This window comes from Cryobacterium sp. 10S3, from assembly GCF_034344045.1.
Taxonomy (GTDB): Bacteria; Actinomycetota; Actinomycetes; order Actinomycetales; family Microbacteriaceae; genus Cryobacterium; species Cryobacterium glucosi.
Genome location: NZ_CP133773.1, coordinates 3941999 through 3999024 on the forward strand (window position 1 = coordinate 3941999; position 57026 = coordinate 3999024).

The 57026-nt window shown below is 70.3% G+C and carries 49 protein-coding genes and 1 pseudogene (2 of these 50 running past the window's edge); 25 read left to right on the plus strand and 25 right to left on the minus strand.

Annotation, left to right across the window (positions count from 1 at the left end):
* On the minus strand, positions 1-989 hold the 5' portion of the coding sequence (locus tag RHM57_RS18270) for a primary-amine oxidase (protein ID WP_322189078.1). Its footprint begins 943 nt before the window's first position; 989 of the gene's 1932 nt are visible here — the first part of the coding sequence; the start codon lies at positions 987-989; its stop codon lies beyond the left edge, outside the window.
* A 185-nt stretch (positions 990-1174) separates the two neighbouring features.
* Here RHM57_RS18270 and RHM57_RS18275 point away from each other — a divergent pair, with 185 nt between their 5' ends.
* Positions 1175-3361: an ATP-dependent Clp protease ATP-binding subunit gene (locus RHM57_RS18275; protein WP_134446164.1), complete on the plus strand. Its 2187-nt coding sequence runs from the start codon at positions 1175-1177 to the stop codon at positions 3359-3361.
* Positions 3362-3499: 138 nt separating this feature from the next.
* A complete protein-coding gene (locus RHM57_RS18280) occupies positions 3500-4546 on the plus strand; it encodes a zinc-dependent alcohol dehydrogenase family protein (protein WP_134446165.1) in 1047 nt (348 codons plus the stop codon).
* 112 nt (positions 4547-4658) lie between these two features.
* Here the strand turns inward: RHM57_RS18280 and RHM57_RS18285 are convergent, their stop codons facing one another.
* The 7 genes from RHM57_RS18285 to RHM57_RS18315 all read right to left on the minus strand — a co-directional run bounded on the left by RHM57_RS18285 (position 4659) and on the right by RHM57_RS18315 (position 12612).
* Positions 4659-5252, minus strand: a complete 594-nt coding sequence (locus tag RHM57_RS18285) for a nitroreductase family protein (protein WP_322189080.1) — start codon at positions 5250-5252, stop codon at positions 4659-4661.
* A gap of 221 nt (positions 5253-5473) precedes the next feature.
* On the minus strand, positions 5474-7174 hold the full coding sequence (locus RHM57_RS18290) for a long-chain-fatty-acid--CoA ligase (protein ID WP_322189082.1): 1701 nt from the start codon (positions 7172-7174) through the stop codon (positions 5474-5476).
* Complete coding sequence (locus RHM57_RS18295; RefSeq protein WP_322189084.1) at positions 7171-8295, minus strand: low specificity L-threonine aldolase; 1125 nt, start codon at positions 8293-8295, stop codon at positions 7171-7173. The genes RHM57_RS18290 and RHM57_RS18295 overlap by 4 nt, the downstream gene beginning before the upstream one ends.
* 72 nt (positions 8296-8367) lie before the next feature.
* A complete protein-coding gene (locus RHM57_RS18300; protein WP_134560405.1) occupies positions 8368-9492 on the minus strand; it encodes an ABC transporter permease in 1125 nt (374 codons plus the stop codon).
* Positions 9489-10373, minus strand: a complete 885-nt coding sequence (locus RHM57_RS18305; RefSeq protein WP_322189087.1) for an ABC transporter ATP-binding protein — start codon at positions 10371-10373, stop codon at positions 9489-9491. The genes RHM57_RS18300 and RHM57_RS18305 overlap by 4 nt, the downstream gene beginning before the upstream one ends.
* Positions 10374-10497: 124 nt before the next feature.
* Complete coding sequence (locus tag RHM57_RS18310; protein ID WP_322189089.1) at positions 10498-11187, minus strand: SDR family NAD(P)-dependent oxidoreductase; 690 nt, start codon at positions 11185-11187, stop codon at positions 10498-10500.
* Between the two features lie 15 nt (positions 11188-11202).
* Positions 11203-12612, minus strand: coding sequence for a DUF6421 family protein (locus RHM57_RS18315; protein WP_322189091.1), 1410 nt, complete (start codon positions 12610-12612; stop codon positions 11203-11205).
* 393 nt (positions 12613-13005) lie between these two features.
* Here RHM57_RS18315 and RHM57_RS18320 point away from each other — a divergent pair, with 393 nt between their 5' ends.
* Positions 13006-15072: a glucose PTS transporter subunit IIA gene (locus RHM57_RS18320; protein ID WP_322189093.1), complete on the plus strand. Its 2067-nt coding sequence runs from the start codon at positions 13006-13008 to the stop codon at positions 15070-15072.
* Positions 15073-15151: 79 nt separating this feature from the next.
* Here RHM57_RS18320 and RHM57_RS18325 read toward each other — a convergent pair whose 3' ends face one another.
* Entirely contained in the window at positions 15152-16354 is a 1203-nt protein-coding gene (locus RHM57_RS18325; protein ID WP_322189095.1) for a class I SAM-dependent methyltransferase, read from the minus strand.
* Positions 16355-16599: 245 nt separating this feature from the next.
* On the opposite strand from RHM57_RS18325, the gene RHM57_RS18330 reads away from it, so the two are divergent.
* The 7 genes from RHM57_RS18330 to RHM57_RS18360 all read left to right on the plus strand — a co-directional run bounded on the left by RHM57_RS18330 (position 16600) and on the right by RHM57_RS18360 (position 23891).
* Positions 16600-17688, plus strand: a complete 1089-nt coding sequence (locus tag RHM57_RS18330) for a LacI family DNA-binding transcriptional regulator (RefSeq protein ID WP_134561940.1) — start codon at positions 16600-16602, stop codon at positions 17686-17688.
* A 1-nt stretch (position 17689) separates the two neighbouring features.
* Entirely contained in the window at positions 17690-19327 is a 1638-nt protein-coding gene (locus tag RHM57_RS18335) for a sugar ABC transporter ATP-binding protein (RefSeq protein WP_134560391.1), read from the plus strand.
* Between the two features lie 5 nt (positions 19328-19332).
* Positions 19333-20304 carry an ABC transporter permease gene (locus tag RHM57_RS18340; protein ID WP_322136819.1) on the plus strand — a complete coding sequence of 324 codons (972 nt, stop codon included), beginning with the start codon at positions 19333-19335 and terminating at the stop codon, positions 20302-20304.
* Between the two features lie 65 nt (positions 20305-20369).
* Positions 20370-21314 carry a substrate-binding domain-containing protein gene (locus tag RHM57_RS18345; protein WP_322189099.1) on the plus strand — a complete coding sequence of 315 codons (945 nt, stop codon included), beginning with the start codon at positions 20370-20372 and terminating at the stop codon, positions 21312-21314.
* Positions 21311-22249 (plus strand): ribokinase, encoded by a 939-nt coding sequence (locus tag RHM57_RS18350; RefSeq protein WP_134560385.1) that lies wholly within the window; start codon positions 21311-21313, stop codon positions 22247-22249. Before RHM57_RS18345 ends, RHM57_RS18350 begins: the two co-directional genes overlap by 4 nt.
* On the plus strand, positions 22246-22629 hold the full coding sequence (gene rbsD / locus RHM57_RS18355; protein ID WP_134446179.1) for a D-ribose pyranase: 384 nt from the start codon (positions 22246-22248) through the stop codon (positions 22627-22629). The genes RHM57_RS18350 and rbsD overlap by 4 nt, the downstream gene beginning before the upstream one ends.
* A 116-nt stretch (positions 22630-22745) precedes the next feature.
* Positions 22746-23891, plus strand: a complete 1146-nt coding sequence (locus tag RHM57_RS18360; protein WP_134560381.1) for a glycerate kinase — start codon at positions 22746-22748, stop codon at positions 23889-23891.
* Between the two features lie 26 nt (positions 23892-23917).
* Here RHM57_RS18360 and RHM57_RS18365 read toward each other — a convergent pair whose 3' ends face one another.
* Complete coding sequence (locus RHM57_RS18365; RefSeq protein ID WP_322136814.1) at positions 23918-24232, minus strand: hypothetical protein; 315 nt, start codon at positions 24230-24232, stop codon at positions 23918-23920.
* A 3-nt stretch (positions 24233-24235) separates the two neighbouring features.
* Between RHM57_RS18365 and RHM57_RS18370 the strand changes: the two genes are divergently transcribed.
* Positions 24236-24430 (plus strand): hypothetical protein, encoded by a 195-nt coding sequence (locus RHM57_RS18370; protein WP_322136813.1) that lies wholly within the window; start codon positions 24236-24238, stop codon positions 24428-24430.
* On the opposite strand, the pseudogene RHM57_RS18375 reads toward RHM57_RS18370, so the two are convergent.
* Both RHM57_RS18375 and RHM57_RS18380 read right to left on the minus strand, forming a co-directional pair.
* Positions 24379-24906 (minus strand): annotated as a pseudogene (locus RHM57_RS18375) (2,3-bisphosphoglycerate-dependent phosphoglycerate mutase); the annotation flags it as partial. The gene RHM57_RS18370 and the pseudogene RHM57_RS18375 overlap by 52 nt on opposite strands.
* Positions 24815-25582, minus strand: coding sequence for a hypothetical protein (locus RHM57_RS18380; RefSeq protein ID WP_322136812.1), 768 nt, complete (start codon positions 25580-25582; stop codon positions 24815-24817). The pseudogene RHM57_RS18375 and the gene RHM57_RS18380, both read right to left, overlap by 92 nt.
* Here RHM57_RS18380 and RHM57_RS18385 point away from each other — a divergent pair.
* Positions 25581-26417: an SDR family NAD(P)-dependent oxidoreductase gene (locus RHM57_RS18385; protein ID WP_134446182.1), complete on the plus strand. Its 837-nt coding sequence runs from the start codon at positions 25581-25583 to the stop codon at positions 26415-26417. The two genes, RHM57_RS18380 and RHM57_RS18385, sit on opposite strands and share 2 nt — an antisense overlap.
* Before the next feature lie 13 nt (positions 26418-26430).
* Here the strand turns inward: RHM57_RS18385 and RHM57_RS18390 are convergent, their stop codons facing one another.
* Positions 26431-27375 carry an NADP-dependent oxidoreductase gene (locus tag RHM57_RS18390; protein WP_322189102.1) on the minus strand — a complete coding sequence of 315 codons (945 nt, stop codon included), beginning with the start codon at positions 27373-27375 and terminating at the stop codon, positions 26431-26433.
* 139 nt (positions 27376-27514) lie between these two features.
* On the opposite strand from RHM57_RS18390, the gene RHM57_RS18395 reads away from it, so the two are divergent.
* Genes RHM57_RS18395 through RHM57_RS18405 form a run of 3 tightly spaced genes read left to right on the plus strand, consistent with a single transcriptional unit; the run spans position 27515 to position 30099 of the window.
* Positions 27515-28534: a LacI family DNA-binding transcriptional regulator gene (locus RHM57_RS18395; protein WP_322189895.1), complete on the plus strand. Its 1020-nt coding sequence runs from the start codon at positions 27515-27517 to the stop codon at positions 28532-28534.
* Positions 28535-28543: 9 nt separating this feature from the next.
* The gene (locus RHM57_RS18400; RefSeq protein WP_322189104.1) at positions 28544-29068 is read left to right on the plus strand and encodes a pyridoxine/pyridoxamine 5'-phosphate oxidase; all 525 of its coding nucleotides are present in this window, start codon (positions 28544-28546) and stop codon (positions 29066-29068) included.
* A complete protein-coding gene (locus RHM57_RS18405) occupies positions 29065-30099 on the plus strand; it encodes an oxidoreductase (protein ID WP_322189106.1) in 1035 nt (344 codons plus the stop codon). The genes RHM57_RS18400 and RHM57_RS18405 overlap by 4 nt, the downstream gene beginning before the upstream one ends.
* Positions 30100-30159: 60 nt before the next feature.
* Here RHM57_RS18405 and RHM57_RS18410 read toward each other — a convergent pair whose 3' ends face one another.
* Both RHM57_RS18410 and RHM57_RS18415 read right to left on the minus strand, forming a co-directional pair.
* The gene (locus RHM57_RS18410) at positions 30160-35241 is read right to left on the minus strand and encodes an SCO7613 C-terminal domain-containing membrane protein (protein ID WP_322189108.1); all 5082 of its coding nucleotides are present in this window, start codon (positions 35239-35241) and stop codon (positions 30160-30162) included.
* Positions 35242-35464: 223 nt separating this feature from the next.
* The gene (locus tag RHM57_RS18415) at positions 35465-36280 is read right to left on the minus strand and encodes an alpha/beta fold hydrolase (RefSeq protein ID WP_134560373.1); all 816 of its coding nucleotides are present in this window, start codon (positions 36278-36280) and stop codon (positions 35465-35467) included.
* 81 nt (positions 36281-36361) lie between these two features.
* Between RHM57_RS18415 and RHM57_RS18420 the strand changes: the two genes are divergently transcribed.
* Positions 36362-37321 (plus strand): AEC family transporter, encoded by a 960-nt coding sequence (locus RHM57_RS18420; RefSeq protein ID WP_322141086.1) that lies wholly within the window; start codon positions 36362-36364, stop codon positions 37319-37321.
* A gap of 13 nt (positions 37322-37334) precedes the next feature.
* Here the strand turns inward: RHM57_RS18420 and RHM57_RS18425 are convergent, their stop codons facing one another.
* Genes RHM57_RS18425 through RHM57_RS18435 form a run of 3 tightly spaced genes read right to left on the minus strand, consistent with a single transcriptional unit; the run spans position 37335 to position 40878 of the window.
* Positions 37335-37967, minus strand: a complete 633-nt coding sequence (locus RHM57_RS18425; protein ID WP_322136807.1) for an antibiotic biosynthesis monooxygenase — start codon at positions 37965-37967, stop codon at positions 37335-37337.
* A gap of 40 nt (positions 37968-38007) precedes the next feature.
* On the minus strand, positions 38008-38844 hold the full coding sequence (locus tag RHM57_RS18430) for an exodeoxyribonuclease III (protein ID WP_322189111.1): 837 nt from the start codon (positions 38842-38844) through the stop codon (positions 38008-38010).
* 9 nt (positions 38845-38853) lie between these two features.
* Entirely contained in the window at positions 38854-40878 is a 2025-nt protein-coding gene (locus RHM57_RS18435) for a fructose-specific PTS transporter subunit EIIC (protein WP_322189113.1), read from the minus strand.
* 199 nt (positions 40879-41077) lie between these two features.
* Between RHM57_RS18435 and cofE the strand changes: the two genes are divergently transcribed.
* From cofE to fgd, 3 genes are read left to right on the plus strand one after another with little or no spacing between them, the layout of a single operon-like run.
* Positions 41078-41977, plus strand: coding sequence for a coenzyme F420-0:L-glutamate ligase (cofE, locus tag RHM57_RS18440; protein WP_322189115.1), 900 nt, complete (start codon positions 41078-41080; stop codon positions 41975-41977).
* On the plus strand, positions 41974-42687 hold the full coding sequence (cofC, locus tag RHM57_RS18445) for a 2-phospho-L-lactate guanylyltransferase (RefSeq protein WP_322189117.1): 714 nt from the start codon (positions 41974-41976) through the stop codon (positions 42685-42687). Before cofE ends, cofC begins: the two co-directional genes overlap by 4 nt.
* A 5-nt stretch (positions 42688-42692) precedes the next feature.
* The gene (fgd, locus tag RHM57_RS18450) at positions 42693-43715 is read left to right on the plus strand and encodes a glucose-6-phosphate dehydrogenase (coenzyme-F420) (protein WP_198413456.1); all 1023 of its coding nucleotides are present in this window, start codon (positions 42693-42695) and stop codon (positions 43713-43715) included.
* A gap of 191 nt (positions 43716-43906) precedes the next feature.
* Here fgd and RHM57_RS18455 read toward each other — a convergent pair whose 3' ends face one another.
* The 5 genes from RHM57_RS18455 to RHM57_RS18475 form a co-directional block, all read right to left on the minus strand.
* Positions 43907-44941, minus strand: a complete 1035-nt coding sequence (locus RHM57_RS18455) for a fructose PTS transporter subunit IIA (RefSeq protein WP_322189120.1) — start codon at positions 44939-44941, stop codon at positions 43907-43909.
* A gap of 86 nt (positions 44942-45027) precedes the next feature.
* A complete protein-coding gene (cofD, locus tag RHM57_RS18460; RefSeq protein ID WP_134446195.1) occupies positions 45028-46029 on the minus strand; it encodes a 2-phospho-L-lactate transferase in 1002 nt (333 codons plus the stop codon).
* A gap of 63 nt (positions 46030-46092) precedes the next feature.
* Positions 46093-46905, minus strand: a complete 813-nt coding sequence (locus RHM57_RS18465) for an ABC transporter ATP-binding protein (RefSeq protein WP_322189122.1) — start codon at positions 46903-46905, stop codon at positions 46093-46095.
* The gene (locus RHM57_RS18470) at positions 46896-47969 is read right to left on the minus strand and encodes a putative F420-0 ABC transporter permease subunit (RefSeq protein ID WP_198413455.1); all 1074 of its coding nucleotides are present in this window, start codon (positions 47967-47969) and stop codon (positions 46896-46898) included. Before RHM57_RS18470 ends, RHM57_RS18465 begins: the two co-directional genes overlap by 10 nt.
* Before the next feature lie 3 nt (positions 47970-47972).
* Positions 47973-49025, minus strand: a complete 1053-nt coding sequence (locus RHM57_RS18475) for a putative F420-0 ABC transporter substrate-binding protein (RefSeq protein ID WP_322189124.1) — start codon at positions 49023-49025, stop codon at positions 47973-47975.
* A gap of 176 nt (positions 49026-49201) precedes the next feature.
* On the opposite strand from RHM57_RS18475, the gene RHM57_RS18480 reads away from it, so the two are divergent.
* From RHM57_RS18480 to RHM57_RS18495, 4 genes are read left to right on the plus strand one after another with little or no spacing between them, the layout of a single operon-like run.
* Complete coding sequence (locus RHM57_RS18480; protein WP_134446198.1) at positions 49202-50113, plus strand: nitrilase-related carbon-nitrogen hydrolase; 912 nt, start codon at positions 49202-49204, stop codon at positions 50111-50113.
* A gap of 8 nt (positions 50114-50121) precedes the next feature.
* On the plus strand, positions 50122-51543 hold the full coding sequence (gene hydA / locus RHM57_RS18485) for a dihydropyrimidinase (protein WP_322189896.1): 1422 nt from the start codon (positions 50122-50124) through the stop codon (positions 51541-51543).
* Positions 51544-51602: 59 nt separating this feature from the next.
* A complete protein-coding gene (locus RHM57_RS18490; protein WP_134446199.1) occupies positions 51603-52619 on the plus strand; it encodes a TIGR03842 family LLM class F420-dependent oxidoreductase in 1017 nt (338 codons plus the stop codon).
* Positions 52620-52656: 37 nt separating this feature from the next.
* Positions 52657-53967 carry an aspartate aminotransferase family protein gene (locus tag RHM57_RS18495; protein WP_134446200.1) on the plus strand — a complete coding sequence of 437 codons (1311 nt, stop codon included), beginning with the start codon at positions 52657-52659 and terminating at the stop codon, positions 53965-53967.
* Between the two features lie 115 nt (positions 53968-54082).
* On the opposite strand, the gene RHM57_RS18500 is transcribed toward RHM57_RS18495, so the two are convergent.
* Together RHM57_RS18500 and RHM57_RS18505 are read right to left on the minus strand one after the other, a co-directional pair.
* Entirely contained in the window at positions 54083-55024 is a 942-nt protein-coding gene (locus tag RHM57_RS18500) for a LysR family transcriptional regulator (RefSeq protein WP_134560357.1), read from the minus strand.
* 59 nt (positions 55025-55083) lie between these two features.
* A complete protein-coding gene (locus tag RHM57_RS18505; protein WP_134561949.1) occupies positions 55084-55368 on the minus strand; it encodes a hypothetical protein in 285 nt (94 codons plus the stop codon).
* Between RHM57_RS18505 and pyrE the strand changes: the two genes are divergently transcribed.
* Together pyrE and RHM57_RS18515 are read left to right on the plus strand one after the other, a co-directional pair.
* Positions 55358-55906: an orotate phosphoribosyltransferase gene (gene pyrE, locus RHM57_RS18510; RefSeq protein ID WP_134446203.1), complete on the plus strand. Its 549-nt coding sequence runs from the start codon at positions 55358-55360 to the stop codon at positions 55904-55906. The genes RHM57_RS18505 and pyrE overlap by 11 nt on opposite strands.
* On the plus strand, positions 55906-57026 hold the 5' end (the start) of the coding sequence (locus RHM57_RS18515; RefSeq protein ID WP_322189127.1) for a hypothetical protein. 1312 nt of this gene lie beyond the right edge of the window; the window shows 1121 of its 2433 coding nt (coding positions 1-1121); the start codon lies at positions 55906-55908; its stop codon lies beyond the right edge, outside the window. Before pyrE ends, RHM57_RS18515 begins: the two co-directional genes overlap by 1 nt.

The following is a 57026-nucleotide window of genomic DNA, read 5'->3' on the forward strand; positions in this document are numbered from 1 at the left end:
ACGGCGTCGAGGTAGCGGATCTCGCCGAGGCAATCGCAGCCCAGTTCGAGTGAGGTCGTCATGAAGCCCAGGCCCCACTCGCCGATATCGAAAGCCGTGCGACGGAAATGATCGACGCTCGGATCCCGGTAGGGCACGACCATTTCGGCGAAGGAGAGCCGGTTGGCGATCGGGCGGACGCGCTCGCCGTCCCGGTAGCTCACTTCGTGCAGCGTCATGCCCTCCCGGTAGTTGAAGCCGACCCGGAGCGACCAGTTCTGCCACTCGACCCGGTGGCCGGTGACGGTGAAGCTCGGCCCCTCTGCCTGCACGATGTCGAGCGGCCTCAGCGGAGGCCGCCGGCTCAGGTCGCGGATGCGAGGAGGGATGAGATGCGGCACGTATTCGCCCATCACGGCCGGGCGGTCGACCGCGAACGAGTCCTCGACGTCGAGGAGTTCCATCGTGTTGACGTCGATCACGAAGTGCAGTCCGCTCACCGGTCCGGCATAGGGGTTGGCGCCCGCCTCCGCGCGCACCCAGACGTCGGACCAGCCGATCCTCCTGCCCCGGAATCGCTCAGGGATGACGGCGTCACCGTAGGTCCAGGTGTCGATGAAGACGTTGTCGAGATCGGTGATGTCCCGGCGGGCGAGGGCGGCGACGACGTCCGGGTGCGCGCGGAGAGCCGCATCCGCTTCGTCCCACTCGTCGACCGTGAAGTTGGCCTGCACGCCCGGCACCGTGGTCCAGTCGAGCAGGGCGTCTGCGCTGAGGGAGACGAGCGCCACCCAGGTGCTGTTCTCGGCCCGGTTCAGCACGACGAGCCGGGCGAGGCGCTCGGGCACCGCACCGGCACGATCGAAGGCGGACCTGGCGTGCCGGCCCGGCTCGACGAGTTCGATCGAGGCGAAGCGCCAGCCCGGTCCGACACCGCGCTCGCGGCCGACGATGGCTGCGGCCGCGGTGAACTCGTCGGCCGTCAGCGGGTCGAGGGGATGGAAGGTCATCGGGGCTCCTCATCATCGAAGGCGTGTCTCGGCGGCGCTGTCGCCTGCCGCCGTTTGCGGTCATTATGGCACCGGTACCGCCGGACGCGAGTGCTGGCGCCGAGCGTCGCCAGCCTCTAAACTTGAGTCGACGCGACTCAGCTTTGTTTGTCGGCGGGCTGTCGCACGAGAGAGAGGAACTTCCCATGCAAGCAGGCCAGCAGCCGCCCCAGGAAGAGGCGAAGTCTGCGCTCGAGAAGTACGGCGTGAACCTCACCGAGATCGCGAAGAGCGGCAAGCTCGACCCCGTGATCGGGCGGGACGCCGAGATTCGCCGCGTGAGCCAGGTGCTCACCCGCCGCACCAAGAACAACCCGGTGCTGATCGGCGAACCCGGTGTCGGGAAGACCGCCGTTGTCGAGGGTCTCGCCCAGCGGATCGTGGCCGGCGACGTGGCCGACTCACTCAAGGGCAAGCAGCTCGTGGCGCTCGACCTCGCCGCCCTCGTGGCCGGGGCGAAGTACCGCGGCGAGTTCGAGGAGCGGCTGAAGGCCGTGCTCAAGGAGATCAACGACGCCGAGGGTCAGATCATCACCTTCGTCGACGAACTGCACACCCTGATGGGTGCGGGCGGCGGGGAGGGCTCTGTCGCGGCATCCAACATGCTCAAGCCGATGCTCGCCCGCGGCGAACTGCGCCTGATCGGAGCGACGACGCTCAACGAATACCGCGAGTTCATCGAGAAGGACGCCGCCCTCGAGCGGCGCTTCCAGCCGGTGCTCGTCGACGAGCCGAGCGTGGAGGACACGGTCGCGATCCTGCGCGGCCTCAAGGAGCGCTACGAGGCGCACCACAAGGTGTCGATCGCGGATGCCGCTCTCGTCGCGGCCGCGTCCCTCTCGAACCGGTACATCACCGCGCGTCAGCTGCCGGACAAGGCCATCGACCTGATCGACGAGGCCGCGAGCCGGTTGCGGATGGAGATCGATTCCGCCCCCGTCGAGATCGACGAGCTGCGCCGCAGCGTCGACCGGCTCAAGCTCGAGGAGCTGGCCCTCAAGAAGGAGAAGGACGACGCCTCCCGCCAGAGGCTCGAGAAGCTGCGGGCCGACCTGCTCGAACGTGAGGACACCCTGAAGGGACTGCAGGCCCGGTGGGACAAGGAACGCGCCTCGCTCAACCGGGTCGGCGAGCTCAAGACCCGACTCGACACCGCGCGGAGTGAATCGGAGCGGGCCCAGCGCGAGGGCAACCTCGAACGCGCCTCCCGGCTGCTCTACGGCGACATCCCCGTGATGGAACGCGAACTCGCCGCCGCCGAGCAGGCAGAGTCCGACGGACCGCGGATGGTCAACGACCAGGTCACCGCGGAGGACATCGCCGCCGTCGTCGCGATGTGGACGGGTATTCCCGTCGGTCGCCTGCTCCAGGGCGAGACCGAGAAGCTGCTCAACCTCGAGGGCGAGCTCGCGCATCGGCTGATCGGCCAGAAGCGCGCCGTGCGCGCGGTCGCAGACGCGGTGCGTCGCAGCCGGGCGGGCATCTCCGACCCCGACCGGCCGACCGGCTCGTTCCTGTTCCTCGGACCGACCGGCGTGGGCAAGACCGAGCTCGCCAAGGCGCTCGCCGAGTTCCTCTTCGACGACGAGAAGGCCATGATCCGCATCGACATGAGCGAGTACGGCGAAAAGTTCTCGGTGTCCCGCCTGGTCGGGGCGCCTCCCGGCTACGTCGGCTACGAGCAGGGCGGGCAGCTCACCGAGGCGGTGCGCCGGCGCCCGTATTCGGTGATCCTGTTCGACGAGGTCGAGAAGGCGCATCCCGAGATCTTCGACGTGCTGCTGCAGGTGCTCGACGACGGGCGCCTCACCGACGGCCAGGGCCGCACCGTCGACTTCCGCAACACCATCCTCGTGCTGACGTCGAACCTCGGCTCGGCGTTCCTGATCGACCCGACGCTCAGCACCGAGCAAAAGGAGGAAGCCGTGCAGCTGCTCGTGCGGCAGACCTTCAAGCCGGAATTCGTGAACCGGCTCGACGACATCGTCGTCTTCCAGTCGCTGTCGATGGAGGACCTCGGCCAGATCGTGGAGCTCATGATCGACCGGCTCGAGAAGCGCCTCGTGGAGCGCCGCCTCGAACTGGCCGTGACGCCGCGGGCGCGCACCTGGCTCTCCGAACGCGGCTACGACCCGATGTACGGCGCCCGCCCACTGCGGCGGCTCATGCAGACCGAGATCGACGACCGGCTCGCGACCGCGATCCTCTCCGGCAAGGTGCGCGACGGTGACACCGTGCTCGTGGACCTCGCGGCCGATGGCGACTCCCTCACGGTCGCGCCTGCGCCCGCTGTGCCCGTGCCGCCGCATCCGCTCGACGAGGCCGACCTCTAGAGCGCAGCCCGTATCATCGCGAGAGCGGGTGAGGCGTCGTTTTCGCACCCTGAAACCGACGATTCACCCGCTTTCGCGGTCAGCGGAACGGGGGCTGGGCGACGGCGTGCCGGCGAGGTCGGGAACTAGGCTCGGAGCATGCGTGCAACTGTGATCTATGGCGAGCGGGACATCCGCCTCGAAGAAGTACCCGACCCGATTCTCTCGACCGGCGGTGACGCGATCGTGCGCGTCGTCGCAGCCTGCGTGTGCGGCTCCGACCTGTGGCCGTACCGCGGCGTGCAGCCGACCAAGGAGCCGCACCGGATCGGCCACGAATTCGTCGGCGTTGTCGAGGAAATCGGCGCAGACGTCACCACGATCAAGGTCGGCGACTTCGTCATCGCGCCGTTCTACGACTGCGACAACACGTGTATCAACTGCCGGAACGGCGTGAGCACCTCCTGCCTGCACGGCGGCTGGTGGGGTGCTGACGACCGGCTCGGCGGCTTCGCCGACGGCGCCCAGGGCGAGCGCGTCCGCGTGCCGCACGCGGACGGTTCCCTCGTCGCGACACCGTCCCAGCCGACGGATGCCCAGATCCCGGGCCTGCTGACCCTCGCAGATGTGATGGGCACCGGGCACCACGCCGCGGTCTCCGCGGGAGTGACCCCGGGCAGCACCGTCGTCGTCGTGGGTGACGGCGCCGTGGGCCTGTGTGCGATCCTCGCCGCGAAGCGCCTCGGGGCCTCACGGATCGTCGCCATGTCCCGGCACGCCTCGCGGCAGGTCGTCGCGCGCGAATTCGGCGCGACTGACATCGTCGAGGAGCGTGGCGCCGAGGGCGTCGCGAAGATCCACGAGATGTTCGACGGCATCGGCGCGGACTTCGTGCTCGAGTGCGTCGGAACCAAGGAATCGATGGAGCAAGCTGTCGCATCGGCCCGACCCGGCGGAATGGTCGGTTACGTGGGCGTGCCCACCGGTGGCCCGATTGCCATGCAGCCCCTCTTCGGCCGCAATGTCGGGATCAACGGCGGTGTCGCATCCGTGCGCGGCTACATCGAGGAACTGCTGCCGGAGGTGCTCTCCGGGGCGATCAACCCGGGCCGTGTCTTCGACCTGGAGCTGCCGCTCGCCGACGTCGCCGAGGCGTACGCCGCGATGGACGAGCGCCGCGCGATCAAGGTCCTCCTCCGCCCCTAACCCGCCCGGAACCCGCCGCTCGCAGCCTTCCTGGCCGCGAGAGTACGAAAAAGGCCCCTTCGCTTCGCGTGAAGGGGCCTTTTTCGTACTCTCGCGGGGGAAGCGGGGTGGGTCAGTCGTTGGCGAGCAGGAGCTCGGTGAGGGGCTTGCGGGTGCGCGGCGCGATCTCACGGGCGTAGAGCTCGGGGGAGAGGGCGTCGACGTCACCGAGGACACCGAGGACGGTCACCGAGACGACGGCGAGGTCGGACGTGAGGCCGAAGGCCTCGGCGATCGCCGCGCCGTCGATGCCGCCGAGCTGGTGGGTGTACAGCCCCTCTTCCTGGGCCTGGATGGTGAGGTGCGCGACCGCCTGGCCGAGGTCGTAGCGGGCCCACGGGTTCTCGCGGGTCTCGTCGATCGGCAGATGCGCGATGTTCACGATGAGCACGGACGCGGCATCCGCCCAGGACTTGTTGAAGCCCATCAGGCCCTCGTATACCTTGGCGAAGCTCGCGGTGCCGCGGCGCGCGACGATGAAGCGGGCCGGCTGGATGTTGCTCGCGGACGGGGCCCAGCGGGCGGCCTCGAGAAGCGTGGTGAGAGTCGTCTCGGCGATGACCGCGGTCGGGTCGAAGCCGCGCGGGCTCCATCGTCCGGAGAGCGCGGGGAGAAGGGGCGACGTCGTGTCGGCGGCGCGGCTGAGGGTGTCGGTGATGAGGGTCATGTGCCCGTCTTTCGTCTGGAGCGTGTGGGTGTCCGGGGCAACGTTGACCCGCTCTCTTCAACGCGCGCGCGCCGCGTCGTTATTCCATGCACACGCATACTGCGCGGCCGTGTGTCGCTTTGTGTCGCGAAAGCGGGTGAATCGTCGGTCTCAGCGCGGGATAACGACGATTCACCCGCTTTCGCGGGTTGGGCCGGGCCGGGTGGCGGGTGGGGCGGGCGTTAGGCGGGGGTGGCGGCGATGAGGTTGTCCCGCACCTGGCGGCGCAGCACCTTGCCCATCATCGAGCGGGGGAGCTCCTCGACCTCGACGATGCGCCGCGGCACCTTGTACGCCGAGAGCCGGGTGCGGCAGTACTCACGCAGGGCGTCGACGTCGAGCGCGGCGCCGTCGGTGAGCACGATCGCGGCGACGACGTCCTCGCCGCCGTTCTTGCTCGCGATGCCCACGACGGCGGCGTCGGCGACGTCGGGGTGTGAGAGCAGAGCGGCTTCGACCTCGGACGGCGACACGTTGAACCCGCCCGTGATGATGAGTTCCTTGATGCGGTCGACGATGGTGACGAAGCCGTCGGCGGAGACGCGCACGATGTCGCCGGTGCGGAGCCAGCCGCCGTCGAGGAGCACCTTGGCGGTCTCGCTCGGCTGGTCCCAGTAACCGGAGAAGACCTGCGGGCCGCGGACGAGCAACTCGCCCTCTTCCTCGACACCGCGGTCGATCGACGGGTCCTTCGGGTCGACGACGCGGATCTCTGTGCTCGGGAACGGCACTCCAACGGTACCTGGACGGCGGCTCGGGCCGATCGGGTTTCCGACGGCGATCGGCGAGGCCTCGGTCATGCCGTACCCCTCGACGAGGAGCCCGCCGGTGGCGGACTCCCAGCGTTCGACGATCGAGACGGGCAGGCTCATCGCGCCAGAGATCGAGAAGCGGATGCTCCGCAGGCTCACGTTCCGTTTCTCGGCAGCGGTGACCAGCCGGTCGTAGATCGGCGGGACCGCGGGAAGGAAGGTCGGCGGAGTGTGCTTCGCGGCGTCCAGCAGCAGGTTCTCATCGAACTTCGGGAACAGTACGAGCCGGGCCCCTGTCGCCATCGCGAAGGTGAGGCAGAGGGTGAGGCCGTAGGCGTGGAACATCGGCAGGACGGCGTAGAAGACCTCCTGGCCGGGGGTGAGACCGGGCACCCACGCCTCGCCCTGGAGCGCGTTGGCCCGCAGGTTCGAGTGGGTGAGGATCGCGCCCTTCGGGGTGCCGGTCGTGCCGCTGGTGTACTGCAGAACCGCGGTGTCGCCGAGGGCCGGTCGCGGGTGGTTGTGGCGGAGCTTGCGGGCGCGCACGAGGGAGGACCACTCGATGGCGTCCTTCGGCAGCTCGGAGACGGTGAGTGCGTCTCGCGAGGACCGGGCCTGCTTGATCGGCAACCGCAGGGCGAGGCGCTTGACCAGCGGCATCGCATCCGTGAGGTCGACGGCGACGACGGTGCGGAGTCCCAGGTCGGCCGGGAAGTCGCGCACGGTCGCGTAGACCTTGTCCCAGACGATCGCGACCCGGGCGCCGTGGTCTTCGAACTGGTGCCGCAGCTCGCGCTCGGTGTAGAGCGGGTTGTGCTCGACGACGATCGCGCCGAGGCGCAGCACGGCGTAGAACGCGACCACGTGCTGGGGGCAGTTGGGCAGCACGAGAGCGACCCGGTCGCCGGGCTTCACGCCGAGGCGCATCAGCCCGTTCGCAACGCGCGAGATCTGCTCCCCGAGCTGGGTGTAGCTCGTGGTGCCGCCGAAGAAGTCGAGCGCGATCGCGTCGGCGTAGAGCCGGCAGGAGGCCTCGATCATGCCGACGAGGGTGTCGGAGGGGGCCGGGATGGTGTTCGGCACCCCGGGGGCGTACGAGCCGAGCCAGGGCTTGTTGGCGAAGGCGTTCATCGTTCGGCCGGTTCGGGGGTTTGCATGGTGTCCCGGTCGCTCGCGAGCGCGCGAGCCGACCCGAGTTCGACCTTGAGGGCGGCGACGAAGGCGTCGATGTCGGCCTCCTCGGTGTCGAAGCCGCACATCCAGCGCACCTCGCCGGTCGCCGGGTTCCAGTCGTAGAAACGGAACGCCTCCCGCAGGCTGTCGGCGACGCCGGGCGGCAGCACCGCGAACACGGCATTGGACTGGGTGGGCTGGCTGAAGGAGACGCCTGTGATCGAGCCGTCCGCGATGCCGTCGTCGAGGGCGGTTCGCAGTTTCGTGGCCATGGCGTTCGCGTGGCCGGCGTTCCGGAGCCAGAGGTCGCCGTCGAGCAGCGCGATCAGCTGTGCCGAGATGAACCGCATCTTCGAGGCGAGCTGCATGTTGAGCTTGCGCAGGTAGACCAGGCCGGCGGATGCCTCGGGGTTGAGCACGACGATGCACTCGCCGTACATCATCCCGTTCTTGGTGCCGCCGAAGCTCAGCACGTCGACGCCGGCGTCGCGCGTGAACGCGCGGAACGGGACGCCGAGCGCCGCGGCCGCATTGGAGAGGCGGGCGCCGTCCATGTGCAGGGTCATGCCGTTCGCGTGCGCGTGGTCGGCGATGGCCCGCACCTCCTCGATGCTGTACGCGGTGCCGAGCTCGGTGGTCTGGGTGATCGAGACGACGAGCGGCTGGGCGCGGTGCTCGTCGCCCCAGCCCCAGGCCTGCTGGTCGATCAGCGCGGGGGTGAGCTTGCCGTCGGGGGTGTCGATGGTGAGGAGCTTGATGCCGGCGACCTTCTCGGGGGCGCCGCCCTCATCCGAGTTGATGTGCGCGGTCGAGGCGCAGATGACGGCGCCCCAGCGCGGCAGCATCGACTGCAGGCCGACCACGTTCGCGCCGGTTCCGTTGAAGACGGGGAAGGCCTCTGTGCCCTCGCCGAAGTGCCGCGCGAACACCTCCTGGAGGCGCTCGGTGTACACGTCTTCGCCATAGGAGATCTGGTGGGCGCCGTTGGCCCTGCCGATCGCCTCGAGGATCTCCGGGTGCACCCCGGAGTAGTTGTCCGAGGCGAAACCGCGCGAGGAAAGGTCATGGAGTTGAGTCACCCCTCCATCCTTGCGCATCCGGCTCCGCCGCCACTGTGAGATGTGCTCGCGGACCGGCGCCCGCGCATCCGCTCAGCCCCGGAGCGCCTCGCGGAAGGTGACCCGTGCCCCCATCCGGAGGAGAGAATTCGCGTAGATGCGGGAGCCGATCAGGATCACGAGGGCGGTGGAGGCGAGCAGGATCGCGAGCGAGAGCAGCGGCTCCCACCAGGCGGCGGTGCCGAGGAAGATCCGCATGGGCATTCCGACGGGTGCCGAGAACGGAATATAGGACATGATCGCGAGCACGGTGGGGTTGTCGTTGAACAGGATCACCAGGAAATAGGGAATCATCACGAGGACGAGCACCGGCGAGGTCGCCGAGCCGACGTCCTCCTGCCGGGACACCATCGACGCCGTCGCCGCGAACAGCGAGGCGAGCATCACGAACCCGAACGCGAAGAACACCGCGAACCAGACGAGCGACGGGCCGATGTCGCCGAGCAGGACGTGCTGGCCGGTCACCGCCATGCCGATAGAGACGAGCAGGCCAATCGCGACGATCTGCCCGAAGGCCATGATGCTGTTGCCGACGACCTTGCCGGCGAGGAGCGCCCGCACCGGGATGGTCGTCATCAGGATCTCGACGACGCGGGTCTGCTTCTCCTCGACGACGCTCTGCGCGATCGTGGAGCCGAAGGTGATCGCCGACATGAAGAAGACGAGCCCGAAACCGATCGCGACGAGGTAGACGAGGCCCTCGCCCTGTTTCGATGGTTCCAGAAGGGTCACCTCCGGGCGGAGGCTGAGGACGCCGACGACCTCGAGCGGGGTCGCGGAGAGGGCGATCACCCGCAGGGGCAGCGGGTAGCCGGCCTGCGATTCCGCCGGCACGATCGCGGCGGTCACCGTGCCCGCCCGCACGAGGGCCTCGGCGGCGGCGACATCGTCGGCCTCGACGGCGGCCAGCGTGCCGGCCTGGCGCACGACCTGCGCGGCGGCGGACCCGACCACCGCGACCTTGGGCAGGGTCTGGTTCTGGCCCGCGATGCCGCCGGCCACGACGGACCCGATCGAGACGAGCAGAAGGATGCCCGTGGAGATCAGGAAGGCCTTGCTGCGGAGCCGGGCCACGATCTCCCGGGTCGCCACGAGCCAGACGCTCTGCCGAAGCGTCGGCGCCGGATACCGGTCGGCCGTTCCCGATGGAGTGCTCACTGCACGACCTCCTTGAAGATGGTGGCCAGGCTCGGGCGCTGCTGGCTGAAAGCGAGGACCGGGCCGCGCTCGAGGGCGAGGCGGAGGACGGCCTGGCTCGCGGCATCCGTCTGGGCCTCGAAGACAGCGAAACCGCCGCTCACCTCGAGGACGTCGACGCCGGGCACCGTGCGGACCCAGCCGGCGTCGTCACCCGTGCGGATCTCGAAGCGCGGGCTGCTGTGCCGCTCGCGAAGTTCCTCGCGGGGGCCGTTCGCGCGGATCTCGCCGCCGGCGATGATGACGAGGTCGTCGCAGAGGCGTTCGACGATGTCGAGCTGGTGCGAGGAGAACAGCACGGGGACACCGCGAGCGGCATAACTGCCGAGCACGCCCATCACGACCTCGACCGCGAGCGGGTCGAGTCCGGAGAACGGTTCGTCGAGGACGAGGAACTCGGGGTCGTGCACGAGGGCCGCCGCGATCTGCGCACGCTGCTGGTTGCCGAGGGAGAGCGATTCGACAAGGTCGCCGCTGCGCTCGCCGAGGCCCAGGCGCTCGAGCAGCTCTGCGGCGTTGCGCCGGGCGGATGCCGGGGGTAGCCCGTGCAGGCGGGCCAGATAGACGAGCTGCTCGCCGATCTTCATCTTGGGGTACAGCCCGCGTTCCTCGGGCATGTAACCGAAGCGGCGGCGGTCATCCGCGGTCAGCGGAACCCCGCCCTGCCGGACGTCGCCGGAGTCGGACGACAGCACGCCGAGGATGATCCGCATCGCGGTCGTCTTGCCTGCGCCGTTCGCGCCGACGAAGCCGGTCAGTCGGCCGTCGGCGATGTCGAAGCTCACGTCGGTCAGCACCTGCCGGGTGCCGAACCGCTTACTGACGTGCTCGATCGAGAGCATGCCCCTCCTCCGTATGCTTGCCCACGCTAGCGCGCCTCTCCGCTACCTGTCGCCGGTTCGGACAATAGTGGCCGTGACACCGGCCGCAGTCGTCCGCAGCGGCAACACCTGTCGGGTGGCGCGGTCAGCCGAGGGGGATGCGCGTGTTGTTGACGGATGCCGCCGGCACGTCCCAGAGGGAGACGACCCGTTCGGCGAGCTCGGGTTCGAGGCCGTCAAGGGCGCGGACCACGAAGACCGCGGTCGCGGCGGTCTGGCCGCTCGGTGGGGCCGCCTTCGCGAAGCCGTGGCCGACGGCGCGGGTCCACGTTTCCGCCGCCGACTTCGCCGCGGCGTAGTTCGCACCGCCGGGGGCCGGCGCTTCCACTGAGACCGACGAGACGATGCCGAGGCGACCGGTCGGCGACGCGAGCAGGTCGGCGTTGAAGGCGCGGCTCGTGTTGCGGAGCGTGGTCACGATATTCCGGTGCAGGAATGCCCAGTCCTCGTCCGACTGGCCGGCGAGGCCGCCGCCGCCGCGCCAGCCGCCGACGAGGTGAATGAGCCCGTCGATCATGCCGTGGTCTGCATGGACGCGTTCGGCGAGGTCGGTGACGGCGGCGAAGTCGGCGAGATCGCAGGCATAGGGGAACGAGCCGGGCACGCTCCCGACGAGCGCGTCGAGGCGTTGCCGGTTCGACCCGACGACGATCACGCGGGCGCCCGCAGCCGCGAGCGCCGCGGAAACGGCCAGCCCGGCGGCACTCGTCGCACCGGCGACGAGCACGGTGCGGCCGGCGACGAACCTGCGGGCGGCATCCGCTGCTTCGGTCATCGTCGGCCGCCCCGCCTAGTCGCGCCCGGTGATGCCGGCCGTCGACTCGATGACGGCCTTCATCTTCTTGTCGAGCGCCTCGAAGAACATCGAGAGCGGGAATTCGTCGTCGAGCACGAGGTCGGTGTACCCCTTCGGAGGTCCGGCGAGCACGTCGAGCGGGAGCCCGCGCGCCCAGGCCGAGGCCGGGTTCGGCGTGAGCGTCTCGGCGATCATCGCGTACGCGGCGAGCCAGTGCGCCTTCTTCGGCCGGTCGATCGAGGCCCAGTAGAGTTCGTCGATCCGGGCGCCGAGTGCGATCACGACGTCGGGGACGGCGTCCCAGTCGAGGCTGAGCGCAGTGTCCGTCCAGTGCAGCACGTGGTGCTGGTGCATCCACGCGAACAACAACTGGCCGCCGAGGCCGTCGTAGTTGCGCACCCGGCTGCCGCTGATCGCGAAGCGGAAGATCCGGTCGAAGATCACCGCGTACTGCACGAGGCTCGCATGCCTGCGGGCCTCCGGGCTCGCGTTGTCGTCGCGCGCGATCGTGACCGACTCGCGGAAGGCGGTGAGGTCGCAGCGCAGTTCCTCGAGGGAGTAGAGGAAGAACGGCATCCGCTGCTTGATCATGAACGGGTCGAACGGGAGGTCTCCGCGCATGTGGGTGCGGTCGTGGATGAGGTCCCACATCACGAAGGTTTCCTCGGCGAGGTGCTGGTCGTCGAGAAGCGCCGCGGCCTCGGTGGGCAGCTCGAGGCGGGTGATGGCGGATGCCGCACCGACGACCCTGCGGAAGCGCGCGGCCTCCCGGTCGGCGAAGATCGCACCCCAGGTGAAGGTCGGGATCTCGCGCATCGCGACCGTCTCGGGGAAGAGCACGGCCGAATTGGTGTCGTAACCGGGTGTGAAATCGAGGAACCGGATCGGCACGAACAGCTTGTTCGTATACTCCTGCTCGAGTTCGGCGACGAACTCCGGCCAGATCACCTCGACCAGGACCGCCTCGACCAGACGGTTCGTGCTGCCGTTCTGGGTGTACATCGGGAAGACGACGAGGTGACGGATGCCATCGGTCCGGTGCAGCTGCGGCTGGAACTGCATCAGGGAGTCGAAGAAGTCGGGCATGCCGAAGTCTTCGGCCGCCCAGCGGGCGAAGTCGCGGCCGAGCGCCGCGAGGTAGCCGGCGTCGTGCGCGAAGTACGGGGCGAGTTCCTCGATGGCCGAGCGAATCACGGCGACGTGGCCGGCGGCATCCGCCCGGTCGGCGGGCTCGGGGACCGAACCGTCCTTGGCCTGGATGGCCTGCATCGCCGTGGCAGCGGCCTTCAGTCGCAGCCACGCCGGGGTGGTGGCGACGTCTGTGCCGACTGCGCTGCCGAGGTCCGGCGTGTCCTCGAGAACCTCGGGCTCACCGACCAATGCTTCTGCACTGTAATTCGACATGGGAACCTCCCGTCCTCGTGAATGCCGCGGTCGCGGCGGTGTGTACGCGCTTCTCTGCGCGAGCCCCCAGCGTATCCGGGGACAGACGGCGTTTTCATGCGGGCTGCCGCAGTGAATCGCCGTGTTCGGCCGGTTTCGCGCGTGAATAAGCCGCGCAGTGCAGCCCGGTACCGCCCACGGGCGCTCCCGATCTCCCTCGGTCCATCCTGAAACGATTCATATTCCCTGCGCTCGAAGCGTCGGTCAAAACCGGTGCTGAGATGTGCACAAAGATCGTGTACGTTGCTAATGATGTGTGAAAACCCACACGACTTTCTCAGCCGGCCCACACGGTCGCCCTGAGTCGTGCCACCGGAGACACACGTTCTTAATCCACACCCAAAGGAGTCCAAGGTGGCGTCGAAACCTGCTGCAGAGATTATTCAAAGTATCGGAGGTGCCGGAAACGTCGTGGGTCTCACCCATTGCGCCACCCGGCTCCGCTTCCAGCTCAAGGACGCATCCGGAATCGACCAGGCGGCCGTCGAGGCGATTCCCGCCGTCCTCGGCGCCGTCCCCCAGACGGGCGACCGCTACCAGGTCGTCATCGGTGGTGCGGTTGAGACCGTCTACAACGAAATTATGGCCCTCCCCGAAATGAAGCGGATCAGCTCCGGCGGATCCAGCGAGGGCGACTCCGTCGCCGATATGAAGGCTGCGGGGAAGGCAAAGGGACCGCGCGGAAAGTTCGCCGCCCTCGACACGTTCTTCGAGGTCCTGTCCGACTCGTTCCGTCCCATCCTCGGTGCGCTGCTGGGCGCGTCGCTGTTCATCACCTTCATGGCCTTGATGGCGACCCTCGGTGTCATCCCGGCCTGGAACGCGCCCGGCGTCACCCTTGATCCGTCCTGGCAGTTCGTGAACCTGATGTGGCAGGGCGTCTTCGTCTTCCTGCCGCTGATGGTGGCATACAACGCCTCCAAGCGGATGGGCGCCGACCCCTGGGTCGGCTTCGGAATCATGGCCGTCGTCATGCTCCCCGGCTTCACCGCCCTGGGCAAGACCGATGGTGCGGCGTCCGTCTTCGGCGGCCACGCATCCGTCGTGCAGATCTTCGGACTGCCGCTGACGGTGTTCGACTACAGCTCGCAGGTGTTCCCGCCGCTGCTGATGGCCGGAGTGCTCGCCGCCCTGACCGTGCTACTGAAGAAGATCATTCCGTCCAGCGTCCAGCTGATCTTCGTGCCGTTCATCAGCATGCTCATCATGATCCCGCTGACCGCCTTCCTGATCGGCCCGATCGGTGTGTACGGCGGAGCCGGACTCGGTAACTTCCTCAAGTCGATCAACGATTTCTCGCCGTTCATCTTCGCGGTCGTCATCCCGCTGGCCTACCCGTTCATGGTTCCGCTCGGCCTGCACTGGCCGCTGAACGCGATCATGCTGCTCAACATCCAGTCCCTCGGGTTTGACTTCATCCAGGGCCCGATGGGCGCCTGGAACTTCGCGTGCTTCGGCGCCACTGCCGGTGTGCTCTTCCTCGCCATTCGCGAGAAGGACCGCTTGATGAAGCAGACCGCGACGGGCGCTCTCGCTGCCGGTCTCCTCGGCGGTATTTCCGAACCCTCTCTCTACGGAATCCACCTGCGGTTCAAGCGCATCTACCCGCGCATGCTCATCGGTTGCCTCGTCGGTGGCGTCATCATCGGACTCGGCGGCGGCGTCAAGACCAGCGCATTCGTCTTCACCTCGCTGCTGACCATCCCCGCGTTCGACAACATCCCGCTGTACACGATCGCCATCGCTGCAGCCTTCTTCACCGCGATGATCCTCGTGATCCTCTCCGGCTACCAGACGCCGGAACAGAAGGCGGAAGTTGCCGCCCAGGTTGCGGCCGACGAAGCCGAAGCGAGCAAGAAGTCCGCACACGTCGCATCCGTCGCAGCACCGGTTGCCGCCGGTACTGCAGGCGCAGGCGTCGCCACTGCGACCAGCACCGGAACGGCCACCGCCGTCGCCACCCTGCTCGCCACGATCGGTTCGCCGGTCGCCGGTATCGTCGTTCCGCTCGCCGAGGTCCCTGACCCCGTGTTCAGCAAGGGAATCGTCGGCCCCGGCGTCGGGATCGACCCGACAGAGGACACCGTCTACGCCCCCGCTGCCGGCAAGGTCCTCGTCGCCCAGCCGACCGGTCACGCCTTCGGGCTGCTGCTCGACAGCGGCGTCGAACTGCTCATCCACGTGGGTATCGACACCGTGAACCTGGCCGGCAAGGGCTTCGACGTCAAGGTCGCCGCCGGCGACCGCGTCGAAGCCGGCACCCCGCTGGTGGTCTTCGACCGCACGATCATCGAGGACGCGGGCTACTCGCTCGTCACCCCGGTGCTCGTGACGAACGCCCGGAAGTTCGGGCCCGTCGAGCAGGCTGCCTCCGGCCACGTCCAGGTCGGAAGCCCGCTCCTGACGGTCGCCGCTAAGTAACGGTCGTCACCCGGTAATACGCATCACGTTTCACCGCACAAGGCGGGCAGAGGATTCTCTGCCCGCCTTGTGTTTTTTGTCAGGAGCGCTCAGGGGCGGATGCCGCGCGCAGTCGCCAGAGCGAGGTCACCTCTGCGGCCCTCGCCGCGTGCAGCGGGTCGTCGGCGTCGGCGGCCTTCCGGTGCACGGGCTTCGTGTCGAGGCGTGCGACGACCTCGAGACCGGCGTCGTCGAACTGGTCGAGCAGGGCGTCCCTGGAACGCAGCCCGAGGTGCTCGGCGATGTCGGAGAGCACGAGCCAGCCCTCGCCTCCGGGTGCGAGATGCCCGGAGAGGCCGGAGAGGAAGCCCTGCAGCATCTGCCCGTCCGGATCGTAGACGGCGTGGTCGGTTGCGGTGACGGCGGCTCCGGGGATCCACGGCGGGTTGCAGACGATCAGGTCGGCGAGTCCGGACGGGAACAGGTCGGTGTCCTCGATCGTGACCGACGTCGTGAGGCCGAGCCTCGCAACGTTCTCGCGCGCACAGGCCAGCGCGCGCGGGGACGTGTCCGTGCCGATCACGCGATCGAAGCCACGGCCGGCGAGGATCGCGGCGATCACGCCGGTGCCGGTGCCGATGTCGAAGGCGGTGCGGGAGGCATCCGTTGCCGCGCTCGTGCTCCCGGTCGAGGCCGTCGCGGGGAGCGGCGCGGCGAGCACGAGGTCGAGGTATTCTCCGCGAACGGGCGAGAAGACGCCGTAGTGCGTGTGGATGCTGCCGCCGAGCGCCGGGACGACGACGCCCCTCACCCGCCACTCGTGGGCGCCCATCACGCCGAGCAGCTCGCGCAGTGACGTGACCGTCGCGGCACGGCCGGCCGGGCCGTAGGTCTCGAGGCAGGCGGCTCGGGCATCGGGCGCGCGCCGCAGGGCGATCGTGTAGTCGGCGTCGAGCGGAATGAGCACGAGGCCGAGCAGCCGGGCGCGCTCGTGGGCGTCGGCCCTGGTCCGTTCGAAGAGGGCCGCCGGGCCGCGGCGCGGCGGATGCGTGCGGCGGCGCGCGGTGTCGATGTGGTCGATGCGGCGGGCGAGTGCGCCGAGCAGCTGCCGGGCGTTCTGGAAATCGCCGGCCCACAGCATCCCGGTGCCCGACTTGGCGAGGCGGTATGCCGCGTCCGCGGTCATCCGGTCGTCGGCGACCACGACGGTCTCGGGTGCCGGCCAGTGGTTCTCTGAGTGCCAGCCGGTGAGCGGGGGCGACGGATGCGTGAGATCGGTGGGCTTCAGCGGCGTGCGGGACATGGGGTCCGCTCCTGTGACACGACACGTGGTGGCTGGGCCTCCGACGCTCGTGCGCGTGGGACTCGTCCCCCCGGACGAGTGCCGGCGGTCTCCCCTGAGTATCGCAGCGTTCGGAAGGGAACGGGGCTGGCGAACGGGGTTGTGCGGCAGGGGTGTTGACAGCCGGGAGGGGAGCCACCTAGTATGGAAACGATTCCATGGAATCGTTTCCACGACGCAGGGCCCAATCACACAATGAGGTGAGCATGATGAACGCGATCACGATCCGCGAGGTCGCAGCGCTCGCCGGCGTCTCCGTCGCCACAGCCTCCCGGGTGCTCTCCGGCAACCCGGCCACCTCGCCGACCTCGAGGGCCCGCGTCGCCTCGGCCGCGGCGGAACTCGACTTCCGGCCGAACGCCCAGGCCCGCGCGCTGCGCGGAGCCAGGACGAACGCCCTGGGCCTCCTGGTTTCCGACGTGCGGAACCCCTTCTTCGCCGACCTCGCCCACACCGTCGAACAGGCGGCCAACCTGCATGGCTACGTGACCCTGCTCGGCAACGCCAACGAACGCGCCGACCAGCAGGACCGGTACCTCGACACCCTGATCTCGCGGAGGGTCGACGGCATCATCCTCGCCCCCGTCGGGGAGGGGAGCGACAGCATCCGCTCCCTCATCGCCCGTGAGATCCCCACCGTCTTCGTCGACCGCACGATCGCGGGCATGGACCTGCCGAGCGTGACGACGGATGGAACCACCGGCATCCGCCAGGCCGTTGAACACCTCGCTGCGGCCGGCCACACCCGGATCGGTTATATCTCGGGGCCGCAGGCCAGCTCGACCGGGCGAGACCGGTTCGCCGCCTTCACCCGGTGCGTCACCGAGAACGGGCTGAGCGCCGACCCCTCACTCGTCTACTTCGGCGACTACCAGGCGGCCAGCGGCTCGGCCGGCGTGCACGCCCTGCTGGGCCTCCGCGAGCCGCCGACCGCCCTGATCGTTGCCGACAGCCTGATGGCCGTCGGCGCCATCGCCAGCCTGCACGACCGCGGGGTGCTTCTCGGCGTCGACCTCGCCATGGTCGCCTTCGACGACGTCGAGTGGTTCGCGCTGCTCAACCCCGCACTGAGCGTCATCTCGCACAGCGTCGCCGACATGGGCCGCACCGCGGTGGACCTGCTGCTGCAGGTCATCGACGGCGGCACCCCTGCCTCGGTCGTGCTGCCGAGCGAACTGATCGTCCGGGCGTCGTCGGCACCGGCCGGAACACCGGGAACACCGCCCCGCCCGCCCACGCCGCCCGCGGCGCCCCCAGCACCCACAGCCAGTCATAACAGCGTAAGGACGCACTGAAATGAATCCACAACCCCTGGTCACCCTGCAGAACGTGGGCAAGACCTTCGGCCAGGTGACCGTCATCAAGGACGTCACCGTGAGCGTCTACGCCGGCCACGTACAGGTGCTCCTCGGCGAGAACGGCGCCGGGAAATCCACGCTGATCAAGATGATGGCCGGGGTATACCAGCCCGATTCCGGCGACATCGTGGTCGACGGCGCCGTCGTGACGCTCCCGACGACCCGCGCGGCGGAGGACCTCGGTATCGCCACCATCCACCAGGAACTCAACCTCGTGCCGACCATGAGTGTCGCCGAGAACGTGATGCTCGGGCGGATGCCGACCAGGCACGGCATGGTCGACCGGCGCGCCCTCCGCAACCGGGCGCGTGCCGCCCTCGCCCTGATCGGTCTCGACGTCGACGTGGACACCCCGGTCGGCGAGCTCGGCATCGCCAAGCAGCAGCTCGTCGAGATCGCCAAGGCGCTCAGCATCAACGCGCGCATCCTCATCCTCGACGAGCCGACAGCCGCACTCACCCGGCACGAGACCCAGGCGCTCTTCGCCGTGATGGCCGACCTCCGGCGCCGCGGCGTCGCGATGCTCTTCATCAGCCACCACCTCGACGAGATCGCCGAGGTCGGCGACACGGTCACGGTGCTGCGCGACGGCGAATTCGTCGCCGAGGTGCCGGCCTCGACACCGGAAGCGGAGCTGGTGCGGCTCATGGTCGGCCGCAACATCGAGGACCAGTTCCCCCGGCGCGCCCCCGTGCTCGCCGAACCGGCCGAGATCCTCGCGGTCGAGAACCTCAGCGCGAGCGGCTCGTTCAGCGACGTGAGCTTCACCGTGCACGCCGGTGAAGTGCTCGGGATCGCCGGACTCGTCGGCGCCGGTCGCACCGAACTGATCCGGGCGATCGCGGGCGTCGACCACTACGACTCCGGCGCCGTTGTGGTGCGCGGGCACCGGCTGCCGAAGGGCAACATCCCGGCCGCGATCGCCGCGGGCATCGGCCACGTGCCCGAGGACCGCAAGGGACAGGGGCTCGTGCTCGGGGCATCCGTCAACGACAACCTCGGCTACGCGACGCTCGCGTCGACCGCACGCCTCGGGCTCGCGGACTTCACCGGCCAGCGCCGCAGGGCCCAGGCCGTCGCCGAGAAGCTCCGCATCCGGATGCACACCATCGACCAGCCCGTCGGCGCACTGTCAGGCGGCAACCAGCAGAAGGCCGTCTTCGGCCGCTGGATCATCGCCGCCTCGACCGTGCTGCTGCTCGACGAGCCCACCCGCGGCGTCGACGTCGGCGCCAAGGTCGAGATCTACGAACTGATGAACGCGATCACGGATGCCGGTGGCGCGATCGTCATGGTCTCGAGCGAACTCCCCGAGGTCCTCGGCATGAGCGACCGCATCCTGGTGATGCGGGACGGCCGGATCGCCGGCGAGCTGAGCGCCGCGGACGCCACCCAGGACGCCGTGATGACCCTCGCCGCCCGGGAAGCGGGCAGCACCGAGATCGACGCCATCGTCGACGACATCGAATCCGACGAACCGATCAACGAACCGATCAACGAACCGATCACCACAACGACCGACGGCGACCTCGCCGCCGTCACCCGCGACAACGCACCGACCCACGAGAAGGAATGACACCGATGTCCACGACTACCCTGGCCCCGGCGCGCCGCCGCGTCGACTACAAGAAATTCCTTGCCAACAACGGAGCGCTCGTCGGCCTCGTCGTGTTGTGCCTCGCCCTCTTCATCGCCACCCCGGACTTCCTGACCGGGCAGAACCTGCTGAACATCGGCATCCAGGTCTCCACCGTCGCCGTGCTCGCGTTCGGGATGACCTTCGTCATCGTCGCGGGCGGCATCGACCTGTCGGTCGGCGCGGTCGCCGCCCTCGCGGCCATGGTGTCCAGCTGGCTCTTCGTCGCCGCCGGGCTTCCCGGCTGGCTGACCCTGATCGGCGGGCTCGTCACCGGGCTCCTCGCCGGGATGGTCAACGGCCTCGCGAACGCCTACGGCAAGCTGCCCTCGTTCATCGCGACCCTCGCGATGCTGAGCGTCGCCCGCGGCCTCACCCTCGTCATCTCCGACGGCCGCCCGATCAAGACAGCGCCCGAGGTTTCCTTCCTCGGCGGAAACCTCGGACCGGTCCCGATGCCGATCGTCGTGCTCCTGCTCTCAGCCGTCGTCGCCTCCTTCGTGCTCAACCGCACCGTGATCGGGCGGTCGATGTACGCGGTCGGCGGCAACGCCGAGGCGGCGCGCCTGTCCGGGCTGCCGGTCAAGCGCATCCTCGTCACCGTCTTCGCCCTCGCCGGCCTGTTCGCGGCGCTCGCCGGGCTCCTCCTCGCCGGCCGGCTCGACTCCGCGCAGCCCCAGGCGGCTGCCGGCTACGAGCTCGACGCCATCGCGGCCGTCGTCATCGGCGGCGCATCGCTCTCTGGCGGCCTCGGCAAGATCTCGGGCACCTTCGTCGGCGCGCTCGTGCTCGTCGTGATCCGCAACGGCCTCAACCTGCTGAACGTCACCTCGTTCTGGCAGCAGGTCGTCATCGGCCTCGTAATCGCCCTCGCCGTCGGCGTCGACGTGCTGCGCCGCAAGACGCGCAACAGCTGAGCACTATTCCTCCACACCCGCACTTTCTCCCTTTCCCTCCATCGCTCAAACCAAAGGAACACACAATGAAGTCGTCCTCTTTCCGCAGAATCGCCGCCGTCACCACCGCAGCCGCCCTCATCCTCGTCGGCACGACCGCGTGCGGCCGGGGCGGTGGGGACTCGGCATCCGGCACCAAGATCGTGCTGGCCGTCTCCACCCTGAACAACCCGTTCTTCGTCGAGCTGCGCGACGGCGCCCAGGCCGCCGCGACCGCCGCCGGCCTGCAGCTCAACATCGTGGATGCCCAGAACGACTCGGCGACCCAGGCCAACCAGCTCGCCACGGCCGCATCGAGCGGGGCCAAGCTCGTCATCGTCAACCCCGTCGACTCGGATGCCGCCGGCTCGGCCGTCAAGGCGCTCAACACCGCGAACATCCCGGTGATCGCGGTCGACCGCACCGTCAACGGCGCAACCGTCGCCTCCCTCGTCGCGAGCGACAACGTCGCCGGCGGCAAGCAGGCCGCGGTCGAGCTCGCGACCGCGATGGGCGAGAAGGGCAGCGTCATCGACCTGCAGGGTGTCTCCGGAACCAGCGCGAGCCGCGACCGTGGCGCCGGCTTCGAAGAGGGCATGAAGGCCTACCCGAACATCACCGTCGTGGCCAAGCAGACCGCCAACTTCGACCGCGCCACCGCACTCGACGTGACGACGAACCTGCTCCAGGCCCACCCCGAGGTGACCGGTGTCTTCGCCGAGAACGATGAGATGGCCCTCGGAGCCGTGCAGGCGCTCGGATCCCGCGCCGGGACCGACGTCAAGGTCGTCGGCTTCGACGGAACCACCGACGGACTCGCCGCGATCACATCGGGCACCCTCGCCGCCACGATCGCCCAGCAGCCCGCCGAACTCGGCAAGCTCGCCATCGAACTGGCCGTCAAGACCCTCGCCGGCGAAAAGGTCGACGCGACCGTCCCCGTCGAGGTCGTCACCGTCACGAAGACGAACGTGGGCGACTTCACCAAGTGAGCTCCTTCACCCCCACCGCTGACGGCGGCCCGATCGTCGTCGTCGGCTCGATCAACGTCGACCAGCTCATGGTCGTCGAGCGCCATCCCGCGCCAGGGGAAACCCTGATCGCGCGGTCGATGGAATTCCTGCCGGGCGGCAAGGGCGCCAACCAGGCCGTCGCAGCGGCCCGGCTGGGCGCGCACGTCAGCCTCGTCGGCGCCACCGGGAGCGATTCCGTCGCCGGGCTCACGATGGCTCTCCTCGAGCGGGCCGGCGTCGACCTGTCCGCCGTGTCCGCCATCGACGGCCCGACCGGCCTCGCCCTCGTCACCGTGGCCGACGACGGGGAGAACACCATCGTCGTCGTCCCCGGGGCGAACGCCGCCGTGGGGGCGGATGTCGTCGGTGACGCCGCCGACCTCATCGCGCGGGCCGCCGTCGTCGTGCTGCAGGGCGAGATCCCCGCCGCCGGCATCGAGGCGGCCGTCCGCCTGGCCACCGGCCGGGTCGTGCTCAACCTCGCTCCCGTGATCGCCGTCGACCCCGCCACGATCCGGCGGGCCGACCCGCTCGTCGTCAACGAGCACGAGGCCGCACTCGTCCTCGCGCTCGTCGACCCTGGCACGGACATCCCCCGTGGGGACGCCGAGCTCGTGGCCAGGCTCCGCGCCTGGGGCGTTCCCGCCGTGGTGCTGACCAGGGGAGAACAGGGTGCGATCTGTTCCGATTCCCTCGGCACGACCACGGTTCCCTCGCCCCGGGTCGCAGCGGTCGACTCCTCCGGCGCCGGCGATGCCTTCGTCGGGGCGCTCAGCGGACGGCTCGCCGCCGGCTCCAGTCTCCTCGACGCCGTGCGCCTCGCGGTCAGGGTCGGCGCGTTCGCGGTGCGCACGCTCGGCACCCAGCAGTCGTATCCCGGCGCGGACGACGAACTCCCCGAGGTGGAGAAGTGAAGCGGACCGGCATCCTGAATGCCGACCTCTGCGGCGCCCTCGCCAGACTCGGGCACACCGACCTGGTCCTGGTGGCCGATTGCGGCATGCCGATTCCGGCGGGGGTGCCGGTGGTCGACCTCGCTCTCGTCCACGGCATTCCGCGGTTCGAGCAGGTCCTCGATGCCCTCACAAGCGACATGGTGTTCCAGCACTGCATCGCCGCCGAGGAAGCGAAGGGCGCCCCGGCGGGTGCCTGGCTGGCCGAGCGTTTCGACGGGATCGAGTACATCAGCCACGAGGATCTCAAGGCGCTCTCCGCGTCTGCCAAGCTCTTCATCCGCACGGGCGAGGCCACGCCGTACGCGAATGCGGCCCTGGTCTGCGGGGTGTCATTCTGAGCCACGGCTCTTGAGATCGACGTGGTCCGCCGAAACGGCCACACTGAAGGGGCCGGGGAAATCTCCCCGGCCCCCTTTTCTCACCCCATCGGTTGCGCCCGGCAGAGGATCACCGCATGAAGTTCGTTCTGGCACCCGACTCCTTCAAGGAATCGATGACCGCGGCGGAGGCCGCGGCCGCGATGGAACGCGGCATCCGTTCGGTGTTCCCGGATGCCGTGTGTATCGTCGCGCCGATGGCCGACGGCGGGGAGGGAACGGCAGACGCCCTCGTGACCGCGCTCGGCGGCACCCTCGTCACGGCCGAGGTGCAGGATGCGCTCGGACGAACGGTTCCGGCGACCTATGGGTTCGTGGCCGCCGAGGGCCTGGCGGTCGTCGAGATCGCCGCGGCCGCCGGCATCCACCTCGTCGCGGTCGCCGACCGTGACCCCCGGATCGCGAGCACCTTCGGGGTCGGCCGGCTGATCGTTGACGCGCTCGACCGCGGCGCACGCCGGTTCATCGTCGGGCTCGGCGGATCGGTCACCAACGACGGCGGGGCGGGCATGCTTCAGGCGCTCGGCGCGCGGCTGCTCGACGTCGGCGGCGCTGAGCTGCCCCGCGGAGGCGCAGCCCTTGCCCGCCTCGCCCGGATCGACCTGTCCGGGTTCGATCCGCGACTCGCGGACACGTCTTTCCGGATCGCGTGCGACGTGACCAACCCGTTGCTCGGCCCGAGCGGGGCCAGCCGGGTGTTCGGACCCCAGAAGGGTGCGGATGAGTCGACCGTGGCCGAGCTCGACGCTGCCCTCGGCGTCTTCGCGTCCGTCGTCACGTCGATGACGGGCCGCGAGGTCGCCACGGTCGCCGGCGCCGGCGCCGCCGGCGGGCTCGGAGCGGCCTTCCTCGCCTTCTTCGACAGCACGATGCAGCGCGGCGTTGACGTCGTGATGGAGGCCGCCCACCTCTCCGAGTCGATGGCGGGCGCCGACATCGTGTTCACGGGGGAGGGCAGCATCGACGCCCAGACCCTCGGCGGGAAGACCCCGCTCGGCGTCGCGGAAACCGCGGCCAGGCACGGCGTGCCCGTGATCGCCTTCGCCGGCCGGGTCGGGGAGGGTGCCGAGGCGCTCTACGGGCACGGGTTCGCCGCTCTCGTTCCGATCGTCCTGGGCGTCTGCACCCTGGCGGAGGCGCTCGCCGCCGGCGCGGCCAACCTCGAGAAGGCCGTCGCGACCACCTGTCGCCTGCTCACGGTTCCGCAGCACTCCCGGCCCTGACTTGTGGCATCCGCAACTCGAGGGGACTAGGTGCCGCCGTCGGCGGTGAGCCGGGCCGCGGCGGGCAGTGCGGCGGCGGAATCGAGGTAGTGGCCGCCCGCCGAGAGCGGCTGCCGCGGGAGCGCGCCCGTGGGTTCCTGCGCCAGGTCGGCGGCCGTGAAGCGATAGACGAGCGGATGCCCGGTCGGAAGATTGAGCCGGTGGATCGCGTGGTCGTCGAGGCCGTCCAGCAGCGCGCAGTAGGCCCGGAGCGAGTTCCCGTGGGCGACGACGAGCACGGTCTGGCCGAGGCGGAGGCGCGGAACCACCTGTTCGGCGTGGAACCGGCCGACCCTCGCCATGACATGGCTGAGCGCCTCGGTGCGGGTGAGCGCTTCGGCAGGGAGCCCGCGGAACAGGGGCGATTCGCGCGCGGCCGCGAAAGCCTCGTCGTCGAGGGGGGCGGAGCGGTGTTGACCGACCTGCGCCAGGCCAGGAACTGGGCCTCGCCGAATTCCGCCCGCACGTCGGCCTTCGAGCGACCGGTCAGGGCTCCGTAGTTGCGCTCGTTGAGCCGCCAGTCGGCCTGCGGGGCCGCTGGGTGTTGTCGCAGCTCCTCGACCAGGATGTCGGCCGTTCGCCGGGCCCGCTGCAGGGCTGAGGTGAACACGGCGTCGGGGTGGAGGCCCGCCGAGGCTACCAGCCTGGCGGCGGACCGGGCCTCTGCCGCCCCCAGATCGGACAGCGGCGCGTCGAGGATCCCGGTGAACAGGCCGGAGGCATTCGCCGTGCTCTCGCCGTGCCGCAGGAGCACGAGAGTGCCGGGAGTGCGGGTGCTCACTGGCCTGTCCTCTCGGCGTTCCGACCGGGACGCTCCTGTCAGGCTATCGCCCGGCCGTGCCCGGCGCGGTCGTGCTGGGCACGGCCGTTCCGGGGCGGACGGCTCAGAAGTCGAAGCCGCCGCCGAAGTCCCCGCCGCCGAAGTCGCCCCCGCCGAAGTCACCGCCGGTGTCGGACCCCGTGTCCGCTCCGGCATCCGTGCTCGTGTCGCTCGCGGAGTCCCCGCCGGAATCGGTCCCTGAATCGCTCGCTGCGGCATCCGTCGCCCCCGGGTCCGGCAGGAACGCGCTCACGAGCGCGGACCCGATCACGTAACCGGCGACCGTGCCGAGGATGGTGCTGCCGACCATGCCGCCGAACCCCAGGCCGCCCTGGCCCTGGCGGCCGAGGGTGCGTTCGAGGGTGCCGGGCTCGCGGAGCTCTGCACGGGTGGCGGCCTTCGCGAGCGTCGCTGGCGCGGCGTCGGCCGGGCGTTCGCTCGGCGTGGCGTTCTCGGTGAGGCGCTGGAAGAGCAGGTCGCGCTGCTGGTCGGTGAGCTTGGCGAAGGCCTCGGTGTGCACTTGCTCGATGGTCTCCGGCGGCGCCGTGCGCAACAGGTACTGGTAGCGCTCGACGGCGATCTCGTCGTCGGTGCGCTGCGGGACGGCGCCACGCGTGGTGGGCGCGGTGCGGGCCTGTGCCGTGCTGCCCTGTTCGTCGCGGCCGAAGAGGCGGTCGAGGAATCCCATGGTGTGCTCCTGGTCAGTCGTCTTGTGAGTCGTCGATCGGTTGCGTCCACGATGCCAGCCGGGGCTGGGTATGCACTGGGCTTCCGGGGCGCTCCCCAGGATGGCGGCTCCCGGACCGGCGGCGATGATGAATGATGGAGGCATGACTCGAACCGTTTCCGGAGCCCGCGTGCTGATCACCGGCGCTGCCAGCGGCATGGGCCGCCTCTACGCCGAGCGGGCCGTCGCAGAGGGGGCGCGGGCGGTGATCCTGTGGGATCGGGACGCCGCCGCTCTCACCAGGACGGCCGCTCGCCTCTCCGAGGGGGCCACCGGCTCGACCGCGGTGTTTCCGTACGTCGTCGACATCGGAGACCTGGGTGCGATCGCGCAGACAGCCCAACGCGTGCGCACGGAAATCGGAAATCCGGACATCGTGATCAACAACGCCGGGATCGTGCGCGGCGCCTTCTTCTGGGAACACGACAACGGCGACGACACTCGCCCCACCATGCAGATCAACGCCCTCGCCCCGATGTACATCGCCCGCGAGTTCCTGCCGGGGATGATGAGCACCAACGGCCGGGAATCGCGGATCGTGAACATCGCCTCGGCGGCCGGCCTGCTCTCCAACCCGAGGATGAGCGTGTACGCGGCCTCGAAGGCCGCCCTGATCGGCTGGAGCGATTCCCTGCGGCTCGAGCTCGTGCAGCAGGGTTTCAGCCGGGTCAAGGTCACCACGGTGTCGCCGAGCTATATCTCGACCGGCATGTTCGACGGCGCGCGCGGGCCGCTCCTGACTCCCATACTCACACCGGAATACGTCGTCGACCGGGTCTGGCGGGCCATGCTCGCCGGGACTCCGCAGGTGACCATGCCGTGGACGGTCGGTCTGTCGAAAGTGCTGCGGGGCATCCTGCCGCTGCCGGTCTGGGATCTCGTGGCCGGCCGCGTCTTCGGCGTCTACAACACCATGGACGACTTCGTCGGGCGTCGCTGACCGTCCGGGCGGGTCAGGGCAGCAGGACGATCTTGCCGCGCGGATGCCCGTGCTCGCTGAGCTCTTGGGCTGCGGCCGCCTCGGCGAGCGGGAAGACCGCTGCGATCTCGACATCGAACCGGCCGGCGGCCGCCAGCTCGGTTGCAAGTCGCAGGCCCGCCGCCCTGAGCTCGACCTGCTCCGGGGTGAGCGGAACCGGGCTGCCGCCTGACCAGGCCTGGATGCCGAGCTCCGCCGCCTTCCGGCCGACCACGATCGTGCCGATCCTGCTGCGGTCGGCGACGAGCGCGAAGGAAGCCTTGAGGGCCTCGTCGGTGCCCGCGGCATCCAGGACGACGTCGACGCCCCGGGGAGCCACCGAACGGATGCGATCGACGAGACCGGGCCCGTACACGACCGGGATCGCGCCGAGTTCGGCCAGCCGGGCCTGGTTCGGCTCGCTCGCCGTCGCGATCACGGTCGCGCCGTCGAGCAGGGCGAACTGGATCGCGGCCTGTCCGACGCTGCCAGAACCGCCGTGGATGAGCAGGGTGTCCGCCGATCCCAGTCCGAGGGAGCGGAGCGCCTGGTAGGCCGTACCGGCCGGCACTCCGAGGGCCGCGGCCTCCGCCCAGCCGAGTGCGTCCGGCTTGCGAGTGAGCTGCGCGGGGGTCGCTGTCAGGTGGCTGGCATAGGCGCCAGCGGCGCCGAGCACGATCACGGCGTCCCCGACCGACCAGCCGGTCACGCCGGCGCCGACCTCGACGATCCGCCCGGCGGCGTCGGAGCCCGGCCGCCTCGGCGTCGTGATCGGGCCCGTCGGGCGGATGGCCCTGCGGATCTTCCAGTCGATCGGGTTCACGCCCGCCGCCCGGACCGCGACCACGACTTCGCCGGCGGATGCCCGGGGCTCGGCCACCTCGACCAGCTCGAGCACCTCGGGTCCGCCGAATTTGCTGTACTGAACGATCTGGGCCATGGGGTCTCCTCGAGTCGGTGGAGGGCGGAATGACAACCCCCTCCCGCATTTTGACACCTCTGCGCCTCCGCAATAGTCTGGGCATCAGCTTGGAAACGTTTCCACTTGACGCAGTCCCGGCAGGGCAGGGGGTGCAGTGATGGTCACGATCACCATCAAGGACGTTGCCGCGCTCGCCGGCGTCTCCGTCGCGACGACGTCCCGGGTGCTCTCCGGAAACCCCGCCACCTCGGCGGACGCCCGCTCCCGGGTGCAGGCGGCCGTCGCGGAGCTCGACTATCGGCCGAACGCCCAGGCCAGGGCGCTCCGGTCCACCCGCACGCACGCGATCGGCCTGCTGGTGCCGGATGTCCGGAACCCGTTCTTCGCGGACCTCGCCCACACGGTCGAGCAGGCTGCCCTCGTGCACGGCTTCGTGACGCTGCTCGGCAACGCGAACGAGCGGAAGGACCAGCAGGACCGGTACCTCGACAACCTGATCGCCCGGCGCGTCGACGGCATCATCGTCGCGCCGCTCGGTGACGGGAGCGGCAGCATCCGCTCGGTCGTCGGACGGGAGATCCCGGCCGTCTTCATCGACCGCACCATCGAGGGCATCGACCTGCCGAGCGTCACGACGGACAGCGACACCGGGATCCGGGAGGCGGTCGATCATCTCGCCGCGCTCGGGCACACCCGGATCGGCTACATTGCCGGGCCGCAGTCCACCTCGACCGGCCGTGAACGCTACGCGAGCTTCGTCCGGGCCGCCGGCGACCGGGGCCTCAGCCTCGACCCAGCGCTCATCGTCTTCGGCGACTTCCAGCCCGAGAGCGGCTCGGCCGCCGTGCGCACCCTGCTCGCACTCAATGAACCGCCGACCGCGCTTCTCGTCGCGGACAGCCCGATGGCGTTCGGCGCGATCGGCGCGATCCAGAAGCTCGGCCTCCGGATCGGCACCGACGTCGTCCTGGTCTCCTTCGACGACATCGACTGGCTCGCCCTGCTCGATCCGCCCGTGAGCGTCATCGCGCACAGTGTCGCGGACATGGGCCGGATCGCCGTCGACATGCTCAGGACCGTGATCGACGGCGGCACGCCGGAGTCCGTGCGCCTGCCCAGCCGGTTGATCATCCGGGGCTCCTCCGCGACCCCGGTCGATCCCAGTCGATCCCGCTAGGCTCGGCGCGTGACCGAATCCTTCCGTTCCCTGTTGCGCTCCCTGCCGGACTTCCCGGCCTCCCTCCCGCCCTTCGACGCGAAGGCCGCCGAGTCCGATCCCGCCCGGCTCTTCCAGGTCTGGCTTGCCGCCGCCCTCGCCGCCGGGGTGCCGCAGCCGCACGCCTTCAGCCTCGCCACGACGACCGCTGCCGGCCAGCCGTCCTCACGGATGCTGATCCTCAAGAACATCGACGAGGCCGGCTGGCACTTCGCGAGCTCCGCGACCTCGCGCAAGGGCCTCGAGCTCAGTGAGAACCCGAGCGCGGCGATGAACTTCTACTGGCCGCAGCTGGGCAGGCAGGTGCGCGTTGTCGGTTCGGTGATCGAGCTCTCGGCCCGGGCATCCGCGCAGGACTGGGACGAGCGCCCCGGCGCCGACGGCCGGCCCAACCCGAGCTGGCGGCTTTACGCGCTGCAGCCGAGCGAGATCGAGTTCTGGCAGGCGAGCGCCGACCGGAACCACGTGCGCTACCGGATCGAGCTGTCGAAATGACCGCCGCTTCTCCGAAGAAGTCGCCGAAGAAGCCCGGCTGGACCGCCGCGGACATCCCCGACCTCCGGGGTCGCACGATTATCGTCACGGGAGCGAACTCGGGGCTCGGATTCGTGACGGCGTCCGAGCTGGCCGGGCACGGGGCATCCGTCACCCTCGCCGTGCGTGATCTCGCCAGGGGCGAAGGCGCAGCGCGGCGCATCCTGGCCGGGCTGCCGGCCGACCGGGCGGCGGATGCCGCGGTGCAGGTGCGCGAGCTCGACCTGTCCAGCCTCGCCTCGGTTCGGGCCTTCGCGAGTGCCTGGCTCGCCGAGCACCCCCAAGGACTCGACGTCCTCGTCAACAACGCGGGCGTGATGAACGTGCCGGAGCGCCGGACCGTCGACGGATTCGAACTGCAGTTCGGCACCAACCACCTCGGCCATTTCGCCCTCACCGGGCTGCTGCTGCCCGGCCTCCTCGCCCGCGCCGCGGCGGCCACCGGCCCGGACGCGGTCACCGGCCCTTACGCCGGCCGGAAGGCCCGGGTCGTCACGCTCTCCTCCGCACTGCACCGGCGCGGCCGGATGGACTTCGACGACCTGATGGGCGCGCAGAAGTACAAGGCCTGGGCTGCCTACGGCCAGAGCAAGCTCGCCAACCTGCTCTTCACAAGCGAACTCCAGCGCCGGGCCGACGCGGCAGGGGCACCCCTGCTCGCCCTCGCCGCCCACCCCGGGTACGCCCGTACGAACCTGCAGTCCGTCGGCGCAAGCATGCGCGGCAACAACAACGGCTTCGAACGCCGTCTGACGGATCTCGCCAACCGGGTCCTCGCCCAGCCGGCCGAGATGGGGGCGCTGCCCACGCTCTACGCTGCGACCGAGCCGGGACTCGCCGGCAATACCTTCGTCGGGCCGGACGGCTTCGGCGAGCAGCACGGCCACCCGCATCCGGTCGGGCGGTCCGAACGGGCCGGCAACCACGCGGATGCCGTGCGCCTGTGGTCGGAAAGCGAACGCCTGACCGGGGTCACCTTCGATCTCGGCTGACAGCGCGCCCGCGTCACGGCAGGGGGCGGCGACACGCGACGGTGTCGCTGCGCTGACCCGTCAGCGGAGCGACGAGATGCCGAGCGCGATCTGCTTGAGAGCGCGGATCCGCTGCTCGTAGCGGGCAGCGAGCACGATCAGCAGGGTGCCGCCGATGCCGAGCCACAGCCACCAGGCGACGGCCTCGTAGGCCAGCGCGATCCACGGCCACAGCTGGGCGAGACCGTGCACGAGCAACACCACGGCGCCCAGCACGAACGGCGCCTGCAACCGCTGCCACAGGCCGGCCAGCAGCACGGCGACCGCGAGTACTCCGAGCCCGACGACCCGCCAGAGCGGGCTCTCGGTCACGTCGAGCAGGAGCGACGGACCGAGCAGCACGAAGAGGCCCGGTGCGAGCCACGGCCAGCTGCGCGCGGACGGCGTCGCCTCGAGGTGCAGCCAGCCGCTCGTGACGAGCGCGAGGGCGAGCGGAACGCTCACGATCTCGATCGGGTGCGGAACGCCGTGGCCGTAGCCGGCGAGCACCGCGACTCCGCCGGCGGCGATGGCCAGCCACGCGACCCAGCGGCCGGCCCGGCCCGGGTCGAGCTGGAACACCGAGACGTGCACCGCGGAGAATGTCCAGGCGAGCAGCACGACGCGGATCGTCGCGAGAGGCGCATACCCGAGCGCGGCGACTTCGGCCCCGAGCACGCCGGCCATCGCCAGGATCACGAGACCGTAGCCGAGCGCCGACGTCGCGGAATCCGTGGCCGGCACCTGTCTCGGGCCGGTCCGCACCGGGCCGGGCGTCGAACCGGTGAAGCGGATGCCGTCGCGCGCATCGCCGTCGACCGGGCCAGTCGGTGGGTGGTCGCCGACGGCCGCGGCGAGACCGGCGACGGGGCCGCGGCGGGCCGCGGCCAGGAGGGCGATTCCGGTCGCGGCCACGAGCACAGCCGCGGGCAGGAGCCAGCCCTCGAGCCGGGAATCCGGCCCGGCCGGGACGGTGTCGAGGAGCGGGCTGACTCGGTTCAGGGCGGTGAGCAGCACGGCGACGAGTCCGGCGGAGACGGCCGGCCAGGCCAGCGGACGCCACGCCGGTGTCGCTGTGAGCGTGGCGCCGGCGATCGCGAGTGCGCCGCCGAAGGTGAGCACGAGGATCGGGCGGAGCAGGGACCCGTCCGGTGTCGGCGGGATCGTGGCGCTCGGGAGCACGGCGAGCAGGAGGCCGGCCTGGATCCAGAACCGGGTCGACCGGGCCGCGCCCGAGTCCGCGGCCGTGGCCGGGACGGGGCTGTGGAACTGGCCGGCGGCGAGGAGGCGCCCGCCGACGATCACGAGTCCGACCGGAACCGTCACGATCTCGAGCGGAACCGGGACACCGTGCAGGTATCCGCCGAGCAGTGCGACGCCGGCGCCGCCGAGGGCGGCCCAGGCGAGAGCGCGGCCCTCCCTGGTGCGGTCCCACCGGATCAGACCGACGTGCGCCGCCGCGCAGGCGAGGGCGAGCAGCACGACGCGCGGAGCGGCGAGCGGGGTCTCGTCGGGGGCCGCTGCGGCGAGGCTGAGGACCTCGGCGAGTGACCCGAAGGTGACGGCGACCGTGAGCAGGCCGTATCCGGTGCGCACGGCGAGCCTGGCCGTGAGGTGGGCGTCACCGGGACCCGAGGCGTCCCCGAGCATCCGTCGCCCGGAGCGTGCGCTGAGGATGCCGGCGACAACGAGAACCAGCAGTGCGGGCAGGAGCCAGGCCTCGATGAGGAGCCCTGCGTCTTCGGTGGAGCGGAGGAGCGCCACGATCCGGCCGCCGCTCGTCACGAGCAGCCCGAGGGTGCCGCTCGCCGCGGCCGCGGCGAGGTACCCGGACCGCGGCGGGGTCCAGCGCAGGGCGCAGGCAGTGAGCAGCAGCGCGGCCGAGACGCCGCTGACCGCGAGCGGGCGGGCGAGCGGGCCGGTCCCGGCGACAAGCGCGACGGGCACGAGCGCGACGAGCAGCCCGGCGAGGGTGAGCCAAGCGGCGACGGGGCTCCCGGCCGTCCTGCGGTCGACCAGTCCGAAGCGGCGGATGAGCGCGGCCAGCACGAGCAGGACCGCCGCGACGGGCAGCACGTAGGGTTCCACGGCCTCGGTGCCTGACCGGGAGAGGCCGAGCCAGAGGCCCGCGATTCCGAGGCAGAGCGCCACCCAGCCGAGGTGCCGTCGCGCGGAGTGCGAGCCGAAGAGCCCGTCGGGGGCGATCGCGGCCAGGAGCGCGGCGAGGCCGGCGAGGAGGAGCGCGACCCAGCCGAGCGGGCGGCTCGTGGCGATCGCCGTGATCGTTGCCGGGCCGAGCACGAGCAGTGCGCCGACCTCGAGGGCGAGCCGGTCGGAGTGACCGCGGGACACCGTCCCGGGCGACGTGCGTAGCGCGAGCGACACGAGCGTGAGCCCGAGGGCGCAGCACAGGATGGCGGCGGCCGGCGCGGCCACGTCGGCGACGGTGGCGGGGGCATCCGCTGCCCGGAGCACGGCGCCGAACAGCAGGAACAGCACCGGGGCGATCGCGACGATCGCGGTGAGCCGCTCGATGGGAGCGGCGGCGCGGTTGCCGCGGAGCGTGAGCCAGAGCACGGCGGCAGTGAGCAGCAGCACAGTGTGGATGATGCCCGCTGCCGGTTCGGGCTGCAGCAGGACGGCGCGACCGGTCGGGTCGAGGGCGGCGGCGAGGTCCCCGACGGGCAGGGCGAAGGCCAGGATCGTGGGGGCGAGCAGGGTCCGGAAGGCCCAGCGGCGCTCGGTGGGCTGCACCCAGCGGGGCAGCGGCACCGCGAAGAAAAGCTGGAGGAGCGCGGTCGCGAGGGTGAGGCCGCGCAGCTGGTCCACGAGCAGCACGGTCGCCGGCGGCCGGGCGCCGAGGGTGAGCGCCCACGGCGCGACGATGACGGCGAGCAGGGTGAGCAGGAGCGCGCCCGCCAGGAGCGCGCCGCGTCCCTGTTCCCGCCCGCTGTGCGCGGGGCGGTCGGGGGTTCCCGCGATGTGGGCTTCTTGGACGTTGTCGAGCAGGCCGCGGGCGACGACGAGCGCGAGGATGCCGGTGGCTGTGCCGATCCACCAGGTGTCCGACCGCGCCCAGCCGACCAGGAAACCGAGGGAGACGCTCACGATGACGAGGGTGAGCACGATGGGACGGAGGGAACCGAGCGGCAGCCGGTCGCGCTGGTGCGCGAGCAGGGCGAACAGCGCGCCGCCGCCGAGCAGCCCGAAGAGCAGGGTGACCAGCCATACCGAGCCGGGGAGCTGCCCCGCGAACGGGACCGCGAGCACGAGAGTAGCCGCGAAAACCGCCGCGACCAGGCGCGTGCGAGCGTGCAGCAGCCCCCCGGCGTGCCAGATGACGGCGGCCAGGGCGCCGGCTGCGACGAGGGCGCTGAGGGCCCAGAGACTGTTCGGGCCGACCGGGTTGTCCAGCTCGTCGAACCAGGAGAGGAGCGGGTTGAACGGCCTGCCTGGGTCGCTCGCGAACACAGTCAGGCCACGCACGAGCGCGACGCCGAGCGGCCACGCGGCGCTGGAGACCGTCGCGAGGGCGAAATAGCCCGCGGCGAGGGCCGCCGTCAGGGCCGCGACGCGCTCGGCGGTGCGCCGCGGACCGGCGGCGCGGTTGGACACGAGCTCCAGGCCGAGCGCGAGGGTGAGCGCGACCAGCAGGGGCGCCGTGACAAGGAGCGGGATGCTGGTGGTGCGGATCGCGACGATCAGGGCGATCAGGGCGAGCGCGAGGGCCGCGACGGCCGAACAGAAGCAGGCGAAGGCGAGCGAGCCTGCGCCCGGGCCGGCCGGGGCAGAGGCTGAGGCGACCGATTGGGCAGGGTCGGCCGGGGCCTGGGCCGGAGGTACCGCGCGCACCCCGAGGATCGTGACGGAGTGCACGGCGGCGACGAGCGCGACCGCACCGAGCAGCCAGAGCGGGGAGAGTTCGCTGCCCGTCTCCACGAACGGGGCCGTTGCGAGGGCACCGAGCAGCGACACGACGGCGAAACCGAACACGATCGCCCGCTCGGGCGCCCGGTCGGCGCCTGGCCAACGACCGACCGGCGCGGCGGCGCCCTTCGGCGTCGACGCCCGGGTGAACCGGTGGATGAGCGCGCCGACGGATGCCCCGAGGCACGCGAGGTAGACCCGGGTCAGGTCGTTCTGGCCGACCGCCGCGGCGGAGACGAGCAGGCCGAGCCCGGGCGCGGCGGCCGCGAAGCCGGCGACACTCGCGACCCGCAGCCCGGATACGGCGTGCCAGCCGAGGAACAGCCCGGTGCACACGAGGAGCGTCACCCCCCAGTAGCCGTCGGACTCCGCCGCGCCGAGCCCGAAGAGGTCGTTCTGCCGGAGGGACCAGGCGTCGAGCAGCACGAGTACGACCGCGAGGGCGCCGATGCCCTCCGCCGTGACCCCGAGTCCGCGGCGCTTGAGCACCGCGGCCGTGACCAGCGCCCCGGCCGTGAATGCCCCGACGATGAGGGAACGCACGAGGAGCCCGGCGAAGATCCAGGCGACCGTGAGGAAGAAGATCGCGGCGACCGACACGAGCGTGACCCCGACCACGAGCAGCAGGATCTGCACGCTCGACCGTTTCGGCGGGAGCGAGGGGTCCCGCGGCGCAGGTGCGGCCTTCGGGAGTGCCTGCCGCGGCGGGGACTGGTGGGCCGGCGTGGACAGCGCGGGCGCTGATCGGGAGGGCGTCGGCGTCGCGTGCTCTGACGGAACCGGCACCGATGGCGCGGTCGAAGCCCAAGCCGCGATCGGGACCACCAGGGGAGCAGTCGCCGGCGGTTGGGGGAGCCAGGACAGGGGAGGCGCCGGAGCCGGCGCGGTCGGCGTGTGCTGCACCTGTTGGGCGGCGGCCCGGGCCCGGGCGGCGTCGAAACGCAGGCGCCCGATCAGCGCCACGCGCCGGTCGAGCAGTTTCGCGGCATCCGTTGACACGGCCAGCAGCTCGGCGGCGACAGGATGCCGCAGGTCGAGCCCGCAGGACGGGCACCCGTATGGCGCGAGCGGGGTCTGGCAGGCCGGGCACAGGGTCGTGTCGGTCAGGTCGCGGAGCGAGCCGGGCCAGAGCACCGTGCCCGCGTGCTGCGCGAATGGATCGGGTGCGGCTGAATCGCCGCCGGCCGGGTCTGACATCGTTGCCCCTCGCTTGATGTGGACTGCCCCCACAGGTTAGCGTGTCGCCGCCCGCTGGCGGGATGCCCCGTTCGGCCTGTGGACAACCGCTCCCGTCTCCGCCCGCGCCCCCTGTCGTTCCGCGAGAGCGGAGTTGTGGCCCCTAAACCAGCGTTTTAAGGGCCATAACTCCGCTCTCGCGGGAGTGCGAGCGGATGCTCCGGGCGGGGCGGGGCGACGGGGGCTAGAGGCCGTTCGAGGTGAGCCAGTCGAGGAGCACCCGCTCGAACTCGTCAGGGAGTTCGACGCTCGGCAGATGCGCGGCGTCGCGGAAGGTGCAGCCGCTCGCGAAGGGCAGCGTCGACAGCAGGTACTCGTACTGGGCGAGCGCGGGCGTCACGTCGAACTCGCCGACCGTCACGAGCGCGGGAACCTCGATATCGATCACCCGGTTGCTCGCGGGCGGTTCGAGCGGGATCGGGATCGGGTTCTCCTCGGCGTGCACGACATTGACCCGGTTGAGCGCGTAGGCCGTCGACACGAACTCGGGATCGAGGGCCTTCTCGTCCCTGGTCGTGCCGATCGCCCACAGCGCGACCTCCAGCCGGGCGAGCCGGTGCCAGTCACGGGCGTCGAAGGCCTCGTCGAGTTCGTCGAACCGGGCGTCCTCGAGCTCGGTGAGCTCGACTTCGGGGAAACCGCTCGGGCCGGACCCGATCGTGACGAGCCCGGCGACCCTGTCCGGGCTCTCGAGGGCGATGTCGATCGCGATCGACCCTCCGCGCGAGCAGCCGACGAGGGTCGCGGACGCGATGCCGAGATGATCGAGCAGCGCGACGGCATCCGCCCGGTTGGAGAACGCGACGTTCTCGGTCGTGGTCTGCCCGAAGCCGCGCGCATCGAACCGCACCACGAAATGCCTGGCGGCGAGGGCTGCGACCTGGGGGTCCCACATGCGCAGGTTCGCGATGCCGGCGTGCAGCAGCAGGATCGCCGGCGACGACAGCGCACCTTCGGTCTCGTAGTACATCGACGCACCCGGAACGCTGAGATGAGGCATGCTTCGAGCGTACGGCTGTGGCGTGACCGCTGGCAAGACTCGCGCTCTCCTGCAGCAGAACTGTCCCCTAATCTGGGAGTAATGAGCGGCGTCCTGGTCGGGTTCTCCATCATCGGATTCGTGATCCTGGTGGGCTACCTCATCGAGCGTGCGGGGTTCGCTGGCCCGACGGCCGGGTTCGTGCTCAATCGGGTCGCCTTCTTCGTGGCGATGCCCGCGCTGATGTTCACCGTCCTGAGCCACACGGATGTCCGGGTGCTGTTCTCCTGGTTCCTCCTGACCACCCTGTGCACCGTCCTGGTCATCGTCGTGGTCTACCTCGCGGCCAGCCGGTTCCTCGTGCGCCGCAGGGCGATCGGTGGGAGCCGGCGCCGGGACCGCGTGGCGGAAACCGCGCTCGGCGTCGCGGGAGCCGGCTACGTCAACGCGAACAACATCGGCCTGCCCGTAGCGATCTACGTGCTCGGCAGTGCGCACTACGTCGCCCCGGTGCTCCTCCTGCAGCTGCTCGTCTTCGCGCCGATCCTGCTCGGCATCCTCGACGTCGCGACGAGCGGCCGGGTCTCGGTCCGGTCGATCCTGACCCAGCCGTTCCGGAACCCGCTGATCCTCGCCTCCCTGTCCGGTCTGATCGTGGCCGTATTCCGGATCCCGATCCCGGACGCCGTGTTCGCACCCCTCGACATCCTCGGAGGGGCCGGTGTCCCGATGGTCCTTCTCTCGTTCGGCATGTCACTGCGCGGCGACCGGATCCTGCGACCCGGCTCAGGGAGGAAGCAGGTCGCGCTCGCGGCGACGCTCAAGGTGGCCGTGATGCCGGTCGTTGCCTGGGCCTTCGGCCGATTCGTCTTCGGGCTCGGCCCCGCAGAGCTGTTCGCCGTCGTGACAGTCGCAGCCCTGCCGACCGCGCAGAACGTCTTCAACTATGCGGCCCGGTACGACCGCGGCATGGTCGTCGCCCGCGACACCGTGCTCGTGACGACGATCGCCGCCATCCCGGCGTTGCTCGTGATCGCGGCCCTGCTCGCGCCGGCCGCCTAGGCCTGCGGGTGGTCTAGACCTGTGGGCGGCGGTAGGCGGATGCCGGCGGCCGGGTCAGCCACGGGCGGAGCCACCGCGTGATCCACGGCATCACGAGCAGTGTCATCGTGGGCGCCATCACGAGGGTCGTCATCAGGATGCGGGGCACGATCGGGTAGCCGCCCCACTCGGGGATCGCGAGTGTGACGAGGAAGGTGAAGACCACGTTGGTCGGGAAGAAGCCGAGGCCGATCGCGACGGTCTGCTTCCACTGCGAGGGCTGGTAGATGCCCGAGTCCGCGCCCTCCTGCGGGGTGTCGAACCAGCCTTCGATGCCGGTGCGCTTCTGCACGCGGGCGTCGAGGATGTAGTCGACGCCCTGGGCGAGCCACTCGGCGCGCTCATCGGAGCCTTCCCAGGCATCCAGTGAATCGGAGTTGTCGAAACGGTAGAGCATGTGCCAACTGAGCGAGTCCGCGCTCGTGCGCACCCAGCCGGAGCCGAGGAAGCCGGGGAACGCGCTCGCGAGGTCCATGCCCTGCTGGGCCCAGTGGGTCGCCTCGGCTATCCGGGTGGGTTGCACCCGGCGCGTGATGGAGACGGTGACGGAATCGGACGGCCCGGCCGCCGCCGGATTGCCGTCGTTCCCCGGCGATACGGAAGACATGCTTCCAGTATCCCCGACGGTCGCGTCATCCGGCGAGGGGTCAGAAGATCATCGGGCGGTCGTCGTCCTCGTCGTCGAGGGTGAGGTCGACGACGACGGGCACGTGGTCGCTCGGTGCGTCGCCCTTGCGTTCGTTCCGGTGGATGCTCGCGGCGGTGACGAGGTCGGTGAACGCCGGTGAGCCGAGGATGAAGTCGATGCGGAGGCCCTCGTTGCGCGGGAACCGCAGTTGCTTGTAGTCCCAGTAGGTGAAGCCCTCCGGAACGAGGGTGCGCACGGGGTCGGTCAGCCCTGCGGCGGCGAAGGCCTCGAAGGCGGCCCGTTCCGGCGGTGAGATGTGCGTCGACACCCCGGGGACCAGCGTCGGGTCGCCGACGTCGGAGTCGAGGGGGGCCACGTTCCAGTCGCCCATCAGCGCGAGGGCGAGATCGGGGCGGGCGGCGAGTTCGGCGCGGGCGTGCTCGTCGAGCTTCGCGAGCCAGTCGAGCTTGTACGCGTAGTGCGGGTCGTCGAGCGCGCGCCCGTTCGGCACGTAGAGGCTCCAGAGCCGCAGGTCATTCACCGTGACCCCGAGCGCACGGGCCTCGAGCGGCAGCCCGGGGCCTTCCTGGCCTTTCAGGAAGCCGGGCATGCCGGGGAAGCTCGTTGCGACATCCGTCATAGGGTGCCTGCTCGCGAAGGCGACGCCGTTCCACTGGCTGAGGCCGTGGATGGCGAGCTCGTACCCGGCCTCTTCGAAGACGTCGGAGGGGAACTGCTCCGGCTTGCACTTGATCTCCTGCATGGCGAGCACGTCGATGTCCTCGCGCACGAGCCAGTCGACGACACGGGCGGAGCGGGCTCGGATGGAGTTGACGTTCCAGGTGGCGATGCGCATGCGCCCAGCCTATTTGACGGATGCCGGCTTCGGGCCGACCTGCGCGGCCAGCGCCGCGAGCACGTCCGCCGGGGTCGCTGCCGACTGCAGTGCGGCGCGGAAGGCGGGCTTCATCAGGGCGCGGGACAGCTGGGCGAGCACGGTGAGGTGCTCGGTTCCGGCCGCCGCCTCCGGAACGGCGATCAGGAAGATCAGCGTGGCCGGGGTGCCATCGGGCGCGTTCCAGGCGACGCCGTGCCTGCTGCGGGCGAAGGCCAGGATCGGGGCGCTCACGCCGTCCGATTTGGCGTGCGGGATCGCGATGCCGTCTCCGACGGCCGTGGTGCCGAGCTTCTCGCGGGCGAGGGCCGCCTGGATGACGACGCCTGCGTCGGTGACGCGGCCGGTGGCGCCCATCCGGCCGACGAGGGTGCGAATCATCGCGTCGGTGTCGGTCTCGGCGGCGTCGAGCACGATCGTGTCTTCGTCGATGTAGTCGAGAACCGTCTTCGGTGCCGGTGCCGGGGCCGGGGCCGGTGCCGGCACTGCCTGTGGTGCCGTCGAGACGGATGTCTCCGCGGCGGCCTGCCGCGTGTGGCGTTCGGCCCTGCGCGCGGACATTCCGAGGAGCAGCAGGGAGACGAGGGCGGTGACGACGGCACCGATGAGCAGGGCCGCGAAGTACATCGGCACCCCGGAGACGGCGCCGAAGACGGCGACGATCGGTCCGCCGTGCGGCACGGAGTCGGTGACCGCGAAGAGGGCTGCGATGCCGCCGGCGACGGCTCCGCCGAGCATGTTCGCGGGGATGACCTGCAGCGGCTTGGCGGCGGCGAGCGGGATGGCGCCTTCTGTGATGCCGAAGAACCCCATGAACAGGGCGGCGATCCCGGCCTCACGCTCCGGCTTGGAGAAGTAGCGGCCGCGGATCAGGGTGGCCAGGCCCATCCCGAGCGGCGGGACGGCGATCGCGGCGGCGACCATGCCCATCGGGGCGGGGTTCCCTGTCGCGATCAGGGCGCTGCCGAAGAGGAACGCGGTCTTGTTGACCGGGCCGCCCATGTCGAAGGCGACCATGGCGCCGAGGATCAGGCCGAGCACGATCGCGCTGCCGCCCTGCAGGCCGGTGAGGAACGTGCTCATGGTGGAGAAGACCCAGCTGATCGGCTGGCCGAGGGCGAGCACGAAGGCGCCGCCGACGATCACGGTGGTGAGCACGGGGATCACGAGGATCGGCATGATCGGCTTGATGTACCGGTGCACGGGGATTTTCTTGATGCCGAGGGCGACGAAACCGACGAGGAACCCGGTGACGATGCCGCCGATGAAGCCGGCGCCGGACTCGGAGTGGTAGAACGACCCTGTCGTGGCGATCCAGCCGCAGATCATGCCCGGCGCGAGCCCGGGCCGGTCGGCGATCGCGTAGGCGATGAACCCGGAGAGGATCGGCACCATCAGGGTGAAGCCGAGCACGCCGATCTGGTTGATCGTCAACCAGAAGCTGCCCTCCGGGATGACGAGACCCTTCGGGGTCGCCTCGCCGCCGAGGGAGAGCGAGATGGCGATCAGCAGCCCGCCGACCACGACGAACGGGATCATGTAGGAGACGCCGTTCATCAGGGCGCGGTACAGGGTGCCGCCGACGTCTGACCTGCCGGTGGTCGGGGCGGGGGTATTCCCGGCCGAGCCGTCGGGTCCGTCGGCGGCCGCTGACGGCGCGGCGGCGAGGGCCTCCCGGATCAAAGCGGCAGGGCGGTGGATGCCGTCGGCCACCCCGACGGAGATGATCCGCTTGCCCGCGAAGCGTGACGGGTCGATCCTGGTGTCTGCCGCGATCACGACGGCGTCGGCACGGTCGATGTCGGCCGGGCTGAAGGCGCCTTCGACGCCGACGGAGCCATGCGTCTCGACCTTCATGTCATAGCCGAGTTCGGCCGCCGCGGCCGATAGCTTCTCGGCAGCCATGTAGGTGTGCGCGATGCCGGTGGGGCAGGCCGTGAGGCCCAGGATCAGGAGTCGATGTGGTGCTGTTGTCGCGGTGAGGGGTTCGGGCATGGCTCGAGAGTCCTTCCGGGCCGAGGTCGACCGGAATCTCCGTGAACACCGCAGCTCAATTTCATAAGCTTAACTAACTTTATTTCGCCCCGCGAACGAGGGTGGCTCGTGAGGTGTCGCACATCGACGTTCACGTGACGTGGGAACTTCGATCTGCGACGAGTCGGGAAGAGCCGGGACCTCCGGGCGGTTACGGGACGTGACAGGATCGAAGGATGAGCGGAAAGCGGGACCGGTGCGCGGCGAACTGAGCGTTTTCGCCCTCGAGGGGATTCCCGAGGTCGCGGCGGGCGCCGACCTCGCCGGGCTGATCCTCGCCGCTGCAGAAGTCGCGGCCGCCGGAGTCGCTGGGGGCACCCTGCTGAGTGACGGCGACATCCTCGCGGTCACGAGCAAGATCGTCTCCAAGGCCGAGGGCCGCCTGCGCGCGGCGGCCGACCGCGAGCAGGCGATCACCGAGGAGACCGTGCGTGTCGTCGCGACCCGCGCGTACCCGGGTGGCGTGACCCGCATCGTCGAGAACCGGCAGGGCCTCGTGATGGCCGCGGCCGGCGTCGACGCGAGCAACACCCCCGAGGGCTTCGTGCTGCTCCTTCCGGCCGATCCGGATGCCTCCGCCCGCGCCCTCTGCGCCGCGGTGCGGGCACGCACCGGGCTCCGCCTCGGTGTCATCATCACCGACACCGCTGGGCGCCCCTGGCGCGAGGGCCAGACCGACATCGCGATCGGCGCGGCCGGCGTCGCCGTGCTCGACGACCTGCGCGGCACGACGGATGCCGCCGGCAAACTCCTCAACGTCACCGCGCCCGCCGTCGGCGACGAGATCGCCGGCGCCGCCGACCTCGTCAAGGGCAAGGCGAGCGGCAACCCGGTCGCCGTGATCCGGGGGCTCGGCCGGCTGGTCCTGCCGCTCCCGGCCGCTGACCCCGTCACCGCCGGATCGGGTGTTGTCGATCGCGGGGCGGCTATTCTGCTGCGCCCGAGCGAGACCGACATGTTCCGGCTCGGCAGCGCGGAGGCCGAGGCCCTCGGCTACACCAGGGGCTACGCGGCCGGACTGGCCGCCGGACTCACCGCCGCGGAAGCCGACCTGCCGTGAGCTGGGTGGTCGTGGTTCCGGTCAAGGGAAACCCTGGCGCGAAGACACGCCTCGGCGGCGCCGGCCCGGACCGTGCCGAGCTCGCCGACGCGTTCGCCCTCGACACCGTTGCTGCCCTCGCCGCAGCCGCCCCGGTCCTTGCCGTCTTCGTCGTGACCGGGGACACCGTCCTCGGCGCGCGACTCGCCCGCCTGGGCGCGCACATCGTCGCCGAGGTTCGGGACCCGGTCGACCCGCTCAACGCCGCGATCGACGTGGGACTGGCCGCGGCCGCTGCGGAGTTCCCCGCTGCGCACCGCGCCGTCATCACCGGAGACCTGCCTGCCCTCACCGCGGATGACGTCGAACGGACGCTCGCGCTTGCCGCCCACCACGAGCGGTCGATGGTGCCGGATGCCGACCGGACCGGCACCACGACCCTGCTCGCGCTCGCGGGGGTGCCGATCAGCCCGCGTTTCGGCTCCGGCTCACGCGCGGCGCACGAGGCGGCCGGGCACGTTCCGCTCACGCTGCCGGCCGGGTCCGGAATCCGCCGCGACGTCGACACCCCGGCCGACCTGGCCCTGGTCGAACGACTGGGTGCCGGACCGTACACGTCCGCCCTGCTCACCGCAGCATCCGCCGCCCCGCAGGACTCGGCCCAGCAGAAGTCGCCCGTCCCACCGCCCGCAGCCCTGGTTCCGTCCCCCGATCGCCCCCTCGAGAAATGAGCATCATGCTTCCTCTGAAACTCGGATACAAGGCCTCCGCCGAGCAGTTCGCCCCGCGTGAGCTGGTCGAGATCGCCGTCGCCGCCGAGCGGCACGGTTTCGAATCGGTCGCGGTGAGTGACCACTTCCAGCCCTGGCGGCACACCGGCGGCCACGCCCCGTTCTCTCTGGCCTGGATGGCGGCCGTCGGGGAGCGCACGACACGGGTGCAGATCGGCACCTCGGTGATGACGCCGACGTTCCGGTACAACCCCGCCGTGATCGCCCAGGCCTTCGCGACGCTCGGCTGCCTCTACCCGGGCAGGATCATGCTCGGTGTCGGGACGGGAGAGGCCCTCAACGAGATCGCGACCGGGTTCCGCGGCGCAGGCGCCCAGGACTGGCCCGAGTTCAAGGAACGCTACGCCCGGCTGCGCGAGTCGATCGCGCTGATGCGCGCGCTCTGGTCGGAGGACAAGGTGAGCTTCGAGGGCGAGTACTACAGCACCCATGACGCGAGCATCTATGACCGACCCGAGGGAGGCATCCCGGTGTACATCGCCGCGGGCGGACCCCTCGTGGCGGGCTATGCGGGCCGGTCGGGGGACGGCTTCATCTGCACCTCGGGCAAGGGCATGGAGCTCTACACCGAGAAGCTGTTACCGGCTGTCGCGGCCGGCGCGGAGAAGGCCGGGCGGGATGCGGCCACGATCGACCGGATGATCGAGATCAAGCTCTCCTACGACACCGACCCGGCGCTCGCGCTCGAGAACACCCGGTTCTGGGCCCCGTTGTCGCTCACGCCCGAGCAGAAGCACGACATCACCGACCCGTCGGAGATGGAGGCGGCCGCGGATGCCCTGCCGATCGAGCAGGTCGCCAAGCGCTGGATCGTGGGCTCTGACCCCGACGAGACGGTCGCGGCGATTGGCGAGTACATCGATGCCGGCTTCAACCACCTGGTCTTCCACGCGCCCGGCCACGACCAGGAGCGGTTCCTGACGGCCTTCGAGCGCGACCTGGCCCCCCGCATCCGCGCCCGCGCCTGAGCCGCGCGTGCAGACACGACCGAGCGTCACCTTCGACAGTGGGCGTGCCGAATTCAGGAGTTGCGCCCGCGGTGCCCGCCCCCGCCGCACTGCTCCGGGAAGTGCTGCAGTCTGGCGGCCGCAACTCCTGAATTCGGAAGACTGACGATCGCTGGAGCTGGAGCTGGAGCTGGGATGACGGCCGGATCGGGCTAGGGCTGGGGTTGCTCGGGCTTCTTGAGGTTGGCGCTGATCGCGAGGGCCTCGAGCACGGCGGCCGGGGTCTGCGCGGACTGGATCGCGGCGCGGAACGCCGGCTTCGCGAGGCAGCGCGAGAGCTGGGACAGCACCCGGAGGTGTTCGGTTCCTGCCGAGGCCTTGGGCACGGCGATCATGAAGATCAGCGTCGCCTTCTCGCCGTCCGCTGAGTTCCAGTCGATGCCGTGCTTGCTGCGCGCGAAAGCGAGCACCGGGGCGACGACGGAGTCGCACTTGGCGTGCGCGATCGCGATGCCGTTGCCCATGCTCGTGGTGCCGTGGGTCTCGCGGCGGAACGCGGCCTGGGCGACGAGCCCCACGTCGGTGATCCGCCCGGTCGTGCTCATCATGCCGGCGAGGGTGCGGATCATCCGGTCCCGGTCGGTCTCCTCGACGTCGAGCACGATGGTGCGCTCGTCGATGTAGTCGAGCACGGTCTTCTTGCCGGTCGACACCGAGCCGGTTGAGGTGGTCGGCACGATCGGGATCGCCGTGGTGAGCGGCATCGTCATCGTGGCGAGTTTTCGCTTGGGGTGCGGCGTGCTGATGACGACGGGCTCATGTCTCGGGTGCACCAGGGACGGCGCCGGGGCGGATACGGCGGCCGAGGCGAGAGCGGATGTGCCCGGCGTTCCGGCCGAAGCGGGAGCGTGGACGGCATCGGAGCCGGGTGCGGTCGTCTGGGTGCTGCCCGGGGCGTTCCCGATGGTGGTCGGGGCCGCGCCGGCCGGGTGGCCCGGGGTGCCCGTGGCATCCGAGGCCGCGCCGGACGCGCTGGCCGTGTCGGTCGAGCCGGACCCAGTGGAGGCGCTGGCTGCGCTGCGGCGCGCTGCGCAGTGCCGCACGACGATCAGAACGATCGCGACGGCGGCCGCGACGATGATGGCGCCGACGATGAGCGCGGCGACGTATGCCGGCATGCCGGGGACAGCTCCGACGACGGCGGTGATCGAGCCGCCGTGCAACGCGGAGTCGAGATGTGCGGGCATGACAGTAGGGTCCTTCCGGTAGGCCGACCGGAATCGAGCGCTGAACCGGGGGCAAATTAGTTAGCTTGAAGAATAATTAGCCTGACTTAGTGTATCCCCCGCGCAGGCGACGCGATCCGGAACAATGTTGCCGCAATTTCCGCCGTCGTGTCCAGGTCGTGCATCCAGAGCGGCACCGCGAGTGAGCGGATCCCGGCGGCCGCGAGAGCGGGCAGCGCCGCGGCATCCGTTTCGTCGACGAGCCAGCCGTCGAGGATGCCGCCGGTGGACCGGGCGCCGTAGTGCAGGCCGACGGCCGCAGCGGTCGTGGCGACGCCGATGGTCTGGAGGCACGCGTCGGCCATGCCGCGGACGGCGGCTCCCGCGATGATCGGCGAGACGCCGACGACGCGGGCGGGCGTGGATCGCAGGGCGTCACGGATGCCCGGGATCGCAAGGATCGTGCCGATCGAGACCACGGGGTTCGACGGCGGCAGGATCACGAGGTCCGCCTCCAGGATCGCCTCGAGCACGCCGGGCGCGGCCTCCGCCGTGTCGAGCCCGCGCTGCACGAACTGGCTGACCGGCACGCTCGCCCGATACCGGACCCACCATTCTTCGAAATGGATCAGGTCCCCGGCGCGGTGCTCGTCGGCATCCGCTGCGAGGCGCGCATGGGTCTCGACGGGCTGGTCGCTCATCGGCAGGAGGCGGGCTCCGGGCTGCCAGCGCTCGCAGAGGAACGCGGTCGCCTCGCTCAGGGTGGAGCCGGAGCGCAGCAGGTCGGTGCGCACGATGTGGGTCGCGAGGTCGAGGTCGCCGAGCGTGAACCACGACCAGCCGCGCCCGTACGCCGCGATCTCGGCCGAGGTGCGGCGGGACTCGTCCGGGCGGCCCCAGCCCTGCTCCTCGTTGATGCCGCCGCCGAGGGTGTACATCACCGTGTCGAGGTCGGGGCAGATCCGCAGGCCATCGAGCCACATGTCGTCGCCGGTGTTGACGATGACCGTCACCCGCGCGGAGGGGTCGCTCGCCGCGAGGTAGTGCAGCAGCCCCCGCGTGAACCGGGCCCCGCCGATCCCGCCCGCCAGTACCGTGATCTTCGTCATGTCCCTATCCTCCTGCTGTCGTCCTGCTGCCGCGAAAGCGGGTGAATCGTCGTTTTCGATGGGTCATAACGACGATTCACCCGCTTTCGCGAACGGGCGGGGTGGGGGTGAGGGGGCGAAGAGCAGGGACGGATGCCCGCCGCGGGGGTGCGGGACGACGAAACTGTCGACGCCGTAGACCTTGGCGATGACTCTTGGGACCAGGACATCGGCGGGTGTGCCTGCGGCTGCCAGGCGGCCGTCGGCGAGCAGCAGGATCTGGTCGCAGTATGCGGCGGCGAGGTTGAGGTCGTGCAGGGCGAGGACGGCGGTGAGGCCGAGGTCCCGCACCTGGGCGAGCAGGCCGAGCTGGCCGCCGATGTCGAGGTGGTTGGTCGGCTCGTCGAGCAGGAGCAGGTTCGGCCGCTGGGCGAGCGCGCGGGCGATCTGCACCCGCTGCTGCTCGCCGCCGCTCAGGGTGCCCCAGCTTCGGTCGGCGAGGTCGGTGCCGCCGACCTGGGCGAGCGATTCGGCGACAATGCGCAGGTCCTCGGCGCCGTCGAAGCCGCCGAAGATTCCGGAGCGGTACGGAATACGACCGAGGAGGACGACCTCGCGCACGAGCAGGTCGATCGTGGGGCTCGCGTTCTGCTCGAGGAGGGCGATCCGGCGGGCGGTTTCGCGTCGGCCGAGGGTCGCCAGGGGTGCGTCGTCGAGGGTGATCCGCCCGCTCGTCGGGGTGTGCAGGCCCGCGATGAGGCGCAGCAGTGTGGACTTTCCCGCGCCGTTCGGGCCGAGCAGGCCCGTCACCGAGCCGGTCGGAATGATCGCGGAGACGTCGTCCAGGATCGCGCGCCCGCCGACGCGGAACGACACCCGCTCGATGACTACACCCATGAAACGGACTTCCGGCTCTTGATCAGCGCGATGAACACCGGAACCCCGATCAGGGCGGTGATGATGCCCACCGGCAGCTCGCGCGGGTCGAAGACCGTTCGGGCGAGGGTGTCCGCGATCACGAGGAACACCGCGCCATATACCGCGACGAGCGGCAGCAGCCTGCGGTGCCCCGGCCCGCTGAGCCCGCGCACGAGGTGCGGGAGGATCAGCCCGACGAACCCGATCGCACCGCTCACGGCGACCATCGCCCCGGTCAGCAGTGCCACCGTGCCGAGGAGCGCCCACCGGGTGCGGTTGACGTCGACTCCGAGCGAGGCCGCGGCGGTGTCGCCGAAGGCGAAGGCGTCCAGCCGGCTCGCGGCGAGCACGAGCCCGGTGCCGGCGAGGAGGAGCGCGCTCCCGGCGATGAGGACCGTGGCCCAGGAACTGCCGGCGAGGGAGCCGAGCAGCCAGTTCAGGATCTCCCGGTAGGAGTCGCCCTTGGCCGACCAGAAGATCACGAAGGAGGTGCCCGCCGCGCCGAGCTGGGCGATCGCGAGGCCGGCGAGCACGGCCCGGCCGGGCGTGATCGTTCCGCCGACCCTGGCAATGGAGAGCGTCGCGATGAGCGCGGCGAGTGCGCCGGCGAAGGCGGCGAGCGGGAGTGCGACCCCGACGCCGAGAATCACGACGCAGACCGCGCCGAGCGACGCCCCTGAGGACAGCCCGAGAAGGTACGGGTCGGCGAGCGGGTTGCGGGTCACGCTCTGCATGACCGCGCCGCTCAGGGCGAGGCCCGCACCGACGAACGCCGCGGTCAGCACCCGGGGGAGCCGCAGCTGCCAGACGATCGCGTCAGTGAGGACGGGCACCGTGCCGGAGTGCGGGAAGCCGAGGTGCGCCGCGAGGCTGCCTGCGACATCCGCCAGGTTCACCGGAGCGGGCCCGATCGTCACGGCCAGCGCGGAGACGAGCACAAGCGCGGCCAGGGCGAGCGCGAGCCACAGCCCGAAGCGGCCGTTCCGGCGAGCGGATGCGGCCGGCCGGGTCCGTCCCGCCACGGAGTCCGTGCCCGCAGTCACCGACTACTTGCTCAGCGAGTTGAGGTCGGCCAGCTGGTCGATCGTCGTTGCCGCGGCCTCGACGTTGCGGATGCCGGCCTCCGTCGAAGCGAACGGGAGGGTGATGTACCGCTTGTTCTTCACCGCGGTGAGGTTCTTCGTCGCGGGGTTGGTCTCGAGGGTCTTGATCTTCGACTCTGCCGTGTTCCAGGTCGCGTCGACGAGCACGATCACGCTCGGATCGGCAGCGACGACGGATTCCCAGCCGACGGAGGTCCGGGTGTCCTTCACGCTCGCGAAGACGTTCGTGAGTCCGGCGGCATCCATGATCATCTGCGGCGCACCGATCCCGGCACCGACGTACGGGCTGTCGACGCCGCTCGAATACCAGAGCGCAGAGGTCTTCGTCGTCGCGGGGGAGAGCGTCGTGAGCTCCTTGCGCTGGGTGGCGACGAGCCGTGCGGCTGCCTCGGGGGCCCCGAAAACGGCGCCGGCCTGGGTGATCTCCCCGAAGACGGTGTCGAAGGTGAGCGGATTGGGCTGGTCGGCGCCCTTGCAGGCCGACGGCGCGACATAGCTGCCGATGCCGACCGCGGCGAGGGTGTCGCGGGTGCCGACGCCGTCAGCGGCGAAGTTGGACTCCCACCCGCCGAAGACGAAATCAGGGTTCAGGGCGAGCACGGCCTCCTGGCTGGGCAGGAAGTCGCTGACGACCTTGAGGTTGGTGCCGATCGAGCTGAGCGCCTGCGGGAGCGGACCGTCGAGGAACGCGGTGCCGACGATCTTGTCGCCGAGGCCGAGCGCGAGGAGAAGTTCCGTGGCCGAGGACTTGATCGACACGATCCGGCTCGGGGCCTTCGTGACCGTGACCGTCGTGCCGCAGTTCTCGATCGTGAGCGGGTAGGCCGGCTTCGACGTCGGGGTGGGGCTGGCCGTGACCGCATCCGGGGCGGGGCCTGCGGGAATCGGGCTCGTGGTCGCGCAGCCTCCGAGGAGGGCGGTGAGCGCCGTGGCAGCAATGAGCGCCGGCCAGGCGCGAGAAGCGCGGGGCCCGCGGAAGAACGGGAGACGTGTCATGAGACCTTCGGTGGCCGGGCGGGACTTTCTGAATGGTACCAGCGCCGGATAACGGTTTCGCTGAGTGCTTGCCTCCCGGCCCGTTGGGCGACAGGATGATCCACACGCACTCAGCACGCCGGACGTTTCGGCGGACGTTTCAGTTATCTCGCAGTAGTGACTTGGTGGAGGCAGACATGTCCGACGGATCCAATACCCCGGCCAGCGCGAAGATCCGCGCGGATGCGGCCGGCAAGGGCGGGAACATCGTGAGAGCCGCGATCACCCAGGCCACCTGGACCGGCGACGAAGCGTCGATGATCGCCAAGCACGAGGGATTCGTGCGCTCTGCGGCCGCGCAGGGAGCGCAGGTGATCTGCTTCCAGGAGCTCTTCCACGGCCCCTACTTCGGCATCATCCAGGACCCCCAGTACTACGGCTACGCGACGAGCGTTCCGGGCCCCCTCGTCGAACGGTTCCAGGCGCTCGCCGCAGAGCACCACATCGTGATCGTGCTTCCGGTCTACGAGGAGGAGCAGGCAGGCGTGCTCTACAACACCGCCGCCGTGATCGACGCCGACGGGAGCTACCTCGGCAAGTACCGCAAGCACCACATCCCGCACCTCCCGCAGTTCTGGGAGAAGTTCTACTTCCGTCCCGGCAACCTCGACTACCCGGTCTTCGACACCGCGGTCGGCAAGATCGGCGTCTACATCTGCTACGACCGGCACTTCCCGGAGGGCTGGCGCATCCTCGGCCTGAACGGCGCCGAGATCGTCTTCAACCCCTCGGCCACCAAGCCCGGCCTGTCCAACCGGCTCTGGGAACTCGAACAGCCGGCCGCGGCGGTCGCCAACCAGTACTTCATCGGCGCCAACAACCGGATCGGCACCGAAACCGAGGAATTCGGCGACGAGGCCGTCACCTTCTACGGCAGCTCCTACTTCGTCGACCCGCGCGGCAACTACGTCGGCGCCATCGCCTCGACCGACACCGACGAGATCGTGATCCGCGACCTCGACCTGGGCCTCATCCGCGAGACGCGCAACTCCTGGCAGTTCTACCGCGACCGCAGGCCGGACTCCTACGACCCGATCGCCCGCGCATGAGCGCCCGGGTGGGGCGCACCCTGATCCGGGGCGGCACTGTGGTCAGCTCGACCGGCCGCTCAGAAGCGGATGTCCTCATCGACGGCGAGAAGATCGTCGCGGTGCTCGCCCCCGGCTCCGCCATTTTCGGGTTCGACGTCGCGGCATCCGCCGACACGGTGATCGACGCGACCGGGAAGTACGTGATCCCCGGCGGCATCGACGCGCACACCCACATGGAGCTGCCGTTCGGCGGCACCGCGGCCTCAGACACCTTCGAGACCGGCACCCGCGCGGCCGCGTGGGGCGGCACGACGACGATCATCGACTTCGCCGTGCAGAGCTACGGGCAGCGTGTCTTCGACGGCCTCGCGACCTGGCACGACAAGGCGGCGGGGAACTGCGCCATCGACTACGGCTTCCACCAGATCATCGGCGACCTCAACACGGACTCGCTGCAGGCCATGGACGGGCTGCTCGCCGAGGGCGTGTCGAGCTTCAAGCTCTTCATGGCCTACCCGGGCGTCTTCTACTCCGACGACGCGCAGATCCTCCGGGCGATGCAGAAGTCGGCGGAGACCGGGCTCATGACGATGATGCACGCCGAGAACGGGCCGGCGATCGACGTGCTCGTCGGTCAACTCCTCGCAGAGGGCAAGACCGACCCGTACTATCACGGCATCGCGCGGGCCTGGCAGCTCGAGGAGGAGGCCACCCACCGGGCGATCATGCTCGCCGACCTGACCGGGGCGCCACTGTACGTCGTGCACGTCAGCGCGAAGCAGGCCGTCGCGCAGCTCGCGGCGGCCCGCTCCCGCGGCAAGAACGTTTTCGGGGAGACCTGCCCGCAGTACCTCTACCTCTCCCTCGAGGAGAACCTCGGCGCCCCGGGCTTCGAGGGCGCGAAGTGGGTGTGCTCCACGCCGCTGCGCAGCCGCGCGGAGGGGCACCAGGAGGAGCTCTGGCAGAGCCTCCGAACCAACGAACTGCAGCTCGTCTCGACCGACCACTGCCCGTTCTGCATGAAGGGCCAGAAAGACCTCGGCCTCGGCGACTTCTCGAAGATCCCGAACGGGATCGGCTCGGTCGAGCACCGCCTCGACCTGCTCTACCAGGGCGTCGTCGAGGGGCGGATCACCCTCGAACGCTGGGTCGAGCTGACCTCGACGACCCCGGCGCGGATGTTCGGCCTCTACGGCACCAAGGGCGTGATCCAGCCGGGGGCGGATGCCGACGTGGTCCTCTACGACCCGGCCGGGCACACCTCGATCGGGCTGGGCAAGACCCACCACATGAACATGGACCACTCCGCCTGGGAAGGGTACGAGATCGACGGGCACGTCGACACGGTGCTCAGCCGGGGCAAGGTCATCGTCGACGGCAACAGCTACCTCGGGGCGAAGGGCGACGGGCGGTACCTGCCGCGCGGCCTGAGCCAGTACCTGATCTAGGCGCGCCGGCCAGGCATCCGCCACCCACCGCCCACCACCGACAGAGCGCAGGGAACCCCATGGACTTCGGAGCAGTGCTGCAGACCAACCCGCCATCGGCCAGGGTCGTGCAGCTCGCGCAGCTCGCAGAGGCCTACGGCTTCAGCCACGTCTGGACCTTCGACTCGCACCTGCTCTGGCAGGAACCGTACGTGATCCACAGCCGCATCCTCGCCGAGACCCGCAAGATCATGGTCGGGCCGATGGTCACGAACCCGTCCACCCGCGACTGGACCGTCACCGCATCGACCTTCGCGACCCTCAACGAGATGTACGGCAACCGCACGATCTGCGGCATCGGGCGTGGCGACTCCGCCGTGCGCGTCACGAACGGCGCCCCCGCGACGCTCAAGACCCTGCGGGAGGCGATCCACGTCATCCGCGAGCTCGGCAACTCCCGCGCCGTCGAGTACAACGGCGCCACCCTCCGCTTTCCGTGGAGCTTCGGCAGCTCCCTCGAGGTGTGGGTCGCCGCGTACGGGCCGCTCGCGCTCAAGCTCACGGGAGAGGTCGGGGACGGATTCATCCTGCAGATGGCCGACCTCGACGTTGCCGAGTGGATGATCAGCACGGTGCGGAAGGCGGCGGCAGCGGCAGGCCGGGACCCGGCATCCGTGAAATTCTGCGTCGCCGCCCCGATGTACATCGGAGAGGACTGGGAGCACATGCGCAACCAGTGCCGCTGGTTCGGCGGCATGGTCGGCAACCACGTCGCCGACATCGTCGCCAAGTACGGCGCCGACTCCGCGGTCCCGCGCGCCCTCACCGACTACATCGCCGGGCGCGAAGGCTACGACTACAACCAGCACGGCCGCGCGGGCAACACCCACGCCGACTTCGTGCCCGACGAGATCGTCGACCGGTTCTGCGTGCTCGGCACCAAAGCGGATCACATCAGGAAGCTCGAGGCACTCCGCGAGCTGGGTGTCGACCAGTTCGCCGGGTACCTGCAGCACGACAACAAGGAAGAGACCCTGCGTGTGTACGGTGAGAGCATCATCCCGGCGCTCAACACAGCGCCCGCCGCGAAGATCTGAGAATGGCAGCCCGGGTGCGAGAACAAGGAGAACCGCTGTGACTGATACCGATCGGCTCGACGAACTCACCGTCGACCTCGACCTCGCCCACGTGTTCCATTCCTGGTCGGCCCAGGGCGGCGGACGCACCCCGTTCGTCCTCGCCGGCGGGCTCGGAACCCGGGTCTGGGACCACTCCGGCACCACGTTTCTCGACTTCTCCAGCCAGCTGGTCAACCTCAACATCGGCCACCAGCATCCGGCCGTCGTGCGCGCGATCGTCGAACAGGCCGGCCTGCTCGCCACGGTCGCGCCCGCGACGGCCAACCTCACCCGCGGCCAGGCCGCGAGCCGCATCGTCGCCCGCGCGCCCGACGGCTTCCACAAGGTGTTCTTCACCAACGGCGGGGCGGATGCGAATGAGAACGCGATCCGGCTGGCCCGGTTGCACACCGGTCGCGACAAGATCCTCTCGACCTATCGCTCGTACCACGGCAACACCGGGGCCGCGATCGTCGCGACGGGGGACTGGCGCCGGGTACCGAACGAGTTCGCGCGCGGGCACGCGCATTTCTTCGGCCCGTACCTCTACCGCAGCGACTTCTGGGCCACGACCCCGGAGCAGGAGTGCGAGCGCGCCCTGCGGCACCTCGAGCGCGTGATCCAGAGCGAGGGGCCGAGCGGGATCGCCGCCGTGCTGCTCGAGACGATCCCGGGCACCGCGGGCGTGCTGCTCCCGCCGCCCGGATACCTGCCGGGGGTGCGCGCCCTGTGCGACCGCTACGGCATCCTGCTGATCCTCGACGAGGTGATGGCGGGCTTCGGCCGCACCGGCAGCTGGCTCGCCCTCGATCTCTACGACGTGGTGCCCGACCTGATCACCTTCGCGAAGGGCGTCAACTCGGGGTACGTGCCCGCGGGCGGGGTGATCATCCCGGATTCGATCGCGAACGACTTCGACACGACCGTGTTCCCCGGCGGACTCACCTACAGCGGGCATCCGCTCGCCATGGCCGCGATCGTGGCGACGCTCGACGCGATGGAGGCGGAGGGGATCGTCGACAACGCGGCCAGGATCGGGAGGGACGTGCTCGCGCCGGGGCTCGCGGAGCTTGCGGAGCGGCACCCGATCATCGGTGAGGTGCGCGGCGTCGGCGTGTTCTGGGCGCTCGAACTGGTCGCGGACCGCGCGACCAGGGAACCGGTGGGAGCCGGGGTGATGGCGAAGATCAAGGCCGGGCTGCTCGCCCGCGGACTGCTGCCCTTCATCGCCGAGAACCGCATCCACGTGGTACCCCCGTGCGTCGTGACCGACGCCGAGGCAGCCGAAGCTTTGGCGATCTACGACGAGGTCCTCTCCCTCCCCTAGCCCCTCCCCTCCCGCTTGCTCGCGTCCACTCTTCCGCGAGAGTACGAAATGTGCCCCTAAATGGCGCGAATACGGGCACATTTCGTACTCTCGCGTGAGGGGTGGGCGCGGCTTCTCAGGGAGAGGGAGTGGGGGCTGATGCGGGGGCGTGGGCCTGCTGGACGCTGGCGGCCTGGGTGCGGAGCACGTCGACGACCGTGCGTACGGCGAGGCGCTCGGCGCGGTCCGGGCGCATCAGCGCAACGATCTGCCGCTCGGCGTCCACCCCGCGCAACGGCTTGAGCGTCACCCGCCCCGGTTGGCCGCCTCCCCACGTGTAGCGCGGCACGAGGGCGATCCCGAGGCCTGCCGTCACGAACGCCTCGATGAGCCTCATGTCGGCGAATCGCTGGGCGACAGTGACGTGGCCGGGGGTGCGCTCCTCGATCTCGTCCAGGATCCGCTCGAAGGGATACCCGTCCGGCACCCCGATCCAGGTCTCGTCGATCACGTCCGCCGGGGCGAGCCAGGAGCGGCCGGCGAGCCGGTGATCGGCGGGCAGCCCGACGTCGATCGGCTCCGTCATGAGCGGAACGACCGTCAGGCCGCGCCCGCCCCAGGACCGCTGGCCGCTCAGGCTGTACGCGAGCACGATGTCGTAGTCGGCCGTGAGCGCAGGGAAGTCCCGGAGCTCCGGGTCGAGGTCGGTGCACGTGACCACGAGGCCGGGCCGGTCGGCGAGTTGCAGCATGGCCCCGGGCAGGAGCATCTCGCCGGCGGTCGGGAAGGTGACCACGCTGACCCCTCCGGAGGCGTCGTTCCGGAACTCGTGCCAGACGGCGGTGGCGCGGGCGATCGCGACCGACACATCGGTGGCGCTGCGGGCGAGCGCGCGCCCGGCATCCGTCAGAACGATGCCCCTCCCGCGGCGCTCGGTGAGGCGCACCCCGGCCTCGCGCTCGAGCACTTTGAGTTGCTGGGAGACGGCGGATGCCGTGCGATGCGTCGCCCGCGCGACCTCGGTGATCGAGCCGCGTTCGGCCAGTTCCCTGAGCAGTTCGAGCCGCTGAATGTCCATGTAGCTACGCTACACAATGAGTACAGGACAATGCGATTGTGCTGCATGGTTAGAGGTGGTCAAATAAATACGTCGAACACGTGCAGCAGTGCCTCCGTATCACCGACATCCACCCCTGGTTGAAAGGCCCCCTCGTGTTCGTTCTCATTGCCGTGCTCTCCCTGATCGTTGTCGCGTCCATCGTTGGCGTTGTTGTCGATGTGCAGAATGACGGCTACCGTCACATGCCCGAACAGCGCACCTTCGTTCGCGGCTTCTGACCCCTGCGTGACGCCTCCCCGTCCCCCGGGCCGGGGCAGGCGTCGCCAATCCCGAATGGCATACAGTTGATCCGTGACGGACATTCGGCAGCAGCTCATTGACTACATCTCGGCTGAGGCCGTGTTCCACGGTGACTTCACCCTCACGAGCGGGAAGAAGGCGACGTACTACGTCGACCTCCGCAAGGTGAGCCTCGACCACCGGGTCGCCCCGCTGATCGGCCAGGTCATGATCGACCTCATCGCCGGTGTGCCCGACGTCACCGCCGTCGGCGGCATGACGATGGGCGCAGACCCCGTAGCCGCGGCGATCCTGCACCAGGGTGTCGCCCGCGGCCTCTCCTACGACGCGTTCGTCGTGCGCAAGGAGCCCAAGGACCACGGCCGCGGCCGCCAGGTCGAGGGCCCCGACCTCGCCGGCAAGCGCGTGATCGTGCTCGAGGACACCTCGACCACCGGCGGATCCCCGCTCGCGGCCGTCGAAGCCCTGCTCAAGGTCGGCGCGATCATCGCCGGCGTCGCGGTCGTCGTCGACCGCAACACCGGCGCCCGCGAAGTCATCGAAGCGGCCGGCTACCCCTACTTCGCCGCCATCGGCCTTGAGGACCTGGGGCTGAACTAATGCCAGACCAGTCGGGGAGCGGCGAAGAAGGAATCGACTGGCTCGCCTCCCAGCTCGGCGACGGCACCAAGCCGACCCTGCCGGACGACTTCGTGATGCGTCGCCCGCGCCGGGCGAAGGGTGCCCCAGCGGATGCCCCCGGCCGGGTTTCCCGTTCCGGCGACGCCTCTGGTGCCGGTACGACATCGGATCCTGAAACTCCGGCGCCCGCGTTCCTGTGGGGACTCAAGCCGACGACGGCGACCGCCGCCGTGACCGTGGTCAAGCCGGCGGCATCCGCCCCGGTTGCGCCGCCGGTTGCTCCGCCGCTTGCTCCGCCGCTCGCTCCGACTCCCGCCGTGCACTCGCCGGTACCCGTGGGCGAGCCTTCTGTGGTCGAGCCGGCCGTGTTCCGGCCGCGCGCTGCCGGCGCCACGTCCTTTCCCGCACGCGCCGGCCTGACTCCTGCCCCGATCACCCCGCCGGCCCCTGCGGCCTCGACGACAGGGTCTCCTGCGGGTATCGAGCCCTCTTCCGGTTCTGTCCCTGCCGGTCCGGCAGCGGCAGGAGCCTCCGCGTCCGCAGGCTCTGCTGCTTCCGCCGGCTACGTCCCCGGCGACATCTTCTATCCGTCCGCTCGCCCACTCGCGACGACCGGCGGCGCTGCCGCGACTCCGAACCCGGGCCCCACCGAAGGCTCGCCGGTCGTGGGGGCCGACCGGGGCATCCGGCCGGACGCACCGCTCGAACCCTGGTGGACCACACCCGCGCGGTCGCCGCTCGTGCTCACGCCCGAAGAGGTCGCCGCGGATCGCGCCGCCACCGCCGACGGACGCGGCACCCTGTACCCGGCTCGCAACCTGCCCGAGCCGGAGCCCATCCCCGAGCCCCTGCCCGTGGTGCCTGCACCGTCGCACTTCCGGCTCCGCGGGCGTCGCGCCGCCGCCCAGGCACCCGTCATCACGCCGCCCGCCGGTGCGTCCGCCGCCGCCGGTGCAGCTGCCGCTGCTGCTCGTGCCGCCGCAGCCCTCACCGCCGCGACTGCCGCAGCCACCGCGCGCGCGGGGACCGAGGCCGCCGAGCGTGCCGCCGAAGTCGAAGCCGCATCGCGAGCTGCCGCTGCCGCCGCCGCCGCAGAGCA

Excerpts from the sequence above, each read along its gene's own strand:
- RHM57_RS18275 (WP_134446164.1), top strand. The coding sequence starts at position 1,175 with ATGCAAGCAGGCCAGCAGCCGCCCCAGGAAGAGGCGAAGTCTGCGCTC.
- RHM57_RS18280 (WP_134446165.1), top strand. The coding sequence starts at position 3,500 with ATGCGTGCAACTGTGATCTATGGCGAGCGGGACATCCGCCTCGAAGAA.
- RHM57_RS18285 (WP_322189080.1), bottom strand. The coding sequence starts at position 5,252 with ATGACCCTCATCACCGACACCCTCAGCCGCGCCGCCGACACGACGTCG.
- RHM57_RS18290 (WP_322189082.1), bottom strand. The coding sequence starts at position 7,174 with ATGAACGCCTTCGCCAACAAGCCCTGGCTCGGCTCGTACGCCCCCGGG.
- RHM57_RS18305 (WP_322189087.1), bottom strand. The coding sequence starts at position 10,373 with ATGCTCTCGATCGAGCACGTCAGTAAGCGGTTCGGCACCCGGCAGGTG.
- RHM57_RS18310 (WP_322189089.1), bottom strand. The coding sequence starts at position 11,187 with ATGACCGAAGCAGCGGATGCCGCCCGCAGGTTCGTCGCCGGCCGCACC.
- RHM57_RS18315 (WP_322189091.1), bottom strand. The coding sequence starts at position 12,612 with ATGTCGAATTACAGTGCAGAAGCATTGGTCGGTGAGCCCGAGGTTCTC.
- RHM57_RS18325 (WP_322189095.1), bottom strand. The coding sequence starts at position 16,354 with ATGTCCCGCACGCCGCTGAAGCCCACCGATCTCACGCATCCGTCGCCC.
- RHM57_RS18330 (WP_134561940.1), top strand. The coding sequence starts at position 16,600 with ATGATGAACGCGATCACGATCCGCGAGGTCGCAGCGCTCGCCGGCGTC.
- RHM57_RS18335 (WP_134560391.1), top strand. The coding sequence starts at position 17,690 with ATGAATCCACAACCCCTGGTCACCCTGCAGAACGTGGGCAAGACCTTC.
- RHM57_RS18340 (WP_322136819.1), top strand. The coding sequence starts at position 19,333 with ATGTCCACGACTACCCTGGCCCCGGCGCGCCGCCGCGTCGACTACAAG.
- RHM57_RS18345 (WP_322189099.1), top strand. The coding sequence starts at position 20,370 with ATGAAGTCGTCCTCTTTCCGCAGAATCGCCGCCGTCACCACCGCAGCC.
- RHM57_RS18360 (WP_134560381.1), top strand. The coding sequence starts at position 22,746 with ATGAAGTTCGTTCTGGCACCCGACTCCTTCAAGGAATCGATGACCGCG.
- RHM57_RS18365 (WP_322136814.1), bottom strand. The coding sequence starts at position 24,232 with ATGGCGAGGGTCGGCCGGTTCCACGCCGAACAGGTGGTTCCGCGCCTC.
- RHM57_RS18370 (WP_322136813.1), top strand. The coding sequence starts at position 24,236 with ATGGCTGAGCGCCTCGGTGCGGGTGAGCGCTTCGGCAGGGAGCCCGCG.
- RHM57_RS18385 (WP_134446182.1), top strand. The coding sequence starts at position 25,581 with ATGACTCGAACCGTTTCCGGAGCCCGCGTGCTGATCACCGGCGCTGCC.
- RHM57_RS18380 (WP_322136812.1), bottom strand. The coding sequence starts at position 25,582 with ATGCCTCCATCATTCATCATCGCCGCCGGTCCGGGAGCCGCCATCCTG.
- RHM57_RS18390 (WP_322189102.1), bottom strand. The coding sequence starts at position 27,375 with ATGGCCCAGATCGTTCAGTACAGCAAATTCGGCGGACCCGAGGTGCTC.
- RHM57_RS18395 (WP_322189895.1), top strand. The coding sequence starts at position 27,515 with ATGGTCACGATCACCATCAAGGACGTTGCCGCGCTCGCCGGCGTCTCC.
- RHM57_RS18405 (WP_322189106.1), top strand. The coding sequence starts at position 29,065 with ATGACCGCCGCTTCTCCGAAGAAGTCGCCGAAGAAGCCCGGCTGGACC.
- RHM57_RS18410 (WP_322189108.1), bottom strand. The coding sequence starts at position 35,241 with ATGTCAGACCCGGCCGGCGGCGATTCAGCCGCACCCGATCCATTCGCG.
- RHM57_RS18415 (WP_134560373.1), bottom strand. The coding sequence starts at position 36,280 with ATGCCTCATCTCAGCGTTCCGGGTGCGTCGATGTACTACGAGACCGAA.
- RHM57_RS18420 (WP_322141086.1), top strand. The coding sequence starts at position 36,362 with ATGAGCGGCGTCCTGGTCGGGTTCTCCATCATCGGATTCGTGATCCTG.
- RHM57_RS18425 (WP_322136807.1), bottom strand. The coding sequence starts at position 37,967 with ATGTCTTCCGTATCGCCGGGGAACGACGGCAATCCGGCGGCGGCCGGG.
- RHM57_RS18430 (WP_322189111.1), bottom strand. The coding sequence starts at position 38,844 with ATGCGCATCGCCACCTGGAACGTCAACTCCATCCGAGCCCGCTCCGCC.
- RHM57_RS18435 (WP_322189113.1), bottom strand. The coding sequence starts at position 40,878 with ATGCCCGAACCCCTCACCGCGACAACAGCACCACATCGACTCCTGATC.
- fgd (WP_198413456.1), top strand. The coding sequence starts at position 42,693 with ATGCTTCCTCTGAAACTCGGATACAAGGCCTCCGCCGAGCAGTTCGCC.
- RHM57_RS18455 (WP_322189120.1), bottom strand. The coding sequence starts at position 44,941 with ATGCCCGCACATCTCGACTCCGCGTTGCACGGCGGCTCGATCACCGCC.
- cofD (WP_134446195.1), bottom strand. The coding sequence starts at position 46,029 with ATGACGAAGATCACGGTACTGGCGGGCGGGATCGGCGGGGCCCGGTTC.
- RHM57_RS18465 (WP_322189122.1), bottom strand. The coding sequence starts at position 46,905 with ATGGGTGTAGTCATCGAGCGGGTGTCGTTCCGCGTCGGCGGGCGCGCG.
- RHM57_RS18475 (WP_322189124.1), bottom strand. The coding sequence starts at position 49,025 with ATGACACGTCTCCCGTTCTTCCGCGGGCCCCGCGCTTCTCGCGCCTGG.
- RHM57_RS18480 (WP_134446198.1), top strand. The coding sequence starts at position 49,202 with ATGTCCGACGGATCCAATACCCCGGCCAGCGCGAAGATCCGCGCGGAT.
- RHM57_RS18490 (WP_134446199.1), top strand. The coding sequence starts at position 51,603 with ATGGACTTCGGAGCAGTGCTGCAGACCAACCCGCCATCGGCCAGGGTC.
- RHM57_RS18500 (WP_134560357.1), bottom strand. The coding sequence starts at position 55,024 with ATGGACATTCAGCGGCTCGAACTGCTCAGGGAACTGGCCGAACGCGGC.
- RHM57_RS18505 (WP_134561949.1), bottom strand. The coding sequence starts at position 55,368 with ATGTCCGTCACGGATCAACTGTATGCCATTCGGGATTGGCGACGCCTG.